47 protein-coding genes, 2 tRNA genes, 2 pseudogenes and 1 riboswitch (1 of these 52 only partly in view) are annotated in these 55,655 nt (G+C 72.0%); of the genes and pseudogenes, 25 read left to right on the top strand and 26 right to left on the bottom strand.

All coding sequences use genetic code 11. The features are described 5' to 3' along the window. Positions 1-249 precede the first annotated feature (249 nt). The 5 genes from ispG to ACZ499_RS29975 all read left to right on the top strand — a co-directional run bounded on the left by ispG (position 250) and on the right by ACZ499_RS29975 (position 5,578). Positions 250-1,407 (top strand): flavodoxin-dependent (E)-4-hydroxy-3-methylbut-2-enyl-diphosphate synthase, encoded by a 1,158-nt coding sequence (gene ispG / locus ACZ499_RS29995; RefSeq protein WP_468679377.1) that lies wholly within the window; start codon positions 250-252, stop codon positions 1,405-1,407. Positions 1,408-1,451: 44 nt separating this feature from the next. Continuing rightward, entirely contained in the window at positions 1,452-3,359 is a 1,908-nt protein-coding gene (dxs, locus tag ACZ499_RS29990) for a 1-deoxy-D-xylulose-5-phosphate synthase (RefSeq protein WP_468679376.1), read from the top strand. Continuing rightward, positions 3,356-4,753 (top strand): aspartate aminotransferase family protein, encoded by a 1,398-nt coding sequence (locus ACZ499_RS29985; RefSeq protein WP_468679375.1) that lies wholly within the window; start codon positions 3,356-3,358, stop codon positions 4,751-4,753. Before dxs ends, ACZ499_RS29985 begins: the two co-directional genes overlap by 4 nt. Positions 4,754-4,815: 62 nt before the next feature. After that, positions 4,816-5,424 carry a helix-turn-helix domain-containing protein gene (locus ACZ499_RS29980; protein ID WP_468679374.1) on the top strand — a complete coding sequence of 203 codons (609 nt, stop codon included), beginning with the start codon at positions 4,816-4,818 and terminating at the stop codon, positions 5,422-5,424. A 10-nt stretch (positions 5,425-5,434) separates the two neighbouring features. Next, a complete protein-coding gene (locus tag ACZ499_RS29975) occupies positions 5,435-5,578 on the top strand; it encodes a DUF6126 family protein (RefSeq protein WP_371655739.1) in 144 nt (47 codons plus the stop codon). Positions 5,579-5,591: 13 nt separating this feature from the next. Here ACZ499_RS29975 and ACZ499_RS29970 read toward each other — a convergent pair whose 3' ends face one another. Continuing rightward, entirely contained in the window at positions 5,592-6,407 is an 816-nt protein-coding gene (locus tag ACZ499_RS29970; protein ID WP_468679373.1) for a tyrosine-protein phosphatase, read from the bottom strand. A gap of 196 nt (positions 6,408-6,603) precedes the next feature. On the opposite strand from ACZ499_RS29970, the gene ACZ499_RS29965 reads away from it, so the two are divergent. The 3 genes from ACZ499_RS29965 to ACZ499_RS29955 all read left to right on the top strand — a co-directional run bounded on the left by ACZ499_RS29965 (position 6,604) and on the right by ACZ499_RS29955 (position 11,150). Beyond that, entirely contained in the window at positions 6,604-8,715 is a 2,112-nt protein-coding gene (locus ACZ499_RS29965) for an alpha-galactosidase (protein WP_468679372.1), read from the top strand. A gap of 386 nt (positions 8,716-9,101) precedes the next feature. Beyond that, positions 9,102-9,267, top strand: a riboswitch (cyclic di-AMP (ydaO/yuaA leader). Positions 9,268-9,271: 4 nt separating this feature from the next. After that, a complete protein-coding gene (locus ACZ499_RS29960; RefSeq protein ID WP_468679371.1) occupies positions 9,272-10,228 on the top strand; it encodes a M23 family metallopeptidase in 957 nt (318 codons plus the stop codon). Positions 10,229-10,358: 130 nt separating this feature from the next. After that, positions 10,359-11,150, top strand: a complete 792-nt coding sequence (locus ACZ499_RS29955) for an SGNH/GDSL hydrolase family protein (RefSeq protein ID WP_385544447.1) — start codon at positions 10,359-10,361, stop codon at positions 11,148-11,150. A 170-nt stretch (positions 11,151-11,320) separates the two neighbouring features. Here the strand turns inward: ACZ499_RS29955 and ACZ499_RS29950 are convergent, their stop codons facing one another. From ACZ499_RS29950 to ACZ499_RS29935, 4 genes and pseudogenes are all read right to left on the bottom strand, one after another. Continuing rightward, positions 11,321-12,316 carry an NAD-dependent epimerase/dehydratase family protein gene (locus tag ACZ499_RS29950; RefSeq protein WP_468679370.1) on the bottom strand — a complete coding sequence of 332 codons (996 nt, stop codon included), beginning with the start codon at positions 12,314-12,316 and terminating at the stop codon, positions 11,321-11,323. A 92-nt stretch (positions 12,317-12,408) separates the two neighbouring features. Then, on the bottom strand, positions 12,409-13,206 hold the full coding sequence (locus ACZ499_RS29945; RefSeq protein ID WP_468679369.1) for a polysaccharide deacetylase family protein: 798 nt from the start codon (positions 13,204-13,206) through the stop codon (positions 12,409-12,411). A gap of 262 nt (positions 13,207-13,468) precedes the next feature. Then, positions 13,469-14,335: pseudogene (locus tag ACZ499_RS29940) on the bottom strand (pentapeptide repeat-containing protein); the annotation flags it as partial. 119 nt (positions 14,336-14,454) lie between these two features. Next, positions 14,455-14,634: a hypothetical protein gene (locus ACZ499_RS29935; RefSeq protein WP_468403003.1), complete on the bottom strand. Its 180-nt coding sequence runs from the start codon at positions 14,632-14,634 to the stop codon at positions 14,455-14,457. Between the two features lie 140 nt (positions 14,635-14,774). On the opposite strand from ACZ499_RS29935, the gene ACZ499_RS29930 reads away from it, so the two are divergent. The 7 genes from ACZ499_RS29930 to ACZ499_RS29900 all read left to right on the top strand — a co-directional run bounded on the left by ACZ499_RS29930 (position 14,775) and on the right by ACZ499_RS29900 (position 20,590). Beyond that, positions 14,775-15,215, top strand: coding sequence for a PPOX class F420-dependent oxidoreductase (locus ACZ499_RS29930; protein ID WP_468679368.1), 441 nt, complete (start codon positions 14,775-14,777; stop codon positions 15,213-15,215). Between the two features lie 97 nt (positions 15,216-15,312). Continuing rightward, positions 15,313-16,506, top strand: coding sequence for an MBL fold metallo-hydrolase (locus ACZ499_RS29925; RefSeq protein ID WP_468679367.1), 1,194 nt, complete (start codon positions 15,313-15,315; stop codon positions 16,504-16,506). A 196-nt stretch (positions 16,507-16,702) separates the two neighbouring features. Next, positions 16,703-18,616 carry a sensor histidine kinase gene (locus tag ACZ499_RS29920; protein WP_468679366.1) on the top strand — a complete coding sequence of 638 codons (1,914 nt, stop codon included), beginning with the start codon at positions 16,703-16,705 and terminating at the stop codon, positions 18,614-18,616. A 7-nt stretch (positions 18,617-18,623) separates the two neighbouring features. Beyond that, positions 18,624-19,058, top strand: coding sequence for a roadblock/LC7 domain-containing protein (locus ACZ499_RS29915; protein ID WP_101391062.1), 435 nt, complete (start codon positions 18,624-18,626; stop codon positions 19,056-19,058). A gap of 2 nt (positions 19,059-19,060) precedes the next feature. Beyond that, on the top strand, positions 19,061-19,432 hold the full coding sequence (locus tag ACZ499_RS29910) for a DUF742 domain-containing protein (RefSeq protein WP_468679365.1): 372 nt from the start codon (positions 19,061-19,063) through the stop codon (positions 19,430-19,432). Beyond that, positions 19,410-20,024 carry a GTP-binding protein gene (locus tag ACZ499_RS29905; RefSeq protein ID WP_468402991.1) on the top strand — a complete coding sequence of 205 codons (615 nt, stop codon included), beginning with the start codon at positions 19,410-19,412 and terminating at the stop codon, positions 20,022-20,024. Before ACZ499_RS29910 ends, ACZ499_RS29905 begins: the two co-directional genes overlap by 23 nt. After that, a complete protein-coding gene (locus tag ACZ499_RS29900) occupies positions 20,021-20,590 on the top strand; it encodes a GAF domain-containing protein (RefSeq protein WP_468679364.1) in 570 nt (189 codons plus the stop codon). The genes ACZ499_RS29905 and ACZ499_RS29900 overlap by 4 nt, the downstream gene beginning before the upstream one ends. Positions 20,591-20,617: 27 nt before the next feature. Here the strand turns inward: ACZ499_RS29900 and ACZ499_RS29895 are convergent, their stop codons facing one another. After that, positions 20,618-21,823 (bottom strand): acyl-CoA dehydrogenase family protein, encoded by a 1,206-nt coding sequence (locus ACZ499_RS29895; RefSeq protein ID WP_468679363.1) that lies wholly within the window; start codon positions 21,821-21,823, stop codon positions 20,618-20,620. A 610-nt stretch (positions 21,824-22,433) separates the two neighbouring features. On the opposite strand from ACZ499_RS29895, the gene ACZ499_RS29890 reads away from it, so the two are divergent. From ACZ499_RS29890 to ACZ499_RS29870, 5 genes are all read left to right on the top strand, one after another. Beyond that, entirely contained in the window at positions 22,434-23,618 is a 1,185-nt protein-coding gene (locus tag ACZ499_RS29890; RefSeq protein WP_468679362.1) for a Gfo/Idh/MocA family protein, read from the top strand. A 108-nt stretch (positions 23,619-23,726) separates the two neighbouring features. Beyond that, a tRNA-Pro gene (locus ACZ499_RS29885) sits at positions 23,727-23,803 on the top strand. Between the two features lie 177 nt (positions 23,804-23,980). Then, positions 23,981-26,203 (top strand): NADP-dependent isocitrate dehydrogenase, encoded by a 2,223-nt coding sequence (locus ACZ499_RS29880; protein ID WP_468679361.1) that lies wholly within the window; start codon positions 23,981-23,983, stop codon positions 26,201-26,203. Between the two features lie 174 nt (positions 26,204-26,377). After that, positions 26,378-27,421, top strand: a complete 1,044-nt coding sequence (locus ACZ499_RS29875; protein WP_468679360.1) for a trypsin-like peptidase domain-containing protein — start codon at positions 26,378-26,380, stop codon at positions 27,419-27,421. A 3,040-nt stretch (positions 27,422-30,461) separates the two neighbouring features. After that, positions 30,462-30,701: an acyl carrier protein gene (locus ACZ499_RS29870; protein ID WP_468679394.1), complete on the top strand. Its 240-nt coding sequence runs from the start codon at positions 30,462-30,464 to the stop codon at positions 30,699-30,701. A 7-nt stretch (positions 30,702-30,708) separates the two neighbouring features. On the opposite strand, the gene ACZ499_RS29865 is transcribed toward ACZ499_RS29870, so the two are convergent. The 11 genes from ACZ499_RS29865 to ACZ499_RS29815 all read right to left on the bottom strand — a co-directional run bounded on the left by ACZ499_RS29865 (position 30,709) and on the right by ACZ499_RS29815 (position 42,042). Then, on the bottom strand, positions 30,709-31,965 hold the full coding sequence (locus ACZ499_RS29865) for an MFS transporter (protein ID WP_468679359.1): 1,257 nt from the start codon (positions 31,963-31,965) through the stop codon (positions 30,709-30,711). A gap of 110 nt (positions 31,966-32,075) precedes the next feature. Beyond that, on the bottom strand, positions 32,076-32,438 hold the full coding sequence (locus ACZ499_RS29860; protein WP_468679358.1) for an ArsR/SmtB family transcription factor: 363 nt from the start codon (positions 32,436-32,438) through the stop codon (positions 32,076-32,078). 225 nt (positions 32,439-32,663) lie between these two features. Next, entirely contained in the window at positions 32,664-33,389 is a 726-nt protein-coding gene (locus ACZ499_RS29855; RefSeq protein ID WP_468679357.1) for an SDR family NAD(P)-dependent oxidoreductase, read from the bottom strand. A 73-nt stretch (positions 33,390-33,462) separates the two neighbouring features. After that, positions 33,463-34,839 (bottom strand): aldehyde dehydrogenase family protein, encoded by a 1,377-nt coding sequence (locus ACZ499_RS29850; RefSeq protein ID WP_468679356.1) that lies wholly within the window; start codon positions 34,837-34,839, stop codon positions 33,463-33,465. After that, positions 34,839-35,936 (bottom strand): phenazine biosynthesis protein, encoded by a 1,098-nt coding sequence (locus tag ACZ499_RS29845; RefSeq protein ID WP_468679355.1) that lies wholly within the window; start codon positions 35,934-35,936, stop codon positions 34,839-34,841. Before ACZ499_RS29845 ends, ACZ499_RS29850 begins: the two co-directional genes overlap by 1 nt. Positions 35,937-36,152: 216 nt before the next feature. Beyond that, positions 36,153-37,055: an inositol monophosphatase family protein gene (locus tag ACZ499_RS29840; RefSeq protein ID WP_468679354.1), complete on the bottom strand. Its 903-nt coding sequence runs from the start codon at positions 37,053-37,055 to the stop codon at positions 36,153-36,155. Positions 37,056-37,059: 4 nt separating this feature from the next. Beyond that, on the bottom strand, positions 37,060-37,917 hold the full coding sequence (locus ACZ499_RS29835; RefSeq protein ID WP_468679353.1) for an NAD(P)H-binding protein: 858 nt from the start codon (positions 37,915-37,917) through the stop codon (positions 37,060-37,062). Between the two features lie 44 nt (positions 37,918-37,961). Further along, complete coding sequence (locus tag ACZ499_RS29830; RefSeq protein WP_468402966.1) at positions 37,962-38,636, bottom strand: FmdE family protein; 675 nt, start codon at positions 38,634-38,636, stop codon at positions 37,962-37,964. Between the two features lie 63 nt (positions 38,637-38,699). Then, positions 38,700-39,317, bottom strand: a complete 618-nt coding sequence (locus ACZ499_RS29825; protein WP_468402964.1) for an MPN domain-containing protein — start codon at positions 39,315-39,317, stop codon at positions 38,700-38,702. Further along, complete coding sequence (locus ACZ499_RS29820; protein WP_468679352.1) at positions 39,314-40,774, bottom strand: class-II fumarase/aspartase family protein; 1,461 nt, start codon at positions 40,772-40,774, stop codon at positions 39,314-39,316. Before ACZ499_RS29820 ends, ACZ499_RS29825 begins: the two co-directional genes overlap by 4 nt. After that, positions 40,771-42,042, bottom strand: a complete 1,272-nt coding sequence (locus ACZ499_RS29815) for a Glu/Leu/Phe/Val dehydrogenase dimerization domain-containing protein (RefSeq protein ID WP_468679351.1) — start codon at positions 42,040-42,042, stop codon at positions 40,771-40,773. The genes ACZ499_RS29820 and ACZ499_RS29815 overlap by 4 nt, the downstream gene beginning before the upstream one ends. 144 nt (positions 42,043-42,186) lie before the next feature. Here ACZ499_RS29815 and ACZ499_RS29810 point away from each other — a divergent pair, with 144 nt between their 5' ends. Continuing rightward, on the top strand, positions 42,187-42,660 hold the full coding sequence (locus ACZ499_RS29810; RefSeq protein ID WP_468679350.1) for a MarR family winged helix-turn-helix transcriptional regulator: 474 nt from the start codon (positions 42,187-42,189) through the stop codon (positions 42,658-42,660). Between the two features lie 363 nt (positions 42,661-43,023). On the opposite strand, the gene ACZ499_RS29805 is transcribed toward ACZ499_RS29810, so the two are convergent. Next, positions 43,024-44,202 carry a nitric oxide synthase oxygenase gene (locus tag ACZ499_RS29805; protein ID WP_468679349.1) on the bottom strand — a complete coding sequence of 393 codons (1,179 nt, stop codon included), beginning with the start codon at positions 44,200-44,202 and terminating at the stop codon, positions 43,024-43,026. A 605-nt stretch (positions 44,203-44,807) separates the two neighbouring features. Then, positions 44,808-45,054, bottom strand: a pseudogene (locus tag ACZ499_RS29800) (helix-turn-helix transcriptional regulator); the annotation flags it as partial. Between ACZ499_RS29800 and ACZ499_RS29795 the strand changes: the two are divergent. Further along, positions 44,960-45,265 carry a hypothetical protein gene (locus ACZ499_RS29795; protein WP_468679397.1) on the top strand — a complete coding sequence of 102 codons (306 nt, stop codon included), beginning with the start codon at positions 44,960-44,962 and terminating at the stop codon, positions 45,263-45,265. The pseudogene ACZ499_RS29800 and the gene ACZ499_RS29795 sit on opposite strands and share 95 nt — an antisense overlap. 97 nt (positions 45,266-45,362) lie before the next feature. Here ACZ499_RS29795 and ACZ499_RS29790 read toward each other — a convergent pair whose 3' ends face one another. Continuing rightward, positions 45,363-46,274 carry a diacylglycerol/lipid kinase family protein gene (locus ACZ499_RS29790; RefSeq protein WP_468679348.1) on the bottom strand — a complete coding sequence of 304 codons (912 nt, stop codon included), beginning with the start codon at positions 46,272-46,274 and terminating at the stop codon, positions 45,363-45,365. Positions 46,275-46,311: 37 nt separating this feature from the next. Next, positions 46,312-46,406 (bottom strand) — tRNA-Ala (locus tag ACZ499_RS29785). Between the two features lie 220 nt (positions 46,407-46,626). On the opposite strand from ACZ499_RS29785, the gene ACZ499_RS29780 reads away from it, so the two are divergent. Next, on the top strand, positions 46,627-47,298 hold the full coding sequence (locus tag ACZ499_RS29780) for a GDSL-type esterase/lipase family protein (RefSeq protein ID WP_468679347.1): 672 nt from the start codon (positions 46,627-46,629) through the stop codon (positions 47,296-47,298). A gap of 10 nt (positions 47,299-47,308) precedes the next feature. On the opposite strand, the gene ACZ499_RS29775 is transcribed toward ACZ499_RS29780, so the two are convergent. Continuing rightward, positions 47,309-47,953 (bottom strand): aminotransferase class III-fold pyridoxal phosphate-dependent enzyme, encoded by a 645-nt coding sequence (locus ACZ499_RS29775; RefSeq protein WP_468679346.1) that lies wholly within the window; start codon positions 47,951-47,953, stop codon positions 47,309-47,311. Between the two features lie 214 nt (positions 47,954-48,167). On the opposite strand from ACZ499_RS29775, the gene ACZ499_RS29770 reads away from it, so the two are divergent. Then, positions 48,168-49,100 carry a phosphatidylglycerol lysyltransferase domain-containing protein gene (locus tag ACZ499_RS29770; protein WP_468679345.1) on the top strand — a complete coding sequence of 311 codons (933 nt, stop codon included), beginning with the start codon at positions 48,168-48,170 and terminating at the stop codon, positions 49,098-49,100. Between the two features lie 27 nt (positions 49,101-49,127). Here ACZ499_RS29770 and ACZ499_RS29765 read toward each other — a convergent pair whose 3' ends face one another. The 3 genes from ACZ499_RS29765 to ACZ499_RS29755 form a co-directional block, all read right to left on the bottom strand. Further along, complete coding sequence (locus tag ACZ499_RS29765) at positions 49,128-49,865, bottom strand: AfsR/SARP family transcriptional regulator (protein ID WP_468402951.1); 738 nt, start codon at positions 49,863-49,865, stop codon at positions 49,128-49,130. Between the two features lie 252 nt (positions 49,866-50,117). Further along, entirely contained in the window at positions 50,118-51,011 is an 894-nt protein-coding gene (locus ACZ499_RS29760) for an NAD(+)/NADH kinase (RefSeq protein ID WP_468679344.1), read from the bottom strand. Further along, on the bottom strand, positions 51,008-52,018 hold the full coding sequence (locus ACZ499_RS29755; protein WP_468679343.1) for an SPFH domain-containing protein: 1,011 nt from the start codon (positions 52,016-52,018) through the stop codon (positions 51,008-51,010). Before ACZ499_RS29755 ends, ACZ499_RS29760 begins: the two co-directional genes overlap by 4 nt. A gap of 252 nt (positions 52,019-52,270) precedes the next feature. Between ACZ499_RS29755 and ACZ499_RS29750 the strand changes: the two genes are divergently transcribed. Further along, positions 52,271-54,931: a glycoside hydrolase family 31 protein gene (locus tag ACZ499_RS29750; RefSeq protein WP_468679342.1), complete on the top strand. Its 2,661-nt coding sequence runs from the start codon at positions 52,271-52,273 to the stop codon at positions 54,929-54,931. A 66-nt stretch (positions 54,932-54,997) separates the two neighbouring features. Here ACZ499_RS29750 and ACZ499_RS29745 read toward each other — a convergent pair whose 3' ends face one another. Then, positions 54,998-55,655, bottom strand: the 3' portion of a protein-coding gene (locus ACZ499_RS29745; RefSeq protein WP_468679341.1) for a DMT family transporter. 227 nt of this gene lie beyond the right edge of the window; 658 of the gene's 885 nt are visible here — the last part of the coding sequence; the start codon falls outside the window, past its right edge — the gene reads right to left on this strand; it ends in the stop codon at positions 54,998-55,000.

The following is a 55,655-nucleotide window of genomic DNA, read 5'->3' as shown; positions in this document are numbered from 1 at the left end:
CGCCAACTGTTACCACCATCCACTTCCCCCTCTCCCCTCCGCCCCCCCCCCCCCCCCCCCCCCCCCCCCCCCCCCCCCCCTTCCCTCCCCCCCCCCCCCCCCCCCCCCCCCCCCCCCCCGCCCCTTCGCGTGAACTCTTGGGGTGGGGTGTGCTCCGGTGCCCCGGCGTGACGTAACCTCGAAGGCTGGAGCCCGCCGATCTCGGGACCTGATCCACACCTTGATCCACACGTTGGGGTTGCACAGCAGATGACCGCGATTTCACTGGGAATGCCGTCCGTGCCGACCAGGCTGGCCGAGCGTCGTAAAAGCCGTCAGATCCAGGTCGGGTCGGTGGCGGTCGGCGGGGATGCTCCTGTGTCGGTGCAGTCGATGACGACGACGCGTACGTCGGATGTCGGGGCGACGTTGCAGCAGATCGCGGAGTTGACGGCGTCGGGTTGTCAGATCGTGCGGGTGGCGTGTCCGACGCAGGATGACGCGGATGCGTTGGCGACGATCGCGAAGAAGTCGCAGATTCCGGTGATCGCGGATATTCATTTCCAGCCGAAGTACGTGTTCGCGGCGATTGACGCGGGGTGTGCGGCGGTGCGGGTGAATCCGGGCAACATCAAGCAGTTCGATGACAAGGTGAAGGAGATCGCGCGGGCGGCGAAGGATGCGGGTACGCCGATTCGTATCGGTGTGAACGCGGGGTCGTTGGATGCGCGTCTTTTGAAGAAGTACGGGAAGGCCACGCCGGAGGCGTTGGTGGAGTCGGCGCTGTGGGAGGCGTCGCTGTTCGAGGAGCATGATTTCCGGGATATCAAGATCTCGGTGAAGCACAACGATCCGGTGGTGATGGTCGAGGCCTACCGGCAGTTGGCGGCGCGGTGTGACTATCCGTTGCACCTGGGTGTGACGGAGGCGGGTCCGGCGTTCCAGGGGACGATCAAGTCGGCTGTGGCGTTCGGTGCGCTGCTGAGCCAGGGGATCGGGGACACGATCCGGGTTTCTTTGTCGGCGCCGCCGGCGGAGGAGATCAAGGTGGGGATGCAGATTCTGGAGTCGTTGAATCTGCGTCAGCGTCGTCTGGAGATCGTGTCGTGTCCGTCGTGTGGTCGGGCGCAGGTGGATGTGTACAAGTTGGCGGAGGAGGTCACGGCGGGTCTTGAGGGCATGGAGGTGCCTTTGCGGGTCGCGGTGATGGGGTGTGTGGTGAACGGGCCGGGTGAGGCGCGTGAGGCGGATCTGGGTGTGGCCTCGGGTAATGGCAAGGGTCAGATCTTCGTCAAGGGTGAGGTGATCAAGACGGTTCCCGAGTCGAAGATCGTCGAGACGCTGATCGAAGAGGCGATGAAGATCGCCCAGGAGATGGAGGGGGAGGGCGTCGCCTCCGGCGTCCCGAGCGTCACCGCGCGGGGCTGACCGGCACCACCGAGAGCTGAACGGGATCCGAAGGGGGCTCCAGCGTGACGATCTTGGAGAATGTTCGGGGGCCGCACGACCTGAAGGCGCTGGACGGCGCTCAACTGGCCGCGCTGTCGCAGGAGATCAGGGATTTCCTGGTCCACGCGGTGGCGCGGACCGGGGGCCATCTGGGGCCCAATCTGGGGGTGGTGGAGCTCTCCATCGCCCTCCACCGGACCTTCGACTCGCCGGTCGACCGCATCCTGTGGGACACCGGGCACCAGAGTTACGTACACAAACTGCTCACCGGGCGCCAGGACTTCTCGAAGCTGCGCTCCAAGGGCGGGCTCTCCGGCTACCCCTCGCGTGCCGAGTCCGAGCACGACGTCATCGAGAACTCGCACGCCTCGACCGTGCTCGGCTGGGCCGACGGACTCGCCAAGGCCAACAGTGTCCTGAACAGGGACGCCCATGTCGTCGCGATCATCGGCGACGGCGCACTCACCGGCGGCATGGCCTGGGAGGCCCTCAACAACATCGCGGCCGCCCGGGAGCGGCCGCTGATCATCGTCGTCAACGACAACGAGCGCTCCTACGGCCCGACCATCGGCGGCCTCGCCAACCATCTGGCGACCCTGCGCACCACCGACGGGTACGAGCGGTTCCTGGCCTGGGGCAAGCAGGTGCTCCAGCAGACACCGGTGGTGGGGCGGCCGCTGTACGAGTCGCTGCACGGCGCCAAGAAGGGGTTCAAGGACGCGTTCGCGCCGCAGGGCATGTTCGAGGACCTGGGACTGAAGTACGTGGGGCCCATCGACGGGCACGACATCGAGGCCGTCGAGTCGGCGCTGCGGCGCGCCAAGCGCTTCCACGGGCCCGTGCTGGTGCACTGCCTCACCGAGAAGGGGCGCGGCTACCAGCCGGCCCTGGACGACGAGGCCGACCGCTTCCACGCCGTGGGCGCGATGGACCCGCTGACCTGCGAGCCGCTGACGCCGTCCAACGGCCCCTCCTGGACCTCGGTGTTCGGCAAGGAGCTGGCCGCGCTCGGCGAGGAGCGGCCCGACATCGTGGCGATCACCGCCGCGATGCTCCACCCCACCGGGCTCACCGAGTTCGCCGCGCGCTTCCCCGACCGGGTCTGGGACGTGGGCATCGCCGAGCAGCACGCGGCCGTCTCGGCGGCCGGGCTCGCCACCGGCGGCCTTCACCCCGTCGTCGCCGTCTACGCCACCTTCCTCAACCGCGCCTTCGACCAGGTCCTGATGGATGTCGCCCTGCACCGGTGCGGGGTGACCTTCGTCCTGGACCGGGCCGGGGTCACCGGCGCCGACGGCGCCTCGCACAACGGCATGTGGGACCTCTCCGTCCTCCAGGTCGTGCCGGGGCTGCGGATCGCCGCCCCGCGCGACGCGGCCCAGCTGCGGACCCAGCTGCGTGAGGCGGTCGAGGTCGACGACGCCCCGACGGTGCTCCGCTTCCCCAAGGAGCCGGTCGGCCCGGACCTCCCCGCGCTGGACCGCATCGGCTCCATGGACGTGCTGCGCCGCGACGAGGACGCGGAGGTGCTGCTCGTGGCGGTCGGGGTGCTCGCGCCCGTCTGCCTCCAGGCCGCCGACCTGCTCGCCGGGCGCGGCATCGGGTGCACGGTGGTGGACCCCCGGTGGGTCAAGCCCGTCGACGAGCAGCTGGCGCCGCTGGCCGAGCGGCACGCGCTGGTCGCGGTCGTGGAGGACAACATCCGTACCGGCGGGGTCGGGTGGGCCGTCGGGCAGGCGCTGCGGGACGCCGGGGTGGACACCCCGCTGCGCGGCTTCGGCATCCCCGAGCAGTTCCTCGCGCACGCCAAGCGCGCCGAGGTCCTCGCCGACATCGGGCTCACCCCGGTGGAGATCGCGGGACGGATCAGCGCCGCGCTGGCGGCGCGCCAGGACGCCGCCGCGGCGGCCGAGAAGGAGAACGACGGATGACCGACGGCGGACCCAAGGGCTTCGACCTGGCCCGGCTCCTCGCCGAGCGCGGGGCCGAGCGCTACGAGCTGCACACCAAGTACCTCAACCACCAGCTGCCGCGCATGCTGCACACCATCGGCTTCGACAAGGTCTACGAGCGGGCCGAGGGCGCGTACTTCTGGGACGCGGACGGCCAGGACTACCTGGACATGCTCGCGGGGTTCGGGGTGATGGGCCTGGGCCGCCACCACCCCGTGGTGCGCATGGCACTCCACGACGTGCTGGACGCCTCACTCGCGGACCTCACCCGCTTCGACTGCCAGCCGCTGCCCGGCCTGCTCGCCGAGAAGCTGCTCGCCCACAGCCCGCACCTGGACCGGGTGTTCTTCGGCAACAGCGGTACGGAGGCGGTGGAGACCGCCCTGAAGTTCGCCCGGTACGCCACCGGCCGGCCCAGGGTTCTGTACTGCTCGCACGCCTTCCACGGGCTGACCACCGGCGCGCTCTCGGTCAACGGCGAGTCGGGCTTCCGCGACGGCTTCGCCCCGCTGCTGCCCGACACGGCGGTCCCGCTCGGCGATCTCGCGGCCCTTGAGCGGGAGTTGGAGCACGGCGACGTGGCCGCGCTGATCGTGGAGCCGATCCAGGGCAAGGGCGTCCACGAGGCGCCGCCCGGCTATCTGCTCGCCGCGCAGGAGCTGCTCCACAAGTACAAGGCGCTGCTCATCGCGGACGAGGTGCAGACCGGGCTCGGCAGGACCGGCGACTTCTACGCGTACCAGCACGACAAGGGCGTCGAGCCGGACCTGGTCTGTGTCGCCAAGGCGCTCTCCGGCGGCTATGTGCCGGTCGGCGCGACCCTCGGCAAGGAGTGGATCTTCAAGAAGGTCTACTCGTCGATGGACCGGGTCCTGGTCCACTCCGCCAGCTTCGGCTCCAACGCCCAGGCGATGGCGGCGGGGCTGGCGGTGCTCGCGGTGATGGAGGACGAGGACGTCGTCGCCAACGCGCGCGTCACGGGCGAGCTCCTGAGGTCCCGGCTCGCCGCGCTGGTCGACCGCTATGAGCTGCTGCACGACGTGCGCGGGCGCGGGCTGATGATCGGCATCGAGTTCGGCAAGCCCTCCTCGATGCGGCTGCGTGGACGCTGGACCATGCTCCAGACCGCCCGCAAGGGCCTGTTCGCGCAGATGGTCGTGGTGCCGCTGCTCCAGAAGCACCGCATCCTCACCCAGGTCTCCGGCGACCATCTGGAGGTGATCAAGCTGATCCCGCCGCTGACGATCGGCGAGCCCGAGGTGGACCGGTTCGTCGACGCGTTCACCGCCGTCATGGACGACGCGCACGGCGGCGGAAGCCTGATGTGGGACTTCGGCCGGACCCTGGTCAAGCAGGCGGTCGCCAACCGGTAGGCGTTTTTGCCTCTGGGGTAAAAAATTTGCCCCAGAGGCAACCCGCTGACTGAATGGAGTGCATGAGCACTCCTGCCGAAGGCGCCGAGGAGCCGTCCGGCCCCGCGCTCCCCGATGTCGCCCCGCGCCTGCGCGACCTGCGGCGCCGCCGCGGCCTCACCCTGGAGGCCGCCGCCCCGCGGGCCGGTCTCTCACCGGCGCACCTCTCCCGCCTTGAGACGGGCGCCCGCCAGCCCTCGCTGCCGATGCTGCTCGCGCTCGCCCGTACCTACGGTACGACGGTTTCCGAGCTGCTCGGCGAGATGCCGCCCGAGCGCGAACCCGTCATCCGGGGAGGCCGCGCCGAGCCCGCCGAGGCCGACGGCTGGACCTACCACCGGGCGGGGCACCCGGGCCGGGCCATGCAGGCCCTGCGCGTGGAGGTCCCGTACGGCACCCAGCGCGAGCTCGTCCGCGTCCACCCCGGCGAGGAGTGGCTCCACGTCCTGTCCGGGCGGCTGCGGCTCACCCTCGGCGACGCCACGCACGAACTCGACCCCGGCGACAGCGCGCACTTCGACTCGCTCACCCCGCACCGGATCTCCGCCGTCTCGCACGGCGGGGCCGCGTTCCTGTTCGTCCACACCCTGCTCCAGAGCCCCGATCCGCATCCGCACCACCCGCACGGCTGAGAGGTACGCCATGTCGCAGAACCAGGGACGGTCCGACGCGAGCACCCAGGAGACGAAGTTCCCCCGGGGGCTCGTGGTCCGGCTCTTCGCCTACTTGATCGCGGGCCACATCTTCGCGGCCTTCCTCTACCTCCTGTTCACGGTCGGCAAATGACCCGCCACGCGGCTTACGCCGCGTCCTCCACCAAGCGCTCCCGCAGCCGCTCGCGGGTCTCGGCCGTGAGGCCCAGGCCCTCGGTCAGATAGCGGTCGGTGGTGCCCCAGGTCCCCTCGATGGTGTCGAAGGCCGCGTGCAGATAGCTGGCGCGGGCGTCGAAGAGGGGGTTGAGCAGCTCCACGATCTCCGCGCTCATCCCGGCCGCGGAGGTGTCGCTGCGGTGCATCTTGTAGCGGCGGTGCGGGTCGTTGGACTTGAGGTAGTCCGCCTCGATGGCCTCCCGCTCGACGCCCACCGCGAGCAGCGACACCGCGATCGAGAGCCCGGCGCGGTCCTTGCCCGCCGCACAGTGCATCAGCGCCGGGACGCTGTCCTCGGCGAGCGCGTGCAGCACCCGGCTGTGCTCGGCCGTGCGCTCGCGGATGATCGTCCGGTACGAGCGGGACATCCGGTCGGCGCCCCGGCCGTCGGAGAGGACCGACCGCAGCTGGTTGATGTCGCCGTCGCGGACCATCTTCCAGAACTCGGCCCCGTCGGCGGGGTCCGTCAGCGGTATGTTCACATTGCGCACCCCGGGCAGGTCCACGTCCGGCCCCTCCAGCTTCTGGTCCGCCGCGTTGCGGAAGTCGAAGATGGTGTGCAGCCCGAGGGTGGCGAGGAAGGCAGCGTCCTGCTCGGTCGCGTGTGCCAGGTGGCCGCTGCGGAAGAGCCGTCCGTGCCGCAGCCGGCGGCCGTCCACGGTCGGCAGTCCGCCCACATCACGGAAGTTGCGCACCCCGGAGAGCTCGGGTTCGGTCGAAGGGACCTGCGGAGTCTGCTGCGTCACGTTCGCTCCTGATGTGGTTCGAAAAAAGATCACGCCGCCTCGATCCGACGATACGACATGGGTTCCCGGGGCAATCATCTCGACGGCCCGACCGGAAGGCGACCCCCTCGCACCCGTTGCCCTCGCGGCGATGGACCCCCGATCCTGTTGCTGGTGTTCGTGCCTGTGCGTACCTGTGCGGAACTGGGGAGTCGGGATGATCGAGACTACGGACGGACGGGTGTGGCTGCTCTCCGGTCGCACCAGCGGCTATGCGCTGCACCTCACGGACCACGGGGAACTCCTGCACCTCCACTGGGGCCCGCGCCTGGCCCTCGCCGACGCCGAGGCACTGGCCGCCCAGCCCCTGCCGCCCTACTGGCCCTTCGAGTCACCACTGGATGGCCAGGAGGAGTACGTGGTGGAGGGCGGGCCCCGTTTCGCGCGCCCCGCGCTCTCCGTACGGACCCCTCGGGTGCGCGGCACCGAGTGGACCTTCGCGGACGCCGTGGTCGACGGCGACGAACTGCGGCTGCGCTTCGCCGACGCCGTGCACCGCCTGGGGCTCACCCTGCACTACCGGATGCGCGACGACGCCGACGTCGTCGAGCGCTGGGCGACCGTCGCCCACGAGGGCACGGCCGGTGACCCGGACCTGGAGCTGCTGCGGGCCGACGCGGCCGTGTGGACGCTGCCGCTGCGCGACGGCTGGCGGCTCAGCCAGCTGCACGGCCGCTGGGCGGCCGAGTCCCGGCTCGTACGGGCCGACCTCACCCCGGGCGACAAGGTGCTCGGCAGCCGCCGCGGCCACACCGGCCACCAGCACCTGCCCTGGGTCACCCTGGACGCCGAGGGCACCGCCACCGAGGAGAGCGGCGAGGTGTACGGGTGCGCGCTCGGCTGGTCCGGGTCCTGGCGCATCGCCGTCCAGCACCTGCCGGACGGCCGGGTGCAGATCAGCGGCGGCGCCGGGTACGACGACTCCGGGCTGCTGTCCCTGGCGCCCGGCGATTCGTACACCACACCGGTCTTCGCCGGGCTGTGGAGCCCGGACGGCTTCGGCGGGGCCAGCCGGGAGTGGCACGCCTGGCAGCTGGCCCGGGTGATCCCGGATGCCGAGCGGGTGCGGCCGGTGCTCTTCAACTCCTGGGAGGCCACCGGGTTCGACATCTCCGAGCCGCAGCAGCGGGCGCTGGCGCACCGGGCGGCGGCGATGGGCGTCGAGCTGTTCGTCATCGACGACGGCTGGTTCGGGGACCGCACCCATGATGCGGCCGGGCTCGGCGACTGGACGCCCAACCCCGAGCGCTTCCCCGGCGGCCTCAAGCCGCTGGCCGACGAAGTGCACGCGCTGGGCATGCGGTTCGGGATCTGGGTCGAGCCGGAGATGGTCAACGCCGACAGTGCGCTGTACCGGGCGCACCCGGAGTGGGTGCAGCACCAGAGCGGACGCCGGCGCACCGAGTTCCGCAACCAGCTCGTGCTCAACCTGGCCCGCCCGGACGTCCAGGAGTACCTCTGGGAGCAGCTGGACGGACTCCTTTCGAGCGCGCCCGTCGACTATGTGAAGTGGGACTTCAACCGCTGCTTCACCGACGCGGGCTGGCCCGGCGAGGAGTATCCGCAGAAGCTCTGGATCGAGCATGTCCGGGCGCTGTACGGCCTGTTGGAGCGGCTGCGGGCCGCGCACCCCTCGGTCGACTTCGAGTCCTGCTCGGGCGGCGGCGGCCGGATCGACCTCGGCATCCTCTCCCGTACGGACCAGGTGTGGACCTCCGACAACACCGACCCGCTGGACCGGCTCGCCATCCAGGACGGCTTCAGCCAGCTGCACCCGGCCCGGGTGATGGCCGCCTGGGTCACCGACAGCCCCAACACCCTGCTCAACGGCCGCCGCAGCAGCCTGCGCTTCCGCTTCGGGAGCGCGATGGCCGGGGTGCTCGGCATCGGCGGGGACCTCACCCGGTGGAGCGAGGCCGAGCTGGCCGAGGCGCGCGGGTGGGTGGAGCTGTACAAGGCGATCCGGCCGGTGGTGCAGCTCGGGGCCCAGTACCGGCTGCGGCCGCCGCGCGGGGGGCTCAGCGCCGTCCAGTACGTGCGCGGCGACGACACCGTGGTCCTCGCCCACCTCCAGGCCCAGCGCTACGGCGAGCGTCCCCCGGCCGTACGGCTGCGCGGTCTGGACCCGGCGGCGGCCTATCGGTGCCTCGACACCGGGGCCGTACACAGGGGAGCGGTATTGCTGCACCGGGGTCTGGACACCGGGCTGCGGGGCGATCTTGATGCGGCGGTGTTCCGTTTCCGGCGGCTTGGCGAACTCCCGGCATAAGGAATTCGCGCTCTTGGCACGCCGAAGATCTCCATCGGGATGCACTGACCAAAAGTGGACAGAATGGGGCGATAGGTGGCGGGAAGGGGTGAATCGGCTAGAACTTTAGCCCGGATTGGGCGATTTGGTGGCTCCTGTCCATCTCCCCGGCGGGAAGGGGAGGTTGCCCGTGAGCAGCGTCATATCCGTGACGTTCCGTGGTGGCGGCCCGAATGAATTCCCCGTTCCGGCGGGGCCTGTTGGGAATTCCCGTCGACGCAGGGTGACCAGAATTCCCGGAGGAATTCCCGGCCGGGAATGCCGAAGGCGAATGGGTACTTGTCGTGACCCGCCGGGCTCGCTTACGGTCACCGCAATCCGGGTGGACCGCCGAATCCTGCCACCGCTCGGAATCCGCACCCATCCACGCGTGGCAGGAGCGGGGGACCCAGGTAAGCGCCGTCCGGAATTCCGGCACGGCTCGGGGTGAAGCCGGAACACCGCACGCGGTGCCCGGCCGGGCAGCTCCAGCCCGAACCCGACAGCTCACCTCGCAGGCGCCGGAGAGGAATCCGCCATGCCCGCGAAGGGTAAGCACCGCCGTCCCAAGTCCAGCCCGATATCCCGGGGCATGGTCGCCGCCGGTACGGGCGGCGCCGCGCTCGCCATCCCGCTGCTGGGCGCCACCGGCGCGCACGCCGCGGTGAAGACCGCCGCCCCCGCCACCGCGCCCCAGCAGGCCGTCCGCGCCGCCGGGACCTTCATCGCCGCTCCGGCCGCCGCCCCGCAGGCCGTGCCCGCCACATACAAGGTCAAGAGCGGCGACTGCCTGTCGCAGATCGCCCAGGACCACCGGCTCGGCGGCTGGCAGCGGCTCTACAAGGACAACCGCGAGGTCGTCGGCTCCGACCCGGCGCTGATCCGCCCGGGCATGAAGCTCACCCTCGGGGCCAAGGTCCCGGGCGGCGGCGCGTCGCACGGCTCCGCCAAGGCGAGCGGTTCGCACGACTCCGGTACGAAGAAGTCCGCCCCCCGCACGGCGAAGTCCTCCCCGGCCGCCTCCGCCCCCAAGGCGGCCGCCGCCGCCGACACCTCCTCGTCCGCCACCGCGAACCAGGGCTCCGCCTCCGGCTTCCGCGCGCCGCTCGACAGCGTGAGCATCGGCACCCCGTACCGCATGGCCGGATCCATGTGGTCCAGCGGCTACCACACGGGCGTCGACTTCGCGGCCGACACCGGCACCACGGTGAAGGCCGTCGGCGCGGGCACGGTCGTCTCGGCCGGCTGGGGCGGCGCGTACGGCAACCAGGTCGTCATCCGGCACGCCGACGGCATGTACTCCCAGTACGCCCACCTCTCGCAGTTCTCCGTCTCGGCCGGGCAGACCGTGACCGAGGGCCAGCAGCTCGGGCTCTCCGGCGCCACCGGCAACGTCACCGGCCCGCACCTGCACTTCGAGATCCGTACCACGCCCGACTACGGCTCGGACGTCGACCCGCTCGCCTACCTCCGCCAGCAGGGCGCGAACCTCTAACGACCGTTGCCCCGTCGGCAATTGGCGCGTATTCCCGCTGCGGGAAACTGACCGGGTGGTCTATATCACCCATCGTCAACCCCTCCTTACGGTCGCGTAGGTCACACCCATAAGGGAAAGATGTGGTCTCGTGGCAGACGATTCGAGATCATTCAGCAGCGGTACGTTCGGGTCGTACACGGCGCTCGGCGACAGCTTCACGGAAGGCGTCGGCGACCCCGGCCCGGACGGGGCGTTCGTCGGCTGGGCGGACAGGTTCGCCGTGCTACTGGCAGACCAGCGACCGGAGGGGGCCTTTCGCTACGCCAATCTCGCGGTCCGCGGTAGGCTCCTCGACCAGATCGTCGAGGAGCAGGTGCCGCGGGCCAAGGAGCTCGCGCCCGACCTGGTGAGCTTCTGCGCGGGGGGCAACGACATCATCCGGCCGGGCAGCGACCCGGACGACGTGGCCGAGCGCTTCGAGCGCGCCGTGGCCGACTTGAAGAGCGCGATCCCGACGGTCATGGTGACCACCGGGTTCGACACGCGCGGGGTGCCGGTCTTCAAGCATCTGCGGGGCAAGGTCGCCACGTACACCGCGCACGTGCGCTCCATCGCGGACCGCTACGGGTGCCCGGTGCTCGACCTGTGGTCGCTCAAGTCCGTTCAGGACAGGCGGGCGTGGGACGGCGACCGGCTGCATCTGTCGCCGGAGGGGCACACCCGGGTCGCGCTGCGCGCCGCGCAGGTGCTCGGGCTGCAGATCCCCGCCGACCCGGACCAGGCGTGGCCCCCGCTGCCGCCGCGCAACACCCTGGACGTGCGGCGCGACGACATCCACTGGGCGCGCGAGCACCTGGTGCCGTGGATCGGACGACGGCTGCGCGGCGAGAGCTCGGGCGACCACGTGGAGCCCAAGCGCCCGGATCTGCTGCCCCTCTGACGCATCATCAGCGCCGTATCGGAGCAGCTTTCCTCAGTGCGGTGCGGCCCCGCGCCCCCATAGGGGCGCGGGGCTGTGGCATGTGCGGCTCCGCCGAGACGGGGGTCCCCCTGTTCGAGTGAAGCCGAGAACTTGGGGGAGCGACCGGCCACAGACGGCCCGCAGCCGAATCACCGCTGCGTCAGCAGCCTCCGCTCCGTCTCCGGGTCGAGTCCGACCCGGGGGCGGTCCGGCCGCTGCGGAGCCTCGCCGCCGATCGATTCGAGCCAGGCCCAGGTGTCGGCGACCGTCTCCTCGACGGGACGGCAGCGCAGCCCCGAGAGCACGGCCTTCCACACGTTCGAGCCGTGCATCGTGCGGTGCAGCTCGCCCGGCGGAATCCACACCGGCAGGTGGTTCCAGGGCTCGACCCCGGCGGCCAGGATCGGCTCCGGGTCCGTCCAGCGCAGCTCCGCGCCGCCGCCGGTGACCCGTACGCATGCCTCAAGCAGCTCGCCCATGGTGGTGTGGTCCGGCGGGGAGACCAGGTTGTACGGGCCGCAGAGCCCGAAGTCGGCCGCGCTCACGATCCACTCCGCCAGGTCCCGGGCGTCGATGAACTGGACCGGCAGATCGCGCGGCCCCGGCGCGAGCACCTCGCCGCCGCGCGCCATGCGCCCCAGCCACCACGGCAGCCGCCCGATGTTCTCCCACGGGCCGAGGATCAGCCCCGCGCGCACCAGGAGCGAGCGGTCCGGGCCGAACTCCTGGACGGCGGCGAGCTCGCCGCCGCGCTTGGCCTGCGGATAGTCCACCTCGTCCCCGGCGTCGGGCGAGCCGTCGACCGGCGGCGCGCCCTCGTCGGCCTCGGCCGGGACCGGGTCCGCGTACACGGACCGGCTCGACACATAGACGTACCGGGCGGCGCGGCCCTGGGCGAGCAGCCGGGCGGCGTCGCGCACCGCCGAGGGCGCCCCCGACCAGGTGTCCACGACCACGTCCCACCGCCCGTCGGCCAGCGCCGCCAGGCCGCCCTCGGCCGTCCGGTCGCCGAGCAGTGTGCGCACGCCCTCGGGCGGCTCGTGGCGGCCCCGGTGGAAGACCGTCACCTCGTGCCCGCGCGCCACCGCGGCCTCGGCCACGGCGCGGCCGACGAATTCCGTACCACCCAGTATCAGTAGCTTCATGGCCGCAACTCTGCCTGCCGGAAGGGGTCCTGAGAACCGTTGCATGCTGAGGGCGAAATCCTGGCCGTGCCCATGCGCGGCCCGAGGGAGCGTCAGGGGCGGTAGAGCTGGCCGGGCTTCGGGGCGGCGGGGGCGAGCAGCTGGGGCACGGTCACGAAGGTGAAGCCGCGCGCTTTGAGGGCGTCGATGATCCCGGGCACGGCGGGCACGGTCCCGTCGTAGATGTCGTGCAGCAGGATGATGCCGTCGCGGTCGGCCTGGTCGAGGATGCGCTCGGTGATCAGGGCCGAGTCGTTGGTGGAGTAGTCCTTGGCGGTCGCGCTCCACAGGATCTGCGAGAGCCCCAGCTCCTTGCTGACCTTGGTGACTTCCTTGTTGGTGCGGCCCTGCGGCGGCCGCATCAGGACCGGCTTGCGGCCGGTCAGCTTGGCCACCGCCTCCTGGGTGCGGTTGAGCTCGGCGCGTATCTCGTCGGGCTTCAGGTTGTCCAGGCGCTCGTGCGACCAGGTGTGGTTGGCGACCTCGTGCCCCTCGGCGGCGATGCGGCGCACGGTGTCGGGGTACTTCTCGACGTGGTTCTTGCCGAGCAGGAAGAAGGTGGCGTACACCTTCTTCTCCTTGAGCGTGTCGAGCAGTTGGGGCGTCTTCTCGCCCGGCCCGGCGTCGAACGTCAGGGCTATGCATTTGGCCTTGCGGCAGTCGACCCCGGCGGCGGTGCCCGCGGCGGCGCCCGCCGCGGCCTTGCTGTCGAGCGCGTCGTTGCGGGCGGAGCGCGGCGAGACGGCGCCGTCGGAGCAGCCGGTCAGCGTCAGGCCGAGTGCGGCCACGGCGACCAGCGCGGCGGCCGCCCGCCCCCGGGCACGACGCACTTCGGAATTGCTGCTGCGCATGACGCGACTCCCTTTCGGCCTGGGCCAGAACATGAGGGGGACTATACGTGAGGTGTATACACGGCATGCATAGTGGGGTGGCCCCGAGCCCGTACGGGCCCTGCGGGTGGGCGATCGGCTACTTGCGGCGGGACCCGGCCGGGCCGGAGCCCCTGCGCCGGGAGGCGCCGGGCTTGCCGGACGGGCCGCCCTTACGGCCGGAGGCGGCCGGGGTGGCGTCCTTGCGCCCGGACGGCACGGGCGGGGCCGAGGTGCCCTTGTCCCAGTGCGACGGGCGCTCCAGGCCCCCAGGCAGCACCGTGCCCGCGTCGCCCCGCGCCGCGTTGACCTGCGTCTGGGTGAGGAAGAGGCAGTCGGTGAGGTCCGCCCCGGCGAGGTCCGCGTCGCGGAAGTCCGCTCCGATCACATCGGCGAGCCGCAGATCCGCCCCGCTCAGATCGGCCGCGATGAGGTACGCGCCGCGCAGGTCCGCACCACGCAGATCCGCGCCCCTGAGCCGGGCCCCGAACAGATCGGCGCCCCTGCGGTCCTTCTTCTTGCCCCGGACCTCGGCGCGTACCAGCTCGCTGGTGCGCAGCAGCAGGGCGTTCACCTCGGCGCGATGCGCGGCCACGTCCAGTTCCAGGAGCGTGTCCACGTCGCTGAGCGTCAGGCGCTCGATCCTCTCCTGCGCGGCCGCCACCTGGCGGTGGACCGGGCGCGCCGCCGGGCGGGCCTGCGCCTCGGCGAGGTACCAGAGCAGCTCTTGGAGCTGGCGCATCACCGGGAGCGCGGCGAACATCTGCCGCGACCCGTCCGGGGACTCCCGCCAGTTCTGCCCGGCAAAGGTGACTTGGGAGATCTTCTGGCCCGCGCCGAAGCAGTCGTACACCGTGCACCCCTGGAAGCCCTTGGGACGCAGCTTGTCGTGGATGCCGCAGCGGAAGTCCTGCTGGAGGTTGGGGCAGGGGTCCCCGACGGCCTTGTCGATCGCGAAGTCCGTCGACCGGGAGAACGCCAGCGCGACGCAGCACAGGCCGAAGCAGTTCGCACAGTCGGCCCGCAGCGCGGAGCGGTCGTCCGCCGGTCCGGGCGCCGCGGCGACCTGCTCATGTACGCGGTTCTCGGATGTCTCGGACAAGGCGGGCATTCTCCTGTGGTGTCGATCGGCCCGGGGCGGCCGCGGCGGGGTATGCCGCAGGCCCGGCGCGGACATACGGCGGGCCGAGCCTATCGCCCGGCCGGAGCGCCCAGAGGGCGGCGGCGGGGCTACGCGGCCTCGTCGAGATCGGCGGTCGTGGCCGCCGCCCACAGCGTGAGCAGCCGCTCGTACTCCTCCGAGGGCCAGCCGCCGTCCGGGTCCGCGCTGTCGACGAGCTCGCGAATCGCCTCATTGGCGGCTTCGGCGTCCGGCAGTACGGAACCAGGGAGGTGGGCGGTAGGGGACATGCGTCCAGCCTAAGCGCACGGTCCGACAATCGGCCCCGAATTGTCACTGCCAGGTCCATCACACAGTCGTCGGCCATCCCCCACATCACCTTCACCACGCGCGCGGGAATCGGGGGTGGGCGCGCGCTGTTCCAGTGGCCATGACGGCATTCGACGCACACGAGGAAGCACTGCTCAAGCTGGTCGCGGCGGAGAAGGGCGGCGTCCTCGCCACCCTCAAGCGCGACGGGCGCCCGCAGCTTTCCAACGTGAACCACGCGTACTACGCGGAGGAGGGCGTGATCAAGGTCTCCCTCACCGACGACCGCGCCAAGACGAAGAACCTGCGCCGCGACCCGCGCGCCAGCTACCACGTCACCAGTGACGACCGCTGGGCCTGGACCGTGGCCGAGGGCGTGGCGGACCTCTCCCCGGTGGCCGCCGACCCGCACGACGCGACCGTCGAGGAGCTCATTCAGCTGTACCGGGACGTCCAGGGCGAGCACCCGGACTGGGACGACTACCGGCGGGCCATGGTCCGCGACCGGCGCGTGGTGCTCCGGCTGCGGGTGGATCGTGCCTACGGGCAGCCGCGCGCCTGAGCCGCCCCCGGCGGGTCCCTGCCGCGTAACGGCGCCGTTCCCGCCTTGTCGTACCCGCCGCACATAATGGAACGACCCCCGAGCCCCAGGAGGTGCCGTGACCGGCGCTGGATCTCTGCTCCCACTCCGCTCCCGGCTGCGCGAGCTGCGCCCCGCCGCGTTCGGGGCCGACCCGGCGGGGGAGCGCCTGGAGCGGATCCGCCGCTCGCCCAACTTCGCGGACGGGGTCTTCCAGAACCCGGAGGGCGCACGGACGCGGCCGTCCGGCTCGATGGTGGAGTTCGCCAAGATCTACTTCGAGAAGGAGCAGCGGGCCCTGCGCGCCCCGGTGGGCAACATCCCGGTGCACGCGACGACGCTCGCCGACCTCGCCAGGCCGCCCGCCACCGGGCTGCGGCTCACCTGGATGGGGCACTCCAGCGTCCTCGCCGAGATCGACGGCCGCCGGGTACTCTTCGACCCGGTGTGGGGCGAGCGCTGTTCCCCCTTCGCCTTCGCCGGGCCCAAGCGCCTGCACCCGGTGCCCGTCCCGCTGGCCTCACTCGGTCCCGTGGACGTCGTGGTCATCTCGCACGACCACTACGACCATCTCGACCTGCCCACCATCCGCGCCCTGGCGGGTACGGGGACGGTGTTCGCGGTCCCGCTCGGTGTCGGCGCCCATCTGGAGTACTGGGGCGTCCCGGCCGACCGCATCCACGAGCTCGACTGGAGCGAGTCGACGAAGGTCAACGGGCTCAGCCTCACCGCCACCCCCGCGCGCCACTTCTGCGGCCGCGGCCTGCGCAACCAGCAGCACACGCTGTGGGCCTCCTGGGCCGTCACCGGTCCCGAGCACCGGATCTACCACAGCGGTGACACCGGCTACTTCGACGGCTTCAAGGACATCGGCGCCGAGCACGGCCCGTTCGACGCCACGATGATCCAGATCGGCGCGTACAGCGAATTCTGGCCGGACATCCATATGACTCCGGCCGAAGGCATGCGGGCCCACCTCGACCTCCAGGGCGGCCGGCCGCACGGCGTGATGCTCCCGATCCACTGGGGCACCTTCAACCTCGCCCCGCACCCGTGGGCCGAGCCGGGCGAGGGGACGATGGCCGCCGCCGCGGCGGCCGGCACCGGGATCGCGCTGCCCATCCCGGGTGAACCCTTCGAACCCACCTCGGAAAACGTGCCGTCCGCGCCCTGGTGGCGCCCGGTCGCGCCGACCCCGGCGGGCGGCTGGCCGGTGCACACCCGCAAGCCCGCCAAGGCGGGAGAACAGGAGGCGGCGCCGGTCGTCTCCTAGGAGATGTGTCGGCATTTCGCGCTGCTGTACGAGGCGCCATACCAGAGCGGGACGCGGCAGGGGGAACTTTTCCAACTGCGCACCGAGGGTGATGGGTTGACCACTACTGTGAGTGGCCGATGATCAACGCGGGCCCATATCGGTTGAGTCGGGCCCGGGACCACGATCTCTGGGACCCCACGTACCGAGGACGCAGATGTCTCATCTTCGCGCACCCGCCGCGCGGTCCGAACGCCGCGAGGGCGGGCGGCACGGACGTACGGCACACCGGCCGCAGCCCCCGGCCGCACCCGCGAGCGCCCCGGCTCCGGCGGGCCGGCCACCCAGCGGGCAGCGGCCGGCCACCGAGGGCCGCATACGACCCCAGCTGCTGCGCACCGCGGTGCTGCCCGCCGTGGCCGCCGTGCTGTGCGGCGTGGCCGCCGTCGTCTTCACCCTCCACTCCACCCACGCCCACCCCTCCAAGATGCTCTGGGCGGCGCTCGGCGGCATGGCGGTCCTCGCCGCCGCGTCCGTGGCGGCCGCCGCGGCGGGCGCCGACCGGGCCGCCAAGACCGTGCTCGGCCGCGCCAACGGGCTGCGCCGGGGCAGCGCCCGCTCGGCCGCCGACCTGCGCACGGTGGTCGACGGACTGCGCCGCGGCGACGGCCCGCCCACCCGCCGCGGACCCGTTCAGCTCCCGCCGGACGCCGATGAGTTCGAGCTCCTGGCGCACGAGCTGAGCCGGTCCCACGAGGCGGCCGTGACCGCTGTGGTACAGGCCTCGCAGCTCTCCAGCAGCGTCGGCAACGAGCAGAAGGTCGAAGTCTTCGTCAATCTGGCCCGTCGGCTCCAGTCCCTCGTCCACCGCGAGATCCAGCTCCTGGACGAGCTGGAGAACGAGGTCGAGGACCCCGAGCTGCTCAAGGGCCTGTTCCACGTCGACCACCTCGCCACCCGTATCCGCCGGCACGCGGAGAACCTCGCCGTCCTCGGCGGCGCCATCTCCCGCCGCCAGTGGTCCCACCCGGTGACCATGACCGAGGTGCTGCGCTCCTCGATCGCCGAGGTCGAGCAGTACCCCCGGGTCAAGCTGGTGCCGCCGATCGACGGCACGCTGCGCGGCCACGCGGTCGCCGACGTCATCCACCTCCTCGCCGAACTCGTCGAGAACGCCACGCTGTTCTCCGCCCCGCACACCCAGGTGCTGCTGCGCGCCCAGCTGGTGACCGCCGGGCTCGCCGTCGAGGTCGAGGACCGCGGTCTGGGCATGCCCGTCACCGAGCAGAGCAAGATGAACGCGCTGCTCTCCGACCCCGATCAGGTGAATGTCGCCCACCTCCTCCAGGACGGCCGGATCGGCCTGTTCGTGGTCTCCGCGCTGGCCCGCAGACACGGCATCGCGGTCCGCCTCCAGACCAACATCTACGGCGGCGTCCAGGCCGTACTGGTGCTGCCACAGGGCCTGTTGGGCGCCGACTCCGAGAGCGTCAAGGACGGGCAGACGGCCGATCGGCAGCCCCTCCCGGAGCCCGCCAGCCCCCCCCTCCCGGCCCACCCCCAGCCCCCCGTCGGCGCCCCGCAGACGCCCCCGCCCGCGCCCGTCCCGCCCCCCGCCGCGCCGGTGCCGCCGCCCGCGCACCGCGCCCCGGCACACGACACGCCCGCGCACGGCACCGCGCTGCCGCCCCTGCCCCGCCAGCCCCAGCACGGCGAGACCGTGTCCACGCACGGCACGACGCCGCTGCCGGTGCGCGCCGCCCACGAGGAGCGGCCCAACCCGGCCGCCGCCCTCCCCGGCACCCACCGGGCGCCGGGGGAGGCCGCGGTGCCTCCGATACCCGTGGCGAACGGTACGGTGCGCGGCGCGGGCCGGCCCGATCTGCCCCGGCGCCGCAGCCAGGAGCACCTCGTCCCGCAGCTGCGGGACGCTCCGGCCGCACGCAAGGAGGACGAACACGCCCTGCACGACCCGGGGTTGATGGCGGCGTTCCAGCGGGGCATCGGTCTCGCCGAGTCGCAGCCGGCCCCGCACGACAGCCCCGCCGTACCGCAACCGCACCCGCCCCACCCCGCACAGCCGTTACCTCACCCCCAGGCAGAAACTGACGCCGACCACTCCAAGGAGTAGATGCACCATGGCGAGCGATGCGCCGACCGGACACGTCTCGGACCTCGACTGGCTGCTCAGCGGACTGGTCCAGCGGGTGCCCTACACACGCAACGCGGTCCTGCTCTCCTCCGACGGGCTGGTGAAGTCCGTTCACGGTCTGGACGTCGACAGCGCCGACCACATGGCGGCCCTGGCCTCCGGGCTCTACTCGCTGGGCCGCAGCGCGGGTGCGCGCTTCGGTGACGGCGGCGAAGTCCGCCAGGTGGTGGTGGAGCTCGACTCCACGCTGCTGTTCGTCTCCACGGCAGGCTCGGGCACCTGTCTCGCCGTGCTCGCCGGACGCGAGGCGGACGCGGCGGTGCTCGGGTACGAGATGGCGATGCTGGTGAAGAGCGTACGGCCCTACCTCGTGACGCCGGCCCGGCAAGGCGCCGGGACACCGAGCGGCACGAGGCACTGAGCGTGCCGGCCCCGCAGGACGGCCCATGGCTCGACGACGCGGCCGGGAGGCTGATCCGCCCGTACACCGTGAGCAACGGCCGCACCCGGCCGACCGCCACGCTGGACCTGCTCTCCCAGGTGGTGGCGACCGGGCAGCCACCCCAGACGCACCTCGGGCCCGAACACTCCCAGGCGCTCGGGCTCTGCGAGGGGCCGACCTCGGTGGCGGAGATCGCGGCCCATCTGCGGCTGCCCGCCGTCGTCACCAAGGTGCTGCTGTCCGACCTGGTGGACTGCGGGGCGGTGACGGCCCGCGCGCCCCGCTTCCACCACACCCCCACCGACCGTTCTCTGCTGGAGGCAGTGCTCGATGGCCTACGACGAAGGCTCTGACGTCAGCCCCGCCGTGGATCTCTTCCCCACCGCGCTGAAGATCCTCGTCGCCGGCGGCTTCGGGGTCGGCAAGACGACCCTCGTGGGCGCGGTCAGCGAGATCGAACCGCTCTCCACCGAGGAGCTGCTCACCACGGTCAGCGTGGCGCACGACAGCCTCGAAGGGGTGGAGTCCAAGACCACCACGACGGTCGCCATGGACTTCGGGCGCATCACGCTCGACGACCGGCACGTCCTGTACCTGTTCGGCACGCCCGGGCAGGAGCGTTTCTGGTTCATGTGGGACGAGCTCTCCGAGGGCGCGCTCGGCGCGGTGATCCTCGCGGACACCCGGCGCCTGGAGGACTGCTTCTCCGCCGTGGACTTCTTCGAGCGGCGCGGGATCGGCTTCCTCGTCGCGGTCAACGAGTTCGACGGGGCCTACCGCTACACCCCGGACGAGGTCAGGTCCGCCATAGACCTCAAGCCGGAGGTTCCCGTCGTGCTCTGCGACGCCCGCATCGGCAGCTCCGGGATCGGGACCCTGGTCACCCTGGTCCAGCACCTGTTGTCCACCTTCCCGGCCGCCACCAGCCATGGAGCGCACACATGACGTACGACCCGACCGGCCATCTGCTGCTCACTCCCGTCGACCGGGAGGCGCCCGTCCGTGTACAGCGGCTGCGCCAGCTCGGCATGGGGGAGCATCCGGATCCGGCGTTCGACGAGTTCGCCCACAGACTCGCGGAGGTCACCGCGGCGCCCTATTCGATGGTCAACTTCATCGACGAGAACCAGCAGTTCTTCGCCGGGCTGCACACCCCGGAGGGGGCGCACGCGGGCACCGATCTGAACGCGGTGGCCGCGTCGGGCGGGGTGAGCCGGTTCATGGCCCGCGACCACGGCTACTGCCCGCACGTCGTGGTGCGCCGCAAGGCCCTGGTCCTGGAGGACGTCTGCGACTACCCGCGCTTCGCGGGCAACCCGGTGGTCGACGAGATCGGCATCCGCTCCTACCTCGGCGCCCCGCTGATCGACCGGACCGGGATCGCGCTCGGCACCATCTGCGTCGTCGACACCGAGCCGCGGCCGTGGGGCCGGGCCGGCCTTGAGACGATCAAGTCGATGGCGGCCGAGCTGATCGAGCAGATCCACCGCCGGGAGGACGGCGGCTTCTGACCGCCGCTACGCCGGTTCCCCGTGCGGTCAGTGGGCCGCCGCGAACTCCTCCGTGCGTACGGCATCGTAGAGCCGCTGTGACCACTGGCCCTTCGTCGTGCCCAGCGCCACTTCGGCCAGCCGCAGCAGCTGGACGTCCGTGGTGCCGGCCGGGGCGGAGATGTGGTGTGCGTCCCGCAGGTACCGCTCGATCGGGCGGTCGGTGAAGAGACCGGCCGCCGCGTGGATCTCCATGGCGCTGCGCGCCGAGTCGAGCGCGGACTCCACGTTGACCACCTTGGCGTTCATCAGCTCCGCGTCGCACGGCAGGCCGTGGTCGAGCAGGTGCACCGCGTGGTACGCGGCGAGCCGGGCCGTCATCAGCCGGGACTGCAGCTGCCCCAGCTTGATCTTGATGTTGGGCAGTTCGTACAGCGGCTTGCCGTAGCGGATCCGCTCGGTGCAGAACTTGGTCGTCTCCTCCAGGATCGCCTGGTGGATCCCCAGTGAGACGGCCGTCAGATTGGGCCGGCCGTACAGCACGCTGGAGGAGTAGGCCACGGCGAGCCCGTCGCCCTCCTCGCCCAGCCGGCTCTCCACCGGCACCCGGCAGTTGTCGAAGTAGAGCTCGCCGAAGCTGAAGCCGTGCAGGCCCATCGTGTCGCGCTCGGCGCCGAGCGAGAACCCGGGCCGGTCGGGCTCGACGAGGAACGCGGTCAGCCCCCGGGAGCCGGGGCCGGTGCGGACGACGACGCCGTGCACATCGCCGACATGGCTGTTTCCGACGTACACCTTGCGGCCGTTGAGGACGTAGTCGTCGCCGTCGCGGACCGCGCTCGCCGTCATCCCGAGCACATGGCCGCCGGACTCGGGCTCGGTCACGGCGATCGTCGGAAGGCAGTCACCGGCGGCGATGGCGGGCAGCCAGTGCTTCTTCTGCTCCTCGCTGCCGAAGTGGACTATCTTGGCCACGCCCAGCTGGGAGGCCTGCGCCATGGCGCCCATGGCGCCGCTGACCCGGGACAACTCCTCGATGATGATGGTCTTCCCGAGGTGTCCGACGCCCATTCCCCCGTACGACGGGCTGACGGTGGCCGCTATCCAGCCCTGCCGGGCGATCAGCCGGGACAGGTCGTACTGGACGGAACGTGCCGCCTCCATCGCCGCTATCCGGGGCCGGATCTCGCGTTCCGCGAACTGCCGTACATGCTCCCGTAGTTGATGATGCGGGCGGCTGCTGAAGTATCCGTCCATGGCGAGCCCTCCTCCGCGAAACGCCTGCTCGTAACGGTGTTCGAGCAGGTGGTGCATCGGCAGTGGTTCCCGTCCCGAAGAGGCCGACCTCATCATGTTGTTGATCATTCGGTGGCGCTTCAACGTCCTTGTCAACTTTGGCCAGAACGCGGCGTGTTGACGTTTGACTACTGGCGTGTTCTGTGAGGTTGGCCTCCTCGGTTCCACCCGGTTGGCATTCCCCGGTCTCCACTTCTTGCCACATGCCAAGGGCAAAGGTTTCGTGGGCATCCGGCACTGAGGGACAGGCTTTGGTCCCAGATGTGCACGAGGACGGCCTCCAGGAACACCCCGGGACGCGATTGGGCGCCGGGCGTGAACGCAATCGGACGTCCGTCGGCCGCTCGTCGCGCGGCCTCCGGCCTGTGCGAACCTGATCGTTTCGCCGTGCCACGGCCAAGCTCTTTTCCGGACCGGCGCGTTGGAGTGCCACCGGGTGGCGGCGGCGCGAAACAATTGTCCCGGGCGCATACTCCGGCGCGCGGCACCGGATCGGGCGCCGATGTCATCATCGGGCACCGGACACCCCGGCGCGCCGGGCCACCAGGCCCAGACCGTAAGGAAGTTGACCATGACCGACCTCCGTATCGGCGTCCTCGGCTTCGGCCTGCGCGGCAGCCTCGCCCGCGTCGCCCACCGCCCGGGCCGCGGCTCCGCCGTGACCGCGCTCGCCGACCCCGACCCCCGGGCCCGCGCGGAGGCGGCCGGGGCCTTCCCCGACGCCGCCATGACCGGAGACCACCGCAAGGTCGTCGAGGACCCCGACATCGACGCCCTGCTCGTCCTCACCCCCGACCACACCCATGCCGACATCGCCTGCGCGGCCATGCGGACGGGCAAGCCCGTCTTCGTGGAGAAGCCCCTGGACATCTCGGTCGAGCGCTGCGACACGATCCTGCGCACGGCGTACGAGACCGGGTCGCGGCTGTACGTCGGCCACAACATGCGCCACATGCCGGTGGTCCGGCTGATGCGCGACCTCGTCGAGCGCGGTGCGATCGGCAGGGTCAAGACGGTCTGGATCCGCCATTTCGTCGGCTACGGCGGCGACTGGTACTTCAAGGACTGGCACGCCGAGCGCGCGAACACCACCGGTCTGCTGCTCCAGAAGGCCGCTCACGACATCGACGTGCTGCACTGGCTGGCCGGCGGCTACGCGCGCGACGTCCAGGCGATGGGCGACCTCATGGTCTACGGGGACAATCCCCACCGGCGCGCGGAGGGCGAGCCGAAGGCGGACGACTGGTACACCAAGGACGGCCACTGGCCGCCGCACACCCAGCGCGCCCTGAACCCGGTGATCGACATCGAGGACGTCTCGCTCCTGAACATGCGCCTCGACAACGGCGTGCTCGCCGCCTACCAGCAGTGCAACTTCACCCCCGACTACTGGCGCAACTACACGGTCATCGGCGACGCGGGCCGCCTGGAGAACTTCGGCGACGGGCCCGGCAGCCGGGTCAAGGTGTGGAACGCCCGGCGCTCCCACTTCCGGGACGAGCCCGACGAGGTCCACGAGGTGCCGTCCGCCCCGGACGACTCGGGCCATGGCGGCGCGGACCCGCTCCTGATCGACGAGTTCCTGCGCTTCGTACGCGAGGGCGGCCGCACCGACACCTCGCCGGTGGCCGCCCGGATGGCCGTGGCGGCGGGCTACCAGGCGACCATGTCGCTGCGCGACGGCGGCACGCCCAGGCGGGTCGAGCCGCTGGACCCGGAGCTCGCCGCCTATTTCGCGGCAGGTCAGGTCCGCTGAGCCGGCCCGCCGGATCCGACGGCCGAAAGGGGTTCGTGACCACCGGTCGAAGTGCGGTATTGTTCTGGTGCGCGTTCGGCCGGGGGAAACCCCAGGTCAGACGGGCATCGGGACGTGGCGCAGCTTGGTAGCGCACTTGACTGGGGGTCAAGGGGTCGCAGGTTCAAATCCTGTCGTCCCGACCAGCGTTTTCGCAGGTCGGAAGCCGTCTTCTCCATCGGAGAAGGCGGCTTTCCGTGCGTTCGGGCGTAGATCTTCCGCCGGTTCTGGCGGTTTCGGCGGGCCGGGCCCCTGTCCGGCCGGGGTCCGTCACGAGATATCTTGATGTCGAGCAATGTTGCATACGTGGAGTGGAGCACCCGGTGACTGACTCGACCATCATCTACACCCACACTGACGAGGCGCCCGCGCTGGCGACGTACTCGTTCCTGCCTGTGGTCCAGGCGTATGCCTCGACGGCCGGGGTCACGGTGGAGACGCGGGACATCTCGCTGGCCGGGCGGATCATCGCCCACTTCCCGGAGTACCTCCAGGAGGGGCAGCGCATCGACGACGCCCTCGCCGAGCTCGGCGAGCTGGCGAAGACGCCCGACGCGAACATCATCAAGCTGCCGAACATCTCGGCCTCGATCCCGCAGCTCAAGGCCGCCGTCGCCGAGCTGCAGGCGCAGGGCTACGCGCTGCCGGCCTACCCGGACGACCCGCAGACCGACGAGGAGCGCGACATCCGCGCCCGCTACGACAAGGTCAAGGGCAGCGCCGTGAACCCGGTGCTGCGCGAGGGCAACTCCGACCGCCGCGCCCCCGGCTCGGTCAAGAACTACGCCAAGGCCCACCCGCACCGCATGGGCGCCTGGACCGCCGAGTCGAAGACGAACGTGGCGACCATGGGCGCCGACGACTTCCGCTCCACGGAGAAGTCCGCGGTCGTCGCCGGGGCCGGCTCGCTCCGTATCGAGCTGGCGGCCGAGGACGGCACCACCACCGTGCTGCGCGAGTCCGTGCCGGTCCTCGCGGGCGAGGTCGTCGACGCCTCCGTGATGCGCGTCGCCGCGCTCCGGGCGTTCCTCACCGAGCAGATCGACCGCGCCAAGGCCGAGGGCGTGCTGTTCTCGGTGCACCTCAAGGCCACGATGATGAAGGTCTCCGACCCGATCGTCTTCGGCCACGTGGTGCGCGCCTTCTTCCCGCAGACCTTCGCGAAGTACGGCGAGGCGCTGGTCGCCGCCGGCCTGTCCCCGAACGACGGCCTCGGCACCATCCTCAAGGGCCTGGACTCCGTGCCGCACCTCGGCGCCGAGATCAAGGCGTCCTTCGAGGCCGAGCTCGCCGAGGGCCCGGCCCTCGCGATGGTCGACTCCGACAAGGGCATCACCAACCTGCACGTCCCCAGCGACGTCATCGTCGACGCCTCCATGCCGGCCATGATCCGCACCTCCGGCCACATGTGGGGCCCGGACGGCCAGGAGGCCGACACCCTCGCCGTCCTGCCGGACAGCAGCTACTCCGGTGTGTACCAGGTCGTCATCGACGACTGCCGCGCCAACGGCGCCTTCGACCCGGCCACCATGGGCTCGGTCCCCAACGTCGGCCTGATGGCGCAGAAGGCCGAGGAGTACGGCAGCCACGACAAGACCTTCGAGATCGCCGCCGCGGGCACCGTCCGCGTCGTCGACGGCGAGGGCAACGTCGTCCTGGAGCAGCCGGTCGCCGTCGGTGACATCTTCCGGATGTGCCAGACCAAGGACCTGCCCATCCAGGACTGGGTCAAGCTCGCCGTCACCCGCGCCCGCGCCACCGGTAACCCGGCCGTCTTCTGGCTGGACGCCGAGCGCGCCCACGACGCCGTCCTGATCGAGAAGGTCAGGACGTACCTCGCGGAGCACGACACCGAGGGCCTGGACATCAAGATCCTGTCCCCGGTCGAGGCGACCGCGTTCTCCCTGGAGCGCATCCGCCGCGGCGAGGACACGATCTCCGTCACCGGCAACGTGCTGCGCGACTACCTGACCGACCTGTTCCCGATCCTGGAGCTCGGCACCAGCGCCAAGATGCTCTCGGTCGTCCCGCTGATGAACGGCGGCGGCCTCTTCGAGACGGGCGCCGGCGGCTCCGCCCCCAAGCACGTCCAGCAGCTGGTCAAGGAGAACTACCTGCGCTGGGACAGCCTGGGCGAGTTCCTGGCCCTCGCGGTCAGCTTCGAGCACCTCGCCACGACCAAGGGCAACGCGCGCGCCCAGGTCCTGGCCGACACGCTCGACCGCGCCACCGGTGCCTTCCTCAACGAGGACAAGTCCCCGAGCCGCAAGCTCGGCGGCATCGACAACCGCGGCAGCCACTTCTACCTGGCCCTGTACTGGGCCCAGGAGCTGGCCAAGCAGACCGACGACGCGCAGCTCGCGGAGGCGTTCGCGCCGCTGGCCAAGACGCTGGCCGACCAGGAGCAGACCATCGTCGGCGAGCTGATCGCCGTCCAGGGCTCCCCGGCCGACATCGGTGGCTACTACCAGCCCGACCCGGCGAAGGCGGCGGCGGTCATGCGCCCGTCGGCGACCTTCAACCAGGCCATCGCGACCCTGGCCTGATCCGACAGCGGCACCCGTACCGCCCCGGCCGGCACTGCGCCCGGCCGGGGCGGTCCCCTTTCCCGGGCCCGTCCCGGGATTTTCCCGGCCCGACCTTCGCGGACCGCCCGCGAAAGTGCCGCCGCGCTGGCACGATGGGGAAATTCCGGCGCCGCTCGCGAGGGGGAGCAAGCGATGGTCGAACTAACCGTGGAAGAGCGTCAGCGGCTCGTCACCCTGCTGGCCGCCGTGCCGGTCCTCGGCTCCCCGTCCGGGCGCGCCGAGATCCTGACCCTGGCAGGTCTGGGCGATCTCGTCCCGCACATCGACCTCGAAGGCGCCACGCTCGTGGCGGTCAGCCGCGTCGTCACGCACCTCTCCGCGTACGGCAGGGTCTCCTACGACCACGAGGCCCTCGGCCTCCTGCTCAATGTGATCGCCACCCTCACCGGCAGGGAGCAGCAGGACTTCATCGCCGCCCTGCTGCTGCGCCACCGCATGATGGTCCCGGTCTCCCCGGCCCCGGCGGTCGCCGCCTGGAAGGGCCCCACCAGCCCCGAGGGAGTCGAAGAGAAGATCATCGCCGCCAATACGCTGCGACCGGTCCACTTCCTGGAGCTCGCCCTGGCCGCCGCCCGGCCGGTCTGCCAGATCGTGGTGGACCACACCACCGGCCGCTGGACCGGCACGGGCTTCCTGGTCGCGGACGACCTGCTGCTGACCAACGAGCACGTACTGCCGCACGCGGACCTGCTCGGCAGCGCCCGCTTCCTCTTCAACTACGAGGACGACTCGGCGGGCCGGCCGCGCCCGGTGCACGCGGCCCGCGCCACCGGGCGGCTGTACCTCGCCGACGCGCGCTGCGACTTCGCGCTCGTCGAACTCGCGGAGAGCCCCGGCAGCGAGTGGGGGCACCTGGAGATATCCGGGGCGCCGCCCCGGCAGGGCGACCGCGTCAACATCGTGCAGCACCCTGCCGGGCGGCCCAAGCAGATCGCGTTCCAGAGCAACTTCGTGGAGTACGTCGACGCCGACGTCGTCCAGTACGTGACGGCCACCCTGCCCGGCTCCTCCGGCGCCCCCGTGCTCACCGACGACTGGCGGGTCTGCGCGGTCCACCACGCCGGCGGCAACCTCCAGGAACCCGCCACCGGCAGCTACTACTACCGCAACGAGGGGATCCTGCTGAGCCGGATCCTGCGGGAGTTCCCGCCCGACGTCCGCTCCCGCCTCGGCTGATCACCCGGCGCACGCGCACCCCGGAGAGACCGCCATGCCAGATTCCGACCGCGCCGGGCTGCGCGGCAGACTCATCCAGAGCTTCGCCACGCTGCCCGGCATGAACGACCCCGGGCAACGGGCGTTCCTCCTGGAGAGCGCCGGATACGGGGAGTCGCTCCTGCACGTCGCCCCCGGCACCACCACCGTCTCCTTCTTCACCTCGGTCGTCGCCCAGGTCGCCCGGGACGGCCCGCGCGCCCTCGCTGACTTCGTGCGCGCGCTCGCCGCGGTGGCGGTCGTCGGCGTGGACCGCCAGGAGGCGATGGCCCGGCTCGCCGACGAGGTCGCCCGGCTCGACCCCGCCGACCTCGACGCGTTGACCGCCACCGGCACACCCTTCGCCGGACTGCGCGAGCGGGCCCGGCGCGCCACCCTGCGGGAGATATCCGAGATCGGCTCCAAGTACCTGCGCGAGCTCTACTTCCGCCACCACGAACTCGAAGAGCGGGTCGAGGAGTTCCTGGCCAACGACAGCACCTGTCTGCTGGTGGTCTCCAAGCCCGGCCGGGGCAAGACCAATCTGCTCTGCTCGCTCGCCGAGCGCCGCCTCGACGACTCGCCGGTGCTGCTGATGTCGGCGCGCGTCCCGGTCTCCGAGCCGCACGGGCTGCTCAGCCTGATCGCGACCCGCCTCGGCTACGGCGCCGACTGGCCCGGCTGCTTCGCGGACCTGGCCCGCACCGCCGCCCCCGGCCGCCCGCCGCTGCTGCTTCTCGACGCGATCAACGAGTCCCCGGCCAAGCCGGACGCGATGAAGGCGGCGCTGCACGAGCTGCTGCGGCAGGCCGAGAGCGCCGGGGTGAAGGTGGTGGTCACCTGCCGCACCGACTTCTGGCAGTTCTACCGCGCCCCGTTCTGGGCCAGCTACGTCTGGCAGCGCGAGCCCGTGCAGAGCGGCCCCCGGGTCACCCCCGCGACCCGGGTCGAGGAGGTACCGCTCTTCCCCCTCGCCTCCTTCCCCGGGATCGCCGCCGCCTACTTCAGCGCCTTCGGCATCCGGGGACGGCTGCGCGGCGAGGCCGCCGAGCGCTGCCGGCACGCGCTGGTGCTGCGCATCCTGTGCGAGGCGTACCGCGATCGCGACATCGGCGTGATCGAGGACTTCCGCCTCTTCCGCCTCTTCAAACTGTTCTGGGAGCGCAAGGTCGAGCAGGTCGCGTACGCCACCTCGCTCAAGGGGAAGGGCGCGGTGGCCGAACTCGTCCTGGACGTGGCCCGGTTGATGCGGCAGAGCCGCTCCACCTCGGTGCCGCGCGGCGCCGTCGCCGCCACCCTGCGCGCCACGGCGGCCGAGCTCGACACCAGTGACTCGCTCTACAGCCGGGTCATCGACGAGGAGATCATCCTTGAGGAGAGCGTCGACGACGAGATCGGCGTCCGCAACGTCGTCTTCATCTACGACCGCTTCGCGGAGTACGTACTGGCGCTGAGCCTCTACCTCGACCAGGGCTGGGAGGCCAAGCACCCGGACGACATCGCCGCCGACGCGCTCGTCCTGATGGCGCAGGAGCCCGGATTCGCCACGCTGCGCGGCGCCCTCGAATTCCTGGTGCTGCGCCTGGAGGACCGCAGGGCGCCCGACGAGGCGCACACCGCGGTGATCAGGGCCATGCTGGAGCGCGACTGGAAGTGGCGGGGCATCGGCACCCAGCTGGTCTTCCAGCTGGACCCGCACGGCACCCGGTTCTGGGACTTCGTGTCCGAACTCGCCTCGCAGGAACACTATTTCGTACGCCGTATCGTCGCCGACCAGATGGACCGCCTCGCGGTGACGGGCGGGCCGCAGGTGCTGCGCTCCCTCAACCGGCTGCTGTGGGACGTGAATCCGACGGTACGGGCGTCGGCGCGCCGCACCCTGCTGCGGCTGCCCGCCGATGTGGCGGTGGAGGAGGTCCGGCTGCTGCTGGCCCGCCCGGACCAGGACGCGGTGGAGCTCGCGGCACGGCTGCTGGTGGGCACTCCGGACGGCGGCCCGGGGCTGCCGGCCGAGCACGTGGCGCAGGTGGCCGCCGAGCACGCCTCGCACGGGCGCCTGCCGGACGCGGTCCTTGCCGTAGTGGAGGAGACCCGGGGGATCGCGTACACGGAACTGCCCTGGCTGGCCGAGTGCGAGGAGGTGTTCGCGGCGGCGCCGGGGCGGTCGGCCGGGCGCTGCCGCGAGCGCGTCCGGGCCATCAGGCTGCGCCGGGAGGCCGAGCTGGAGCAGGACCGGCTGTTCCTGAGGGAGTTGTACGAGCGGATCGGTCAGGAGCGCGGCGCGTCCGGGCTGCCGGAGGCGCGGAGTGCCGCGACCACGTCCTTCCTGCGCGCCCTGTGGCAGCGGATGAAGGACGAGGGCGCTCCCGGGCCCCGGCTCAAGCGCCTGGAGGCGGAGACCCGCAGCTGGCTGTTCACCTCCGCGATGACCGACCTGTGGCATATCGGCCGCCGGGTCCTCGGCTCGCCGGTCCTGAGGAGCGGCCCGCAGGAAGGCCGCCACGAGTGGGTCTACTTCTGCACGCGTACGGCCGGTCGAGTCGGACACCAGTTGGAGGAGAGGGAAGCCCTGGCACTGGCCCACCCGGAACAACTGGTGCTCTGGATCTGGGAGAGCGAGCAGGTCAGACGGGCGCGGGTGAGCGGCGTCGATGCGCTCGTGGACCGTCTGGTGAGAAAGCCGGTGGAGCGGATGGCCGAGGAGTTCGAGGTGTACCAGCACCAGGAGCAGCTGGCGCAGACCGCACTCGCCGATCTCCTTGAGGCGCTCTGCCGGGTGCTGCGCGGCAGCCCGACGGCCCCCGCGCAGGTCCTCGCGCCGCTGGTCGTCTGGCACGAGACCCGGGAGAGCCGGGTGGTCGACGCGGCCCTTGACGAGCTGCACTGGATGGACCCGGACGCGTTCTGGTTCCTCCTCCAGTCCTTCCTCAACCACCCGGACCAGCGCCTGATCGACGCGGCCTCGCGGGCCGGGGAGCGGGCCGAACAGGCCGACGAGAGCGGGTCCGACCGGCGCCGGGAAATCCTGGACGGCCTTGCGGAGATCATCAACGAGATCGCCGGGGTCCCCGTTGAGGACGTCCGGATGGGGGAGCGCTTCGCCGAGGACCTGGACCTCGACTCGCTGTCGATGGTGGAGGTGGTGGTGGCGGCCGAGGAGCGTTTCGACATTCGTATCCCCGATGAAGACGTCCTGGGCGTACGCACCGTGCGCGCGGCCGTGGACTACATCATCAACGCGCCTTCGCGCAGGCGCAGGTGACGTGATGTCAGCCGACCCGTACGGCCGCCCGCTCCGCCTCGGCCGCACTGCGCTCCGGCGCGGCTCCCTGCGGCCACACCGCCGTCGCCGCCCCCGCCGCGCCCAGTGCGATCACCCCGAGCACCCCCGCCGTCACCGGCACTCCCGCCCCGGCCGCCAGCCACCCCGCGAGCGGATATGTCAGCAGCCAGCAGCCGTGGGAGAGGGAGAACTGGGCGGCGAACGCGGCCGGGAGGTCGGCCGTGGCCGTGCAGCGGCGGATCAGGCGGCCGCCCGGGGTCAGCACCGCCGAGCTCGCGGCGCCGATGGCCGCCCAGGTCACCAGTAGCCCGGCCCAGCTCCAACTCCCGGCCGGTGCAAGGGTGGTGGCGGCCACCGCGACCATGACGCCGGGCAGGGCGTAGGCCGCCGGGAGCATCACCGCGCGGTCGCTCGTCCGGGCCAGGAGGCGCGGGAGCCACAGCGCGGCGGCCATGGAGCCGATCCCGTACGCGCCGAGGGCGAGCGAGACCGCTCCGGCGGGCTCGTGGAAGTGGCCCCTGACCACGACGACCGTGTTGACGAACACCATCGCGCCCGCCGCCGCTACCGCGAGGTCGAGGGCGAGCAGGGCCCGCAGCCGGGGGTCCGCCCAGAACAGCCGGGTCCCGGACGCGGCCCTGGCGCAGGCGCCAGTGGTACGTGCCACCGGGGTGGCCCGGGGCAGCACGGCCGACACCACGAGCGCGGCGGAGCCCAGGAAGCCCAGGGTCGTGCCCGCGAAGAGCCAGTGGTAGGAGACCACGGTGAGCAGCAGTGCGGCGAGCGCGGGGCTCAGCAGGCTCTCCAGGTCGTAGGCGAGGCGGGACATGGACAGGGCGTGGGTGTAGTCGCGCTCGGCGGGCAGGACTTCGGGCACGGTCGCCTGGAAGACCGGGGTGAACGCGGCCGAGGCGGCCTGGAGCAGGAAGATCAGGACGTACACCTGCCAGACCTGCGAGACGAACGGGAGCGTCAGGGCCACGCCCGCGCGGGTCAGGTCCGTCGCCACGAGCAGCGCCCGGCGCGGGATCCGGTCGGCGCAGGCTCCCACGAGCGGGGCCACTCCCACGTACGCCACCATCTTGATCGCGAGCGCGGTGCCGAGGACCGCCGAGGCGTGGCCGCCCGCCATGTCGTAGGCGAGCAGGCTGAGCGCGACGGTGGCGAGGCCGGTGCCGAGGAGCGCGACGACCTGGGCGGTGAACAGGTGGCGATAGGTGCGGTTGCGCAGTACGGACAGCATGGGACCCGTCCCGGGGGCGCGAGAAGGTGCTGGGACTCCCATCGTAACCAATGCGTGCGTACCTATGCACATGTTCGGTGGATCAGGGCCGAGGACGGGCGGTGACCTCGTCAGTCGTGCGGCGGGAGGGCGCCGAGCTGGTGGTCGGCCACGTTCAGGGCCTCGTCGACCAGGCGCCGCAGATGGCCGTGGCGCAGCGAGTAGACCACCCGGCGGCCGTCCTTGCGGGTCGCCACCAGACCGGCCAGGCGCAGCTTGGCCAGGTGCTGGCTGACCGACGGGCGGGCGGCCCCGCAGGCCACGGTGAGGGTGGTGACATCGGCCTCGCCCGCGCCGAGCTCCTTGAGCAGGGCCAGCCGGGTACGGTCCGCGAGCAGCGTCAGCACGGCGACCGCGACGTCCAGGCGCTCGTCCTCGCCAGTGGTGTGCGGGTGCGGGGAGTGCGCATCTGACAGGTTCTCGCTCGCGCTCATCTCCCCATCGTAGAGGGCCGGTACGGGCCTGAGCGGTCTCGGGGGAGTGGGGCACGCCCCCACGCCGCCCGGCACGGCACCTCGCCGCACTGCCGCATCACCCAAGTACGTCCAGTACGAGGGCGATACGGCAGCACGCCGATGCACCGCACCGGACGACGCGGAAACGCACCCCACTTCCCCGAGACCGCTCAGCCGGGTGGCCCGCCCGCACCGGTTCGCCGTTCAGCGGGTCGGTATCACGCCGCCGTCGACGCGGACGACCTGCCCGGTGATGTGCCGGGCGGCGGGCGACGCCAGGAACCGTACGACCCCCGCCATGTCCTGCGGCTGTCCGGCCCGGCCCACCAGGGTCTCCGCCACCCGGGCCTCGTGGAACTGCTCCGAGCGGCGGTCACGGAAGAACTCCGTCTTCTCGACGTAGCCCGGCGCGACCACGTTGCAGGTCACCCCGCGCGGCCCGAGCTGGCGGGCGATGAAGATGTTCCAGCTGTTCATCGCCGCCTTGGCCGCGCCGTACGAGCCCGCGCCCCGGTCGGCCGCGAAGGAGCTGATGTTCACCACGGCCCCGCCGGAGGCGAGCTGCTTGTCGACGGCGGCCGTGGTCAGCACGGCGCCGAGCAGATTCGCCTCCAGGTTGGCCCGCCACCGTTCGGCCAGGCTCCGCAGATCGCCCGGCGGCGGGGCGTCGAACTCCCGGTTGCCGCCCGCGTTGTTGACGAGCACGTGCAGGACGTCGGGCAGCCGGTCCCGGAAGCCCTCCAGCTGCTCGGGGTCGGTCACGTCGCAGGGCAGCGCCGTCACCCGGCCGCCGAGCTCCTCGGCGGCCCGCAGCAGTACGTCCTCGCGGCGGCCGCTGATGACGACGTGGTCGCCGTCGGCGAGGAACGCCGCCGCTATCGCCTTGCCGATGCCGGTGCCGCCACCGGTCACCAGGACGGTTCGAGTCATCTCCACACACTCCAGGGGTCGTTGCAGTGAGGTAGGGCGGGGGCGCCGGGCGCACGTGTGGCGCCGGCCGCGCTCAGGCCGAGGTGCCGAAGGCCCGGGCCTCCATCAGCTCGTGGCTCAGATAGCCGTCGTGCGGACTGGTCCGGCCCGCCTGGTACGTGGGGATGGGGCCCAGCAGGACCTTGCGGATCGACCGCTCCCGCAGGGCCTCGCGCGCCAGCGGCTCGTCGCCGCCGAGGATGGTGAGCGCGAGCGTGTCCCGCAGCGGGCCGAACCCCTGCTCGCGCCGCCACGGCAGGATCCACACGCACGGGAACGAGAGCTCGATCCGGGCGCCGGGGTGGTCCGGGCGGTCGCAGAGCAGTACGGCGGGTCGCAGCGCGCCCGACCCGTCCCCGAGGTCCGCCACCGGCCCCTCGGGATAGAGCGGGGCCGCCACGTCGACGGCGCCTTCCAGCCGTCCCTCCAGGTGCTCCCGCAGCGCCCGCGCCTCCGCGAGCGGCAGCACCGGCACCTGTGCGTCGGGCGACTGGGGCGGCGCCGGGGTCAGCCGTGCCAGGCGCCCGGCCACGGCCGCCGCCAGGGCCGCCGGGTCGGCGTCGGTGAACACGGCGGTCGCGTTGGTGCAGCGCATCCCCGCGTCGTAGCCGACCGACCGGCAGATCACGTCGACGGTCTGCTCGGTGATCTCACCGGTGTGCAGCAGCTTGGAGCGGCCCGGGCCGCGCAGGATGACCCGGCGGTCCTCGCCGTAGCGCCGGGCCGCCGCGTCCCCGCCGAAGACCAGGCTCAGATCGGCGGCCTCGACCAGCGCGTCCCCGGTGGCGTGGCTGCCGGGCAGCAGCGAGAGGTAGTGCGGGGCGACGCCCGCGTCCAGGAGCGCGGCGATCATCCGGGCCGGGGTGAACGGATCCCGCGTCCCCGGCCGCACCACCAGCCGGTACCCGCAGGCCAACGCGGTGAGCCACTGGGTGTGCGTGCCGGGGTTGTTGCTGGGCGCGATCACGGCGAGCACGTCGCCGCGCCGGGTCCACACCGTGGAGATCTCCCCGGGGACGGGGGCGGCCGAGGCACCGGCCGGGCGCTCGGCCAGGAACCGCGCCCCCACGCCTGCGAACGTCTCCGCGACGTCCCGCAGCGAGTGCCGGGCCACCGCGACGGGCACACCGGCGACCCGGGACTGGAGCTCGCAATAGGCCTGCGGGGAGAGCCCGTTGAGCGTCCCCGTCTCGAAGAGCTCGCCGGCCGCCGCGATGCGCTCCGGCTCAGGCGTCCGCTCGGCCCCGGCCCGCGCGTCCGCGACGGTGAGGCGCGCCAGGAGGGGCGGGGCGAGGTGGACGAGCGCCAGCAACGTGCCGTCGACACCCGCGAGTTCGGCGCGCTCGGCCGAGTGCCTGGGCAGGCCCGCCCGGATCAGCGGGATCTCATGGAGATCCTTGGCCTCGGCCATCAGTAGACCCCCTCGACCACGGAGGTGCCCGCCGACTCGTAGGGGCGGACCCCGGAGAGCTCGATGCCGGGGAAACCGTCGGCCGAGGCCCGGCGGGTGGCCAGGTCCCGCTCCAGGGTCGGCGGGGTGAAGTAGTCCCGGGTGAGCACGGTGATGACGACCCGGCCGTCCTCGTCGTCGGCGACGATCCGGTCGGGCTGTGCGGGGTCGACGAGTTCGACCACGGTGTACGGATGGAACGGGCGGAAGACGCACGGTGCGGCGTCGCCGGGCCGGGGGGTGCGCTGGGGCGCCACGCCCATCATCGTGTTGCCGTACGCACCGGCCAGCTTGGCCTGCGGGAACAGCTCCTCGTCGATCAGGCGCAGGGTCTCGCCGTCCATGCTGGTGCCGCCCCAGATGATGCCGCGCACGCTCTCGCGCAGCAGGGCGAACACGTCCTCGCGGGCGCCGATGGACTCCAGGATGCGCGGGGTGGTGGAGATGCCGCGGATGTCCTGGGTGTGCAGGACGTCCTTGACCTGGTCGAGGATGTGGTCGACGTACCTGCGGAACTCGGTCTGGCGCCCCTCGCTGACACAGCGCCGCACCCAGCGCGGGTCGAGGTCGACGAAGTAGCAGAGCATGCCGCGCAGTTCGGAGAGGGTGCTGATGTTCTTGGCCATCACGTGCGGGCCCGTCGGGCCGATGTGGAGCCAGTTGCCCTCGCCGGAGGGGAAGCCCTGCTCGTCGAGCAGCCGGCTCTGCCACTGGACGTTGCGGCGCCGCGAGGTGGCGTCCACGATCCGCTTGGGCGCACCGGTGGCGCCGCCCGACTCGTAGATCCCGTACCGCACTCCGGGCGCGCTGCCGCGCGGTACGAGCTGGTCGGCCGGTATCCGGCTCCAGTCGACCGGCACGTCCGCGAACAGGCGCAGGTCCGCGAGGCACTGGACATCGGCACGCGGGTCGAAGGAGAAGCCCTTGGCGCGTTCGACCCAGTACGGGCTGCCGGTCAGCGGAGAGAAGTGCCACTCCATGGTCGCGCGGACGAGGTCGTCGATGTCGGGCAGCTGGTCAAGTGGGGGCTCGAACACGGAAGTGAAGTCATCGGCCATCTCGGTTCGGTCCTGTCCGTTCTGGGTGGCGATCGGCGACCCGGCGTCGCAACGCTCGGCGGGCGTAGAACAGTTGACTGATTGTCAGAGGTGCTGATTGTTGGCAGTATGTTGAGCGCGGGTAGGGGCGTCAAGACTCCCCGCGCATCAGTGGGGAGCTGGTCGCGCGGGTGAGACGCCCTGTACGGCCGGGGGGCCGGGCCCGGCCCCCCGGTCTCACCCCGCGGACGGTGACCCCGGACGGGCCCTGGGGCCGGGGAGCACCGGGGCCGGCCGGATGCCGTGCCCGGCGAAGGCGGCCAGCAGTGTCTTGGTGAGCCTCGGCCGGCAGATCACGGCGAGGGGCGCGGAGCGGCCGGGGCCTTTCGGAGCGGACGGTCCTCTTTGCAGACCGGGCCGCAGCTCCTCGGGCGGGGCCAGCCTGCTCACCTGCAACCCCGCCGCCTCCGCGACCCGGAACAGTCCCTCGTCGCCCCAGTCCCACGCGCCCGTGGTGTGGATGTAGGCGTCGGCGTCGCCCTGGATCACCGCCAGGGTCTTGGCGCCGGGCGAGCCCATCGGGACCAGCTCGGCCCCGGTCTGGCGCACCACCGTACGGGCGAAGGGGGCCGGATCGCGCGTGTCGACCACCACCCGGGGCCGCTGCCGGGGGATCGGCGACGGGTGCCGCCACCCCGCGTCCCGGTCCGCCGTGCACACCACTTCGCACAGCGCGGGGACCGCGACGGCCGCGGCCACCACGCCCCGCTCACGCTCCCACAGCGCGAGCTGCACCGACCAGTGCGGATCTCCGTCGGCGTGGTACTCCTCGGCCGAGTCCAGCGGCTCGACCAGCCACACCCGGCGTCTGCGCAGGGCGTCCGGCGGCCGGGAGGCCGGGCCGGTGAGCACGCCGTCGCGCGGATAGCGGGCGCGGATCCGGTTGCGCAGCAGCAGCCCGGACCAGGTGCGGCCCAGCTGCGCCATCTTGGCGCCGCCGGGTGCGAGGCCGTCCTCGTGCTGCATACGCAGATCGAGGAGCAGCCGTCCGGCCGCCACCGTGGCGCGGGCCGCGAAGCCCGCGGCGAGGAAGTCGTCGGCGACGACGGTCCGTTCGGCGGTGCGCGGGGTCGCGGGCATCGGCTCAGCCTCCGGAGTCCGGCAGGAAATGGTGGAGGTGCGCCTTGAGGAAGTCCGCGACCGGGCGCGGCTCGTGCCCGGTCACGCGGAGCACGTCCTCGGTCACCGACTCGCCCGCCCCCTCGCGGAACTGCCCGAAGAGCGCGTCGAGTTCGACCTCCCACGGCCGGTGCTCCCGGGCCAGCCACGCCGCGAGCTCCGGTCCGGCGAGCTCGCTGGCCGATACCCGTACGGACATCAGCCCGGTCAGCAGCTCCGCGAGCTCCGCGAAGGTGGGCGCGGCCGGCCCGGTGAGGGCGTAGGTGCGGCCCTCGTGGCCCGGCTCGACGAGCACCCGCGCGGCCACCTCGGCCACGTCGTGCTCGTCGACCACGCTCACGCCCCGCCCGCCCGCCGGGTCGACGAGGACCCCGCGCCGCCGCACCTCGGGCGCGTAGTGCCGGATCAGCTCCTGCATCGGGTAGTTGGGGGACAGGATGGTGTACGGCAGATCCCGCTTGGCGAGGTACCGCTCGGTGATCCAGTGGTGGCGGGCCCCGGGCGCGGGGCTGTCCTCCCGTACCGCCGCCTGCCACGGCGACATCTTCACCAGCCGCGCGCCGACGTCGGCGGCGACGTCCACGGCGGCGCTCTGGCACTCGACGTCGCAGGAGGCCGAGAGGAACAGGCTCGCGCAGCCCTCGGCGGCGGCCCTGACCGAGGCCGGGTCCGACAGGTCCCCGGCCACCACCCGCACGCCCGGCCCGGCCGGGACCCGCTCGGGGTCCCGGGCCAGGACGGCCACCTCCACATCACGTTCCCGCAGCGCGCGGACCACGAGTTGCCCGAGGCCGCCGGCCGCGCCGATCACGAACACTGTCACGGCCGCAGGGCCCCTTCCGTACGTACGCGCTCGGTCTTCATCGGTCAGTGCTTGTGCTCGTGGTGGTGCTTGTGGCTCTGCGGGTGGTGCCCGTGGTCGCCGTGCCCCTCGGGCAGCACCCCGCCGTGCGCGGCCAGGTGGCAGGCCGGGCAGACCATGCGGCCGCGGTGGTCGTGCAGCGTCTCGACGCTGGTGGGCTCGCCGCAGTCCACGCAGAGGTCGGTGCGGGCCAGGTGCTTGACGCCGGGCGCCGCGGCCTCGGCCTTCTCGACCACCAGGATGTCGTCGTCCGCCACGTCGAGCAGCGCGGAGATCCGCTCGCCCTGCAGCCGCTCGAAGGCCGCCTGGTCCTCCAGGGTCGCGGTGCCGTCGTCGATCCGGCCGGCCAGCGCCCAGATCTCCTCGGTGCGGAAGACGATGCTGTCGGCCTTCGCCCGTATCCGTACCCCGGCGGAGCCGTCGCGCTCCCAGAGGGTGAACACATTGCGGCCCGCGTCCTGGTGGATCAGGTTGCGCTTGCCGTACGTACAGCCCGTGAGCACCTGGAGCGCGTCGACCGCACACGCGTCGGTCTCGGAGACCAGGACCAGGGGCGTGCCCGGGTCCTTCAGGTCGAGGGCGGTGAGGGCGGCCTCCGCGACGCGTACGCCGAAGGCGGCGCCGGGGCATTCGTGGCCGTGGAAGCGGATGACGTCGTTATAAGCCTGGGTGCGATCCATGACGACCTCTTGATGAGTGAGAGACGGGAAGGGTGGTGTACGGGTGCGGGACGGCCGGGGCGTTCAGGCCCGGGCCGTACGCATTCCGGGCAGCGGCGGGACGATGCGGACGGTCGCCTCGCGGTCGTTGTCGCCCTCGAAGAACGCCCGCAGGACCGGACGGTGCAGATCGACGACGGACAGGATGAACGTCCACTGGCCCGACTCGGCGGCCAGCACCCGGTCCAGGTGGGTGCAGGTGTCGCGGACCGGATCGTGCGGCCAGGGCACCCGGTGGGTGTGGTAGTTGCCGAACAGCACCCAGCCGGCGTCGTCACAGGCGTCGTCGATGTCCATCAGCTCGCGCGGATCGGCGATCCAGCCCCGCTGGTCCATCGGCGTCTCGGACGGGATGGCGTGCTCCTCGACCACCTCGTCCATCCGGGCGCGGTGGCCGCTGTCGTGGCGCATGTTGACGATGAGCGGGAAGACGGAGCCGACCTGGATGCCGCCCGGCACCGGGCGGCCCGCGAGCATCCCGAACGCCTTGCGCTCCTCGGTCTCGCCCGCCAGGTAGTGGCCGGTGAACTTGCGTACCGCGTGGGCCACCAGGCTGGAGTAGAGCGGACGGGGGAAGACGATCTCGCGGGCCCCGGATATCTCCCCGGTGTCCGGCTCGGCGGTCGCGGGCGCGGCGCTCATCGCGCGTCGCCGCCTGCCGCCTGCGCGGGGCGCGCCAGGGCGGCGCGGGCACCGGCCACCGCCCGGCCGGTCAGGGCGACGGACTGGCCGAGATAGGTCGTCGGGTCGAAGATCTCGTCGAGGGCGGCGGCGTCCAGCGGCGCGCCCGCGAGCCCGTCGCGGCCGGTCACCTCGCGCATGGAGGAGCCGTTCTCCCTTGCCGCCTGGACGAGTTCGTACACGTACTCATGGGCGGTCTGCTTGCCGATGTGCTTGCCGAGCGCCAGCATCAGCTTCTCGGTGGCGATCTGCTCGGCGACCGCGGAGACGTTCGTACGGATCCGCTCCGGCCGCACCGCGAGGCCGCCGATGAGGTGCGTGACGATCTCGCACGCCGAGAGGGCGTAGTGCGAGGCGTCGGGCACACAGGCCCATTCGATGCGCAGGGACCGGGAGTCGCGCTCGTGGTCGCCGCCCATGCAGGCCAGCGCGTTGGCCATCTGCGCGGCCGTGAGCCGGGCCATCACGACGGCCTGCTCGCACGCCTCCGGGTTGCGCTTGTGGGGCATGGTGCTGCTGCCCACCTGGCCGTGCCGCCAGCCGATCTCCAGTTCACCGAACTCGGGGCGGGACAGGACGCGCACCTCGTCCCCGATCCGGCCCATCGTGCCCGCGACCATGGCCAGACAGGACACGAACTCCACGACCCGGTCCCGCGACACATGCCAGCCGACCGCCGGCGCCGCGAGCCCGAGGCGGGCGGCGAACGCGTCCAGGAGCGGCAGCGCCAGCTCGCCGAACCCGGCCATGGTGCCGACCCCGCCGAAGAGCTGGGCCGCGAGGACCCTCGGCCGCAGCTGCTCGATGCGCTCCAGATGCCGGACGATCTCGTCCAGCCAGCTGGCGATCTTGACCCCGAAGCCCATCGGCAGGGCCGGTTGGGCGTGGGTGCGGCCCAGGGCGACGGTGGCGCCGTTGGCCTCGGCAAGATCGGCCAGTTGCCCGGCGAGCGCCCGCAGCAGCATCTCCAACTCGTCGAGGACGTCCCGCATTTCGAGGACCTGCGCGGTGTCCTGGATGTCCTGGGTGGTTGCGCCGTAGTGCACGTACTCGCCGGCGCCGCCCTCGCAGGAGGCCTGGAAGACCCGCAGGAAGCCGACGAGCGAGTGGCTGGTGCGGCGGATCTCGGCCTGGATGGCGGGCAGGTCCAGCCGGTCCACCCGGGCGGCGTCCGCGATCATCTTGGCGGCCCCCGCCGGGATGATGCCCAGCTCGCCCTGGCTCAGGGCGAGCGCCGCTTCGACGTCGAGCCATCGTTGGTACCGACATCGGTCACAGAAGATGCGGTGGCTGGCCTGGGTGCTGTACCGGTGCCCGTAGAACCGCGAGTCGGTGATGTGACTGCGTAAGTGGGCGCACTCGGCGTCGGCCGGAGGCTGACCGGTGGTCGGGGTTTGTGGCGAGGGTGCGGTGGTCATGACGGTCGCCTCTCGGACTTCAGCGGGGTACGGACGGAACGCCCCCGGCCGCCGCGGGGCGCGGGGCGGGCCGGGCGGTAGGGACTTGCGCCGTAGGGCTTGTCGCCGGGCGCCACGATCGCCGAGGCCGCGATGTCGGCGGCCACCTGACGGGGGCTCACCCGACGGTCGCGCGCTCCGCAGAGGATGTCCCCGACGAGCTCGCGCATCATCGCCCCGATGGTGTCGAGCACCTCGGGCGCCGTCGGTGTGGTGCGGGGCCCGAAGAGCGCCTCCATCGACGCCGAACCGCCGATCCCGCCGATGAAGTCGGGGACGACCACGACTCCGCGGTCGAGCAGGAGTTGTTCGGCGGTGGTGCTCAGCCCGCAGTTGGCGCCCACGGCGACGATCGGCACCGGCAGCACCGCCGCCTGCGAGGGCGTGACCGCGTCCTCGCCGCCCGCGAGGACGAGTACGTCGGCGGGCAGCTCCAGGAGGGCCTCGCGCGGCAGCCGCATCGGCTCGGCCAGCAGGCTCTGGACCGGGCGGCGCTGGTCGAGGGTGAGCATGCGCGCGATGTCGAGGCCGCGCGGGTCGACCGCGCAGCCGTACTCGTCGGCCACGACCGTGATCCGAACGCCCGCCTCCAGCAGGGCGAGCGCGGCGGCCCGGCCCAGGTTGCCGAAGCCCTGGAGGGCGACGCTTACCTGGCTGTCGCGGCGGCCGGTGTGGGCGGTGGCGGCGAGCGCGGAGTGGGCGAGGGCCTGGCCCGCCCGGCGCTGGCCGAGCGTCAGCAGGCCGACCCGGGTGTTGAGCAGGTCCATCCGGGCGCGGAACTCGTGCTCGGTGATCCGCTGGGCCCGCCGGACGGCGGTCTTGGCGGAGCCGATGCCGAGCGCGGCGGCCATCCGGTCGAGCTCCTCGAACCGGGTGCCCATGTCGCAGCCCATGCTGAAGCGGGTGGTCAGCTCTCCGGCCAGGAAGGCGACGAACCGGCGCAGCACCTCCACGCGGTGCGGCCCGTGCGGGTCGTAGGCGATGCCGCACTTGGCACCGTCGACGTTGACCCCGAGCACGCGCTGCTTGAGCGTCATGCGCCCCGCGAGGGTCTGGAGGGTTTCCGCGGTGAGTCCGGCCTGCATACGGCACCCGCCCGCCGCCAGGCGGCAGTCGGTGGCGTCGTACACCAGGTAGCCCGGACAGTGCACAACCGGATCTGCATACTCGATGACGCTGACCATGGTTCCCCCGTCGGTCATGAAGAGCGCGCATATGACGGCGCGCAAATTGAGCAAGATAGATTGTCTGCTACAGTGACAATCAGGTGCTCTGTTGAACCGGGAGCATGGCCGACCGGTGACTGGGGAGTCAAGGGTCCTGTTACGCGGCCCTCATGATGGACCGTCACCACTGGAGGGTGAACCGAAAAAGTGGTGGCGAAGCGGGAACCGAACAGTGGGACACAGCCGTTGTTCCAGGGGTTGCAAGGCTGGCACGGCTTCCTTCTCCGCAAGGCCGGCCAGCGTTTCACCGAGCAGGCCGAGCAGGCCCTGGTCCATCTGAACATCACGCTGCGTCAGTTCGGGGTGCTGAACGTGGTGGACTCCGAGCCCGGGATCAATCAGCGCATGGTCGGACAGACCCTGCGCATCGACCGGACGACCATCGTCGGCCTCGTCGACGACCTGGAGCAGAAGAACCTCCTGGAGCGCCGTCGCGGCGCCGACCGCAGGACCTTCGCGCTCTATCTGACCGACCGCGGCGCCGTGTGCTTGCGGGATGCCGGGGACCTGATGGTCAAGATCCACGAATCGTTCCTGCAGCCCCTGTCGGTGGCGGAGCGCGATGTGCTGCGTGAGCTACTGCAACGGCTCGCGGTCGCGGACGATTCCTCGGCCCTTTAGCCGGAGGCTCCAGTTCGCGCCCCAACTCCCGTACATCAACACCAATTTGATGATCCGTCAGCCCATTGCTGTCCGTCACTCTTGCGTATCATGTGCAATTACGCCAGTCTGGCAGTGGGCCTGCCGTCCTGCCCGGATGCCCTACGGACGCCGTCCGCCCGGCCGTGTACGGCGCCCTAAACGGCACCGCCCCCTGTCGGGGGTCGCGGCGGCTGCGTACATCAAAGGGTTCGGGCTCGCGGGGGATGGCCCCGGCAGACGGAAGTACCAGAACATCTCAGATTCCCAGGGGACACCGCGGTACGCCCGCGACCCCGCTCCCGTCTACGTACGCCCCCTCCCCAGGGACTCGGGGAGTGCGCGTCATGACATGCGCCGAATCGATTCACCGCGGGCCCGGGCGGCCGCCTCCGGATGGTGCGCGAACCCCGGCCGGAGCTCCACGGCGTCGTAGGTGCGGTGGAAAACCTCGGTGGTCGCCCCCGACATCGGCGGCACGATCCACGACCAGTCGGCGGGCACCGAGCGGCCCTTGTGCTCCTCGCGCTCCAAGTGCCGTACGAAGCGCCGGGACTCCGTGTGGTGGTCGGCCATGGTGACCCCGGCCCGGTCGAAGGAGTGCAGCACGGCCCGGTTGAGCTCGACCAGAGCGCGGTCCTTCCACAGCGAGCGGTCGTCGGCGGTGTCCAGACCGAGCCGCCGGGCCACGCGCGGCAGCAGGTCGTAGCGGTCGGTGTCGGCGAGGTTGCGGGCGCCGATCTCGGTCCCCATGTACCAGCCGTTGAAGGGCGTGGCCGGATAGTGGATGCCGCCGATCTCCAGACACATCCCCGAGATCGCGGGCACGGCGTGCCAGCGCAGCCCCCACTCCCGGCTCCACGGGTCGTCGGGGTGGTCGAGCGGGACCTCCAGGACGGCGTCCGGGGGCAGTTCGAAGACGCGTGGCTTGTCGTCGACGCCCTCCACGACCAGCGGCAGCACGTCGAACGCGGTACGCGGGCCGCCCGGCCAGCCGAGCCGCAGCGCCAGGTCGGTGAGCCCGGCGTTGCGCGGGTCGCCGAGGATGCGGCCGTCCTGGGCGCGGTAGCCCGCGTACCGGATGAGCTGCTCGTTCCAGATGCGCGGGGCAGGGCGGCCGGGCGCGTCCGGGGCGAACACGGTGATCAGGGGCCGGATGCGGCCGCCGTTCGTGGCGTGGACCAGATGCTCGGCGCACGCCTCGGCGATCGGCTCGGCGTCGGTGAGGCCGCGCAGATCGCGCACCCGCAGCGAGCGCCAGTAGAGGCGGCCGATACAGCGGTTGCTGTTGCGCCAGGCCACCCGGGCGCCGAACGTCAGCTCGTCGGTGGTGTGCCGGTACGTCCCCGTGGCGCGGATCTCGTCCCGTATCTCCGCGAGTCGGCGCTCCGGCCTCCCGAGCGCGGGCTCCTCCGCGTGGTGCAGCCGGACGAACTCGGCGGCCTCCCGCCACAGCGCCCCTTCGGCCGGAGTCGGGCCGCCGCTCGCGGGGCGCCTCGGCCTGGCGAGGAATTTCCGTATCACGCGCGTACCTCCGGGCCCAACGACGGTCGGTGGGCCCCGATGATGCCCGCGATCCGGCCGCGGCGGACGTCCGTTACGGAGCAGTGATGGGCAATGGCGTGTTTCGGATCGCGCGATGACCGCTTTCGATCGGGTCGGGGGTGGGTGCGACGGCGGCGCGGGACCGGCTGGGGGAGGGAGCCAGCCGCGTGGGACCGGGAGCACCCCCGTGACCCCCGGTCCCACGCGGCCCCGCTCGGCCCGTCGGCCGGGCCCTGCGCACATGGTGGCAAGGGCCGCATGTGCTCGGCGTCAACCGTCCGTCGGGTCCGGGGTAAACCTGCGCGGTACACCGGACCCGACACCGGAACCCACACCGGACTCGGAACCCACACCGGACTCGGAACCGACACTGGACTCGGAACCGACACTGGACTTGGACCCGACACCGGACTTGGACCCGACATCGGGCTCGGACCGCCGCCGGACCCGCGACCGGACCCGCGACCGGACCCGCGACCGGACCCGCGACCGGACCCGACACCGGACCCGACACCGGACCCGACACCGGACCCGGACCCGGACCCGGACCCCGACTCGGACCCGGACCCCGACCCGCCCAGCTCCGCCCGCCGTGCCCCCGGAGTGTGGCCGAACGCCGGGGGCGCGGAAGACGTCGAGGAACGCGCTCGTCGACGACCACCCGCACTGCTGGGCCACCGAGGTGACCGAGGCGTCCCCGGCCAGCAGCACCAGGGCGTGGTGCAGCCGCAGTAGGGTGCGCCACTGCGGAAACGTCATCCCCATCTCCGCGCGGAACAGCCGGGCCGGCGTGCGGGCGCTCGCCCCCACCGCCGCACCGAGCGCCGCCACCGATGAACGCGCTCAGGCCGACGAAGACCACCGAGCGGCAGCCCACGATCGCCGAAAGCCGCAGGAGCACCGGCCAGTCGTCCGGCGCGGCGGACCGGGCACGGCCAGGGGGGTCACGCTTGGACTCGCGGTGAGCGTCGGGGAAGTGGTCTCGCCGGGGATCGGCGCGCTGGGGGAGGCGGCCGGGCTCGGCGTGGCGCTCGCCCGCTGATCGGTCTGTGCGCCCTCGCCTGGTGGCTGGCGCGCGGGCTGCCCGAGCCGGACGAGCCGGACGAGCCGGATGAGCCGGATGAGCCGGACGCGGGAGCCTATGGGGCGAGCACCGGCAGCGCGCGCGGGACCACGTCCAGCGTGTAGCGGGCCGAGCCGGTGTACAGCAGGTCCCCGTCGTGCTCGAAGAAGAGCGGCTCGCCGTCCGTGCGCTCCACCACCACCCGGCGGCCCCGCGCGTACACCACCCCGTCCCGCCCCACATGGCTGCCGTCCCTGGCGAGGCGCACCATGTCCCGCAGCGGCAGTTCGGCGCCCGCCACACAGATGTCGAGCAGCCCGTCGTCCAGCACCGAGCGCGGCAGCGGCATGAACTGCCCGCCCCGCCGACGCCCGCCGCCCACCAGGACCGAGACGGTCGCCCCCGACTGCACGACGACCCCGTCCACGCTCACCCGGCCCCGGTACGGCCGGAAGGCGATCATCGTCCGCGCCACCGCTGTCTGATAGCGCCGCCGGCCCGGCCCCAGCGCGTCCCGCACACTGGTGAGCGCCTGCGCGGCGAGCCCCGACGAGGCGCCGAGCAGGGCCAGTTCACCGGTCTCGGCGATCCGCGCCAGATCGACGCGGCGCACGTGCGGCGCCGACAGGGCGGCCTCCAGGGCGGCGGGCCACGGGCGGTCGGACCAGAGCTCCTGGTAGAAGGAGTTGCCGCGGCCGCCGGGCAGGACGAGCAGGGCGGCGCGCGGCTCCTCCCGCCCGGCGAGCAGACCCGTCATGATCTCGTGGGCGGTGCCGTCGCCGCCGACGCACACCAGTACGGCCGGGCCGCCCGGCCCGCCCGCGGTACGGGCGAGCTGCTGGGCATGGCCCGGCCGCTCTGTCACAGCCAGCTCGACGGGCGTACCGGCCCCCGCGATCCGTCGCGCGACCTCGTGAGTCATCTCCCGCGAGTACGTTCCCGCGGCTGGATTGGCCACCACCAGAACGGACTTGGGGGACGGACTCATCGACGGACACCTCGGCGCGCTCGGCGAAGCAGTGCTGTGGCGGAGAGGACAGGATTCGAACCTGCGCGGGCTGCTCGCGCCCGGCCCGGAACACGCCCGGAACCCCCGTTGGACCTCTTCGGGTACCTCTCCCATCGTCGTACGGATGGATCCTCGCGGGGGCCGCTGAGACCCCACTGAGACGACACTGAGACGCGTGTCTTACCCGGCCCGCCACACCATCACGCCGACCGCCCGGTGCGTGGCCCGAACCGCCGGCAGAACAACTGTCCCTGTACCCCGGGCAGTTGACTGCCGGCGCGCCGGTCATTACGACGGCAGCGCGGGGACGAGCGAAAGGCTGGGCTGTGCGATGGAGGACGACGATCCACGCTGTCTGCGCCCGGGCGAGGCCCGGACCCTGCTGGCCGGCCTCGACTGGCGGCGCGCCGTGGTGCTCAGCGGGCAGGAGGGCCGGCTCGCCCGGGGCGCCGTGGCCCCCGGCTACCGGCCCCGGGTCTGGCCCGACCGGGTGGCCCGGGCGCTGCACGAGGCCCGCCCCGGCCTCGCCTGCCTCCTGGTGCAGGCCCGGCGCGAGCTCGTACTCGCCGAGGTGCGCTCCCGCCAGCTGGCCCAGGCGCTCGCCTTCCGGGCCGACCTCGCGCTGATCGCGTGCGGCGGACCCGATGTGCGGGCGCGCCGGTTCGACGCGGATGTGGTGGAGACCGAACTCAGCCGAATTCTGGCCTCGTTGAAGGAGATGGCCTGCCACCACGCCGTGGTGGTCAGCCCCTTCGACTGGTCCGCCTCCGGCCAGGTGACCCCTGCCCAGCGGGACCGGGTGCGGTCCCGCCAGCGCCTCCTCGTGGAGCGGCTGTCGGTAGTGACACTTCGTCATGGGGCGCTGCACATCGACCTGATGACGCAGCCGGACACCGACCCCGGGACGCTGTGGAGCCCGCAGCCGGGCCGCCTCAACAGCCGGGGCCACGCGCTGGCCGCAGCGGTGGTGGTACGGACACTGGCGGCCCGCCTCACGCCGTAGGCGTCCGCGCTCACCCGCCGGGGCGGCGGCCCGACTCGGCGCGGCAGGACCGGTCCCGCGCCTCGTCCAGGTGGTCCAGATCGGCTCGGGTCAGCACGGCGGGCGGGGCGGGGTGCAGGACGTGCGAGGCCCTCGGCGCCCTGCCGGTGATCACGCCGTGCCGGACCAGCTCGATCAGCAGCCCGGCCGCCGCGTCCGGGCCGGTGAACCCGATGCCGAGGAGCAGCCCCCGCCCGCCCACCTCGTGCACCGCCTCTCCGTAGTGCCCGCGTACGATCCGGCCGGTCACCCGCAGGATCTCCTCGCCGAGCACCCGGGTCCGCCCGACCAGGTTGTCCTCGCGGAGCGCCGCGACCGCTCCGCGCGCGACCGCCATCGCCGGCGGCGCCCCGGAGCAGGGGTACGGGTCGGCGTACGGGGCGTCGTCGAACGCGGCCGAGACCCCGGCCGTCGCCACCGCCGCCGCCAGCGGGACCACCCCGCCGCCCAGCGCCCCGCCGACGAGGAGCAGATCCGGCGCGACCTCCTCGATGTCCACGCCCCACCAGGCCCTGAGTTGTTCGAGCCCCGTGGTGGTCTTGTCGAGGGCGAGGAGCGCCCCGTACTCCCGGCACAGCGCGGCGACACCCCGCAGAATGCCGGGCGACGCCCGCACCCCCCCCGGGAGCGGTGCAGCCTGCGCGGTGCCTCGCGGCCGGTCCGCTGCCGGACGACCGCCGCGACCGTCATCTCCCGGTTCGCCCCCTCTCCCGAAGAACACGGGAAAGCTGCCACCGCCCGCTGAGAGGACTCTGAGACGGGACCGAGACGCGCGTGTCAGGGAATTGGGGCCCACGGCTGCCACGATGCTCATGACAGGGGGGAATGTCATGAGCATCGGTACCTTCGCCGTTGACGGCGGCGACACGGTTTTCGGGGAATTACGGGCCTACGGCGAGAACCCCAGCGCGTTTCTCGCGGTGAGCGAGGGAAAAGAGTACTTCACCGTGGCGGGCAGGCACGGAGTGATCCCTTATCGGGATACCGGCGGCCATCTGCACCAGTCCGCCGGAGTGATCGCTTCCCACGACGGCCAGGAGCCCTTGCTGCGCGCCTTCACGGAATTCGCCGGGGAACGCCGCCGCAAAATAGTGGCCACCCTGCTGCGGCGCTCGGAAGCCGAACTCTTCTCGCGCTGCGGCTTCACCGTGAATCAGGCGGGCTCGTCCTATTCGGTCTACCTTCCCGAATTCCGCCTTGGCGGCCCGCGCCTGGCGGAACTGCGGCTCGCGGTGTCCCGGGCGTGGCAGGCGGGGGTCGAAGTGGCTGAAAAGCTGGCGTACGAGGGCATCGCGGCCGGTCCCGGCGCGGTCGAGTCGGCCGACGGGCGGCGGGTGTTCGCGGGCCGGATCGGGGACGAGGTCGTCGCCTCCATCACCTATCTGCCGGTGTTCGGCACCCGCCCCGGCTGGCTGCACCACACCGCGCACCGGGTGCCGGGCGCGCCGGAGGGCGCTCTGGAAGCGGTCAACCTGGAGGCGGTACGGGTCTTCGCGGCCGAGGAGGCGCAGTGGCTGCACCTCGGCTTCACCCCGTTCGCCGGACTCTGCGCACAGTACGAGCTGGGGTCCGCCAGTGTGCTGGCGGCGCGGCTGCTGCGGCTGGCCGCCGAACGCGGCGAGTGGCGGCACGCGGCGGCCGGGCGGCTGGCCTATCAGCGGATCTGGGACCCGCATCTGATGCAGCCCGGCTACCTGGCGTGGCAGGGCCGGGCGGCCACCGGGGCGCTGGGCGAGCTGCTGCGGCTCGCCAAGTCGCCCTGACGGACGCCCTGATGGAGGCTCTGGCGGTCAGAGGGCGACCGGCTCCCTTCGCAGGATGTCCTGGAAGCGGGCGCGCAGTGCGTCCCCGGGTTCCAGGCCGAGGCTGTGCGAGAGCCGCTGCCGGGTGCGGTGGTAGGCGTCGAGCGCCTCGGCCTGCCGCCCCGACCGGTACAGCGCGGTGATGAGCTGCTCGCAGAACCGTTCGCGCAGCGGGTACTGGGCGTGCAGCTGCTGGAGCTCGGTGATCACCTCGCGGTGTCTGCCGAGGTCGAGCTCGGCGTCGAAGAGGTGCTCGTACGCCATCAGCCGCACCTCGGTGAGCCGGGTGTAGGCGAGCCGGCTGATCATGCCCTGGCCGGTGTCGAGGAGCGCGGGCCCGCGCCACAGGGCGAGGGCCTCGGTGAGCAGCCGGACCACGCGCTCCGGCGACGCCCGGCGCGCGGCGGTGGCCTGTCGCACCAGGGCGGTGAACAGCGAGGCGTCGACGTCCCGTTCGGGCAGCGACAGCGCATAGCCGAAGCCGGACGTCTGGATGAGGCCGCGCAGCCCGTCGCGCCCCGTACGGGACTCGATGATGCGGCGCAGCCGGGCGACATGGCCCTGGAGCGAGTTCTCGGCGTTGCGTGGGAGTTCCTCTCCCCACAGCTCGTCGATGAGATCGTGGCGTGAGACGGGCCGGTTGGGCGACAGGGCCAGTGCGGCCACGATCGCCCTGAGCTTCTCGCCGGGAATCCGGAAGGTGAGATGGCCGTCGGTGATTTCCAAAGATCCGAGCAGGCGAACTTTCAACGTGCTTCCCCCGTGCTTCGTGCTGAATCCTATGACTCCGCCGACGCCTTGAAGGGATCTTCCGGCAGCGCCGGTGAATTGGATGATCTCCGCTCGAAGAGCGGGATCTTACCCCGTAACGAACATGGATGAAGAGTATTTGTCGCTTCTGACACGGTCAACGCAATTGAAAATCGAGTGACCCACTGTGAGGGGGCTCACGCGGGAGCGCGCCCACCGCCCAGTGGTTCAGCCTACGAGCCGGAGTGCGGTGTCCGACCGCCCCACGCTCACCGTCTGACCCCACGTCAACTCCAGTGCGTCCGACTCGATTCCGTCGCCGAAGGCGACAAGACGGTCCGACTCGACGGTGAGGCGCAGCCGCTCACTGCTCTCAAGTACCCCTTCCACCAGGCTCGTTCCGGTCGTGGGTGAGGGCCAGGCCTCCCGTACGAACCAGATGAGCCGGGGATCGGCGGGGCCCGGCAGTGCGAGGTGGCTGCCGCGCTGCTGCCACAGCGAGCGCAGCCAGCCCGTGGACCCGGTGCCGGTGCCCACAAGGAGGCCGGAGGAGGCCTGGGGCTCCGGGGCGGCGGCCGGGTCGTCGGGACCCAGCCGGTAGCGGGCGGTCTGGTGGCCCGGCGGTCCCAGATAGATCTCGTTCAGCGCGAGCAGCCGCTGGGTGTCGTCCGCGACCGCCTCCACCATGGTCAACTCGTCGGCACGGGCCGCGGCGGCGCTCGGCAGCAATTTACCGGCCTCGGAAGGGCGGTGGCGCACCAGCACGCCCGGGTTGCGGCCCGGATCGGTGTCGATGCCGACCACGGGCTGGCCCGAGAGGTACTTGGCCGCGTTGGCGACCAGCCCGTCCTGCCCGACCACCACGACCACGTCCTCCGGTGCGAACAGGAACCGGTCCAGATCGGCGCGCTCGACCCGCGACTGGCGCCACTGGAGCGGCACGGCCGCCGCCACCTCGGCGAGCGCCCGCCGGGTGCGGTGGTGGCGCTCGGCCACCTCGTCCAGGGAGCGCCCGCGCGAGGCGAGGAAGAACGCGGCCTGGCCGTGGGTGCCGTGCCGGGCCAGCAACTCCTCGTACTCCGTGGTGCGGTGGACGAGCACCGCGCGCGGCGCGAGGCTCACCGCTCCTCCCCGCCCGGGCGGGCCAGCTTGGCGAGCAGTCCGGTGAGCACGTCGGGGGAGAGGGTGAGGCTGTCGATCCGGGGCAGGTTCTCGGCCAGCCGGGTCGCGGTGAGCGCGTGGAGCGTCGCCGTGTCGGCGTCGGCGTGGACCCGCAGCCAGGCGGCCTGCGCCTGGGCGCGGGCCTCGCCGGTCGTGCGGGCCGCCTCGGCCTCGGCCCGGGCGAGCCGGACCGTACGGGCGGCCTCGGCCTCGGCGCGCACACCGTCGGCGGCCGCGTTCTCCTCGGCCTCGCGGCGGGCGTTGGTGCCGCGCTGCTCGACCAACTGTTCCTCTCTGCGGGCGAGTTCGATCCTGCTGGCGAGCTCGTTCTCGGCGATGGTGCGCTCGCGCTCGACGGCCACCGCCCGGCGCTCGTACGTCGCCCGGTCGGCCTCCTGCTGGATCTGCTCGCGGGCCGGGGTGCGCAGCGCCCGCTCCACCTCCGGCTCGGGGCGGATGGCGACCACCCGGACCGCCACCACCTCGATGCCGGTGGCGGGCAGCCGGGGCTCGGCCGCGAGGCCGTCCGAGATCCGCTCGCGCACCGAGGCCACCCCGTCGACGAGGGCCGCCGCGAGCGGGGTGCGGGCGAGCACGTCGAGCGCGTGCTGCTGGGAGGTCTCGGTGAGCAGTGTGGACAACTGCTCCAGCGGGGCGCCGCGCCAGACGCCGCTGTCCGGGTCGATCGAGAAGTCGAGCCGGGCGGCCGCGACGGCCGGGTCGCTGATCCGGTACGTGACGGTGGCCTGCACGGTGACGTCCTGGAAGTCGGACGTCCGGGCGTGGAAGGCCATGGTCAACTCCCGGTCGTCGACCGGCACTTCGGAGAGCGCTGCGGTGAGCGGCCGGAACCAGAAGCTGAGCCCTGTCCCGTCGTGGACGAGCCGGCCGCGCTTGTGGTGGCGGATGTGCGCGGTGGGCGCGGAGCGCAGATGGCGCCGGCCCAGCCGGCGGTCGATGTCGGCCATGGTGGGACCCCCTCGTTTGCCGTCCCTCTGTTTTCGTCATGACGACGATATGAGGTCTCCTCGATATCGTCAAGGTGACGAAAGCGTCCTCCTGGGGCCACGGTTTTACCCGTCCGGTATCCGCGAAGCCGTTGACATGTACCGGCCGCGTCATGAATCTTAATGCTCGAAACTCCACGGTTCCAAGCATGAATGCGCACGCACTGCACCCCTGTTGTTCGGAAGCAGCTCGGTACGAACGGAGAACACTCCTTGCGGAATCTTCGACACCGCCGGGGGAGAGTGGCCGCCGCCGTGCTCGCGGCGGCCGCGCTCACCCTCACCGCGCTCACGGTCCCGGCCGCCACGGCGGCCGACGCCGCCCCACCCGCAGGCACCCTCGACGGCGCCTCCAAGAGCGTCACCTGGCAGAGCCCGGTCTACCCCAAGGGCACGGTCGGCTCGCCCGACAAGTGCGGCACGCCCGCCGAGGATCCGGGCAACGCCGTCTGCGCCCGCTTCGACCTGACGGTGGACCCGCCGGCCGGCGAGTGGGACGACAACCCCGAGGGCGGGGTCCCTGTCTCCATCCAGTGGGAGAAGCCCACCGACGACTTCGACCTCTACATCTACGACTCGGCGGGCAGGAAGGTCGCCGAGAGCGCCGGGACCGCCGACCCCGAGGCCACCGTCATCCCCAAGGCATCGGGCACGTACCACGTCGTCGTCGTCCCGTACGACGTGCACGACAACTCCTTCACGGGCAAGGCCTATCTGCCCGAGGCGAGCGACGCCGGGAACCTCACCGGCTTCACCGGCGGACACGGTACGTACGAGATCGCGGCGGGCGCCCTCAAGGCCCGCGCCGAGTTCTTCGAGGACGACACCCTGCGGCTGCAGGCGTCACCCGACGGCGTCCTCGCGGACCCGCCGGGCAGCCGCATGATCCAGCGGCAGCCGAAGCCGCGGCGGGCGACCAGCTCCTTCGACGCGGGCGCCTATTACGGGATCCGCGCCAAGGACACCGTCCTGCGCGTCTACAAGAAGCCCCTGCGGTTCGGGCTCTACAAGGCCGACAACCGCACCGCGATCTGGCAGGAGTCGGACCCGCTCCGCTGGACCACCGGTGGTCTGCGCCAGAGCCTGACGCGCGGCGCCAGCGAGCAGTTCTTCGGCGGCGGCGAGCAGAACGGCAGCTTCTCGCACCGCGACCAGGTCAGACACGTGGGCAACAACACCAACTGGAACGAGGGCGGCTACAACAACTCCCAGCCGTTCTACGTCTCCTCGGCCGGCTACGGCGTCTTCCGCAACACCTTCGCGCCCGGCGTCTACGACTTCGGCCCCCACGTCCGCACCGGCCAGCAGGAACGGCGCCTGGACGCCTACTACTTCACCGGTGATGTGAAGTCCGTGATCGGCAAGTACACCTCGCTGGTGGGCAAGCCGTTCATGCCGCCGGTGTACGGGCTCGAACCCGGCGACTCCGACTGCTATCTGCACAACGCCAACCGGGGCGAGCGGCACACCCTGGACGCGCTCAAGGTCGCCGACGGCTATGTGCAGAACCAGATGCCGCTCGGCTGGATGCTCGTCAACGACGGCTACGGCTGCGGCTATGAGAACCTCGCCGAGACCGGCCAGGGACTCAACGCGCGGGGCGCCCAGCTGGGCCTGTGGACCCAGGACGGCCTCGACAAGCTCGCCGAGCAGGTCAAGGCGGGCCAGCGGGTCGCCAAGCTCGACGTCGCCTGGGTCGGCAACGGCTACGGCTTCGCCCTCAACGCCTGCGACCAGGCGAAGGCCGGCATCGAGGACAACAGCGACGCCCGCGGCTTCGTCTGGCTGCCGGTCTCCTGGGCGGGCGCCCAGCGCTGCGGCGTCCTGTGGAGCGGCGACCAGAAGCTGAGCTGGGACTACATCCGCTGGCAGATCCCCACCTACGCGGGCGCCACGCTCTCCGGTATCGCCTACAACACCGGTGACGTGGGCAGCATCTTCGCGCACGACCCGAAGATGTACGCCCGCGACCTCCAGTGGAAGGCGTTCCTGCCCGCGATCATGACCATGGACGGCTGGTCGAGCGACCTCACCACGCACAAGCCGCACGACCAGCAGCCGTGGCTGGACGGCGAGCCGTACACCTCCATCAACCGCAAGTACCTCCAGCTGAAGGAGCGGCTCATCCCGTACATGTACGGGCTCTCCAAGGAGGCGACGAAGACCGGCGTCGGCGCGGTCCGGCCGCTCTCCCTGGAGTACCCGGACGATCCCGACACCCTCGGCCCGAACGCCAAGTACGAGTTCCTGGCGGGCCCGGACTTCCTGGTCGCCCCGGTCTACAGCGACACGGAGGTGCGCGACGGCATCTATCTGCCCAAGGGCACCTGGACGGACTACTGGACCGGCAGGACCTACCAGGGCCCGACCACGATCAACGGCTACAAGGCGCCGCTCGACACGCTCCCGCTGTTCGTCAAGGGCGGCTCGATCGTTCCGATGTGGCCCAAGGGCACGCTGTCCTGGCAGACCCGGGACAAGGGTGAACTCGACTACGACGTCTACCCGCAGGCAGGGAAGTCCGCGTACACGCTGTACGAGGACGACGGCGTGACCCGGCAGTTCGCCCAGGGCTCCTCGGCCACGCAGAAGGTCCAGGTGCGCTCGACGGGCCGCGGTTCGGTCATCGAGGTCGGCCCCAGCGTGGGGAGTTACACGGGCAAGCCCGCCGCTCGCGCGTACCGCCTCACCGTGCACGCCGAGGCGGCGCCCGGCGCCGTCGCGGTCGGCGGTCACCGGCTGCACCGCTACGGCTCCGCGCAGGAGCTGGCGGCGGCGGGGCCGGGGTGGTTCTACGACGCCGGGACCGGTGTGACGGAGGTGAAGACCGCCTCGGTCCCGACCGCGAACGGCTTCACGGTCACGCTCGGCTGAGACCCGGCCGTACGCCAGAGGCCGCACCGGAATCCTCCGGTGCGGCCCCTGTGTGCGGCCCCGGCCTCAGACCGGCACGTGGACCGGTTCCGGGGTGCGCGGGGCCGGGACCTGCACCGGCTCCGCGCCGGTCAGCATGAGTACACCACGCGCGGCGACCACTGCCGCGGCTGCCGCCGTGAGCCAGCCGAGCGGCCCGCCGTGGAACCGCTCGCCGAGCAGCGCCACCCCGATCACGGAGGCCGCCGCCGGGTTGGCGAGGTTCACCACGGCGAGCGGCGCGGCGAGTCCGCCCCGGAACGCGGCCTGCGAGAGCAGCAGCCCGCCCACCGCGAACGCCGCCACCAGTGCGGCGAGCAGGGTCGTCTGCCACCAGGCCATCGGCCCGCCCGGCAGTTCGCGGGCGAGCGAGGCGGTGACGGTCTGGGTGAGCGCGGAGGCCACGCCCGAGGCGACGCCGGAGGCGGTGGCGTGGCCGAGCCCGACGCGGCCCGAGCCGGATCCGGCGCGGGCGGCCACCGCGATCAGGAGCGCGGTGGCAGCCGCGACGGCGAGCCCCTCGCGCAGGCTCAGCGCGTCGCCGGGCGTCGCGGGCCCGGTCACCGCGATCAGGCCGGTCAGCCCCGCGAGCGTCCAGGCGGCGCCACGCCATTCCCGCCGGGTGACCCGGCGCCGCTGGTAGTACGCGCCGATCGGCAGCGCCGCGACGAGGGTGAGCGCGCCC

The organism is Streptomyces sp. NPDC031265 (assembly GCF_055570295.1).
Note: the sequence above shows the minus strand (reverse complement) of the source record. Positions and strands in the feature narration are given on the sequence as shown.

What these genes read in the sequence shown, in the direction of transcription:
- ACZ499_RS29915 (WP_101391062.1), top strand. Translation starts at nt 18,624, where the DNA reads ATGGCGAGCGATGCGCCGACCGGACACGTCTCGGACCTCGACTGGCTG.
- ACZ499_RS29950 (WP_468679370.1), bottom strand. Translation starts at nt 12,316, where the DNA reads ATGAAGCTACTGATACTGGGTGGTACGGAATTCGTCGGCCGCGCCGTG.
- ACZ499_RS29965 (WP_468679372.1), top strand. Translation starts at nt 6,604, where the DNA reads ATGATCGAGACTACGGACGGACGGGTGTGGCTGCTCTCCGGTCGCACC.
- ACZ499_RS29850 (WP_468679356.1), bottom strand. Translation starts at nt 34,839, where the DNA reads ATGGCCGAGGCCAAGGATCTCCATGAGATCCCGCTGATCCGGGCGGGC.
- ACZ499_RS29930 (WP_468679368.1), top strand. Translation starts at nt 14,775, where the DNA reads ATGACGGCATTCGACGCACACGAGGAAGCACTGCTCAAGCTGGTCGCG.
- ACZ499_RS29900 (WP_468679364.1), top strand. Translation starts at nt 20,021, where the DNA reads ATGACGTACGACCCGACCGGCCATCTGCTGCTCACTCCCGTCGACCGG.
- ACZ499_RS29875 (WP_468679360.1), top strand. Translation starts at nt 26,378, where the DNA reads ATGGTCGAACTAACCGTGGAAGAGCGTCAGCGGCTCGTCACCCTGCTG.
- ACZ499_RS29770 (WP_468679345.1), top strand. Translation starts at nt 48,168, where the DNA reads ATGAGCATCGGTACCTTCGCCGTTGACGGCGGCGACACGGTTTTCGGG.
- ACZ499_RS29855 (WP_468679357.1), bottom strand. Translation starts at nt 33,389, where the DNA reads ATGACTCGAACCGTCCTGGTGACCGGTGGCGGCACCGGCATCGGCAAG.
- ACZ499_RS29895 (WP_468679363.1), bottom strand. Translation starts at nt 21,823, where the DNA reads ATGGACGGATACTTCAGCAGCCGCCCGCATCATCAACTACGGGAGCAT.
- ACZ499_RS29945 (WP_468679369.1), bottom strand. Translation starts at nt 13,206, where the DNA reads ATGCGCAGCAGCAATTCCGAAGTGCGTCGTGCCCGGGGGCGGGCGGCC.
- ACZ499_RS29890 (WP_468679362.1), top strand. Translation starts at nt 22,434, where the DNA reads ATGACCGACCTCCGTATCGGCGTCCTCGGCTTCGGCCTGCGCGGCAGC.
- ACZ499_RS29865 (WP_468679359.1), bottom strand. Translation starts at nt 31,965, where the DNA reads ATGCTGTCCGTACTGCGCAACCGCACCTATCGCCACCTGTTCACCGCC.
- ACZ499_RS29830 (WP_468402966.1), bottom strand. Translation starts at nt 38,636, where the DNA reads ATGGATCGCACCCAGGCTTATAACGACGTCATCCGCTTCCACGGCCAC.
- ACZ499_RS29860 (WP_468679358.1), bottom strand. Translation starts at nt 32,438, where the DNA reads ATGAGCGCGAGCGAGAACCTGTCAGATGCGCACTCCCCGCACCCGCAC.
- ACZ499_RS29920 (WP_468679366.1), top strand. Translation starts at nt 16,703, where the DNA reads ATGTCTCATCTTCGCGCACCCGCCGCGCGGTCCGAACGCCGCGAGGGC.
- ispG (WP_468679377.1), top strand. Translation starts at nt 250, where the DNA reads ATGACCGCGATTTCACTGGGAATGCCGTCCGTGCCGACCAGGCTGGCC.
- ACZ499_RS29840 (WP_468679354.1), bottom strand. Translation starts at nt 37,055, where the DNA reads ATGCCCGCGACCCCGCGCACCGCCGAACGGACCGTCGTCGCCGACGAC.
- ACZ499_RS29845 (WP_468679355.1), bottom strand. Translation starts at nt 35,936, where the DNA reads ATGGCCGATGACTTCACTTCCGTGTTCGAGCCCCCACTTGACCAGCTG.
- ACZ499_RS29790 (WP_468679348.1), bottom strand. Translation starts at nt 46,274, where the DNA reads ATGAGTCCGTCCCCCAAGTCCGTTCTGGTGGTGGCCAATCCAGCCGCG.
- ACZ499_RS29825 (WP_468402964.1), bottom strand. Translation starts at nt 39,317, where the DNA reads ATGAGCGCCGCGCCCGCGACCGCCGAGCCGGACACCGGGGAGATATCC.
- ACZ499_RS29935 (WP_468403003.1), bottom strand. Translation starts at nt 14,634, where the DNA reads ATGTCCCCTACCGCCCACCTCCCTGGTTCCGTACTGCCGGACGCCGAA.
- ACZ499_RS29780 (WP_468679347.1), top strand. Translation starts at nt 46,627, where the DNA reads ATGGAGGACGACGATCCACGCTGTCTGCGCCCGGGCGAGGCCCGGACC.
- ACZ499_RS29820 (WP_468679352.1), bottom strand. Translation starts at nt 40,774, where the DNA reads ATGACCACCGCACCCTCGCCACAAACCCCGACCACCGGTCAGCCTCCG.
- ACZ499_RS29905 (WP_468402991.1), top strand. Translation starts at nt 19,410, where the DNA reads ATGGCCTACGACGAAGGCTCTGACGTCAGCCCCGCCGTGGATCTCTTC.
- ACZ499_RS29960 (WP_468679371.1), top strand. Translation starts at nt 9,272, where the DNA reads ATGCCCGCGAAGGGTAAGCACCGCCGTCCCAAGTCCAGCCCGATATCC.
- ACZ499_RS29985 (WP_468679375.1), top strand. Translation starts at nt 3,356, where the DNA reads ATGACCGACGGCGGACCCAAGGGCTTCGACCTGGCCCGGCTCCTCGCC.
- ACZ499_RS29980 (WP_468679374.1), top strand. Translation starts at nt 4,816, where the DNA reads ATGAGCACTCCTGCCGAAGGCGCCGAGGAGCCGTCCGGCCCCGCGCTC.
- ACZ499_RS29975 (WP_371655739.1), top strand. Translation starts at nt 5,435, where the DNA reads ATGTCGCAGAACCAGGGACGGTCCGACGCGAGCACCCAGGAGACGAAG.
- ACZ499_RS29755 (WP_468679343.1), bottom strand. Translation starts at nt 52,018, where the DNA reads ATGGCCGACATCGACCGCCGGCTGGGCCGGCGCCATCTGCGCTCCGCG.